Below are 56,922 nucleotides of genomic sequence, written 5' to 3'. Positions count from 1 at the left end.
CTCCGGCCATTGCATGAAGCATCGCTCGCCGCATCCCGGATCGAGCCGCGCAACCTGACCGCGCGCCTGCGCGTGGATGGCCTGCCCGGCGAGATCCGGCCGCTCGTGCAGGCCTTCAACGCCGCGCTGGAACGCCTGGAGGCCGGCTACCGGGTGCAGCAGGAATTCCTCGCCGCCGCCGCGCACGAGCTGAAGACGCCATTGGCGCTGCTGCGGACGGGGCTCGAGCTCGGCGACGCGGCGGATCGGAAGATGCTGCTGCGCGAGGCCGACCTGATGGCGCGGCACGTCCACCAGCTGCTGCACCTGGCGGAAGTGAGCGAGGTGCAGAACTATCGCTTCTCCTCGTTCCGGCCGGACAGCGTGGCGGCGGACGCCATCGACTACCTGGCGCGCATGGCCGCGAACAGATCGGTCGCGCTGGTGCTCCAGGGCGACGAGGCGGACACCGGAACGATCGTCGCCGATGCCGGGGCGATGTTCGTGCTGATGAAGAACCTGCTGGAGAACGCGCTGAACCACTCGCCGGAGGGCGGCGTGGTGACGCTGGCGCTGGACGCGACCGGCTTCAGCGTTGCCGACGAAGGCCCCGGCATCGACGAAGCCGACCGGCCGCTGTTGTTCCAACGGTTCTGGCGCGGCCCGCGGGCGGGCCACGAAGGCACGGGGCTGGGTCTCGCGATCTGCAGGGAGATCGCGCTGGCGCACGGCTGGCATATCGATGTGGCGGTGGCCGCGGGACGCAAGGGCGCGGTCTTCCGCGTGCACTTCGATGCGCGGCAGGGCGGCCTGCAGCCATGAAGACGACGGCCACGCGAGCGCCCGCACCGGACGCGGACATCCTGGAGGTCGCGAGCCTTATCCAGCGTTGCCGCCGCTGCGCGCTCGAGTGGTACCGGGACGAGGCGGTCGCCGCGTTCGGGGGGGCTGACGGCCGAGCAGGTGGTGGAACGCGGCGAAGGCGACAAGGTCCTGGTGTTCCTGTTCTCGATCGCGTGCGGCCATCGCGGCTGAAATCCCTAAAGACGGGCCTGGTCCTGCAGCCACTCCCGGAAACGCCGCGCCGCCTCGCTTTCCGGGCGCGAGCGCAGCCGGGCGAGCCAATAGCAGCCCGCGTCGATGTGCAGGTCGAACGGGCAGACCAGCCGGCCGGCGTCGAGGTCCTGCTCGAACATCCGCAGCGGCAGCAGCGCGACGCCGGCGCCGGCCGCGGCCGCGGCGGCGATCGCCAGCGAGGAATCGAACACCGGTCCGCGCGCGTCGATCGCCGGCAGCCCGGCCGCCTGGAACCAGCGCGGCCATTCGTCGGCGCGATACGAACGCAGCAGCGGAATGCCGGCCAGGTCGGCCGGCGCGGCGAGCCTGCGGGCCAGGGCCGGCGCGCAGACCGGCGCGAACGGCGCTTCCAGCACCGGCGTGCAGACCTGGCCCTGCCAGTCGCCGTCGCCGAAGCGGATCGCCAGGTCCAGGCCCTCGCCGGCCAGGTCGATGCGGTTGTTGTGGGTGTGCAGCCGCAGGTCGATGGTCGGGTGCGCCGCGGCGAACGCCGGCAGGCGCGGCAGCAGCCAGCCGGTGGCGAACGTGCCCACCACGCCGATGCTCAGCACCTCGCGATAGTGGCCGCCGGCGAAGCGGTCGAGCGTGGCGGCGATGCGGTCGAACGCCTCGTTGAGCACCGGGTAGAGCGCCGCGCCCTCGTCGGTGAGCGCCACCCCGCGCGCGAGCCGATGGAACAGCACCACGCCCAGGCGCGACTCCAGCGCCTTGATCTGGTGGCTGAGCGCGGCCTGGCCGACGCACAGCTCGTCGGCGGCACGGGTCAGATTCTGGTGGCGCGCGGCGGCTTCGAAGGCGCGCAGGGCGTTCAGCGGCAGCTGGGGGCGGATCATCGCGAGGCATGAAATGGATCGATGGCTGGGATTGAATAACCTCGCTGGTGGTTCCCGGTCAACGTTCCAATAATCCAGCTTTCCCAGGAGGTGGACGATGATCGCGAGAAGGCGTTTCCTGCAGGTGTCCGGCTTGGCGCTGGCGTCGCTGGCGAGCGGCGGGGCATGGGCGAAAAGAGGCGTAATGAATGCCGCCGGCGACCTGGCGGGGCGCTGGGCCGCGATCGAGCGCGAGAGCGGCGGGCGGCTTGGCGTGATGCTGCTGGACACCGCCGGCGGCCGGCGCGTCGGGCATCGGCAGGACGAGCGCTTCCCGATGTGCAGCACCTTCAAATTTCTATTGGCTGCCGCCGTGCTGAAGCAGGTCGACGCCGGCAAGGTCGGCCTGGACCGGCGCCTGCCGATCCAGGCGTCGGACCTGGTCGGCCACTCGCCGGCCACCGGGAAGCATGTCGGCCCGGACGGCCTGAGCGTGGCCGAGATGTGCCAGGCCACGCTGATCTGGAGCGACAACGCCGCCGCCAACCTGCTGTATCCGCTGGTCGGGGGCCCGGCCGGCCTGATCGCCTTCCTGCGCGGCATCGGCGATGCGACCACCCGCACCGACCGGCTCGAACCGATGCTCAACGAGTTCGCGCCCGGCGATCCGCGCGACACCACCACCCCGGCGGCGATGGCCGGCACCCTGCAGCGGATCCTGCTCGGCGACGTGCTGCGCCCGGCGTCGCGGCGCCGGCTCACCGACTGGCTGATCGACAACCGCACCGGCAACGCGCGCCTGCGTGCGGGCCTGCCGCCCGACTGGAAGATCGGCGACAAGACCGGCAGCAACGGCGAGGACACCGTCAACGACATCGCCATCCTCTGGCCGCCCGGCCGTCCGCCGCTGCTGCTGGCGGCCTATCTCAACGGCGCCAAGGTGGATGCCGCCGGCCAGGACGCCGCCTTGCGCGCGGTCGCGCAGGCGGTCGTGCTCGACCTGCAAGGGGCGAGGTAGGCCGTCCGTTTCATCGCAACAGCCAGCGTCCGGCGCTGGCGGCGAGGTGGTCGGTGAGCGCCTGCAGCGCGGCGCCGCCGCTGCGCCAGTAGTGCCAGTACAGCGGCACGTCGATGGGACGCCCCGGCGAGAGCTCGCGCAGCATGCCGCGCTCGAGCGCGTCGCGGCATTGCAGTTCCGGCAGCAGGCCCCAGCCGACGCCGGCCACGACCGTTTGCAGGAAACCCTCTGCCGAGGGGCAGAAGTGGTGCGGGAAGGCCCCCTCCAGGCCAAGCCTGGCGAGATAGCGATGCTGCAGGCGGTCGTCCGGGCCGAACACGATCGCCGGTGCGCGCGCGAACGCGCCGGCGTCGGTGCCCGCCCCGAAGTGGCGCTCGCAGAACGCCGGGGCCGCCACGGCGAGATAGCGCATCGCGCCCAGCGCGAGCATGCGCGCCCCCGCGACGGGTCCCGGGCTGGCGCACAGGCAGGCGGCCACTTCGCCGGCACGCATGCGGCGCAGGCCCACGTCCTGGTCCTCGACCACCATGTCCAGCAGCAAGGCGTCGGCGATCAGCCGCGGCGCCACCGCCGGCATCCACCAGGTCGCCAGGCTGTCGGCGTTGAGCGCCACCCGCAGCCGTTGCGGTCCTTCGTCTTCGCCCAGTCCCGGCACGGCGGCCTGCAGGTCGGTCTCCAGCAGGCGTACCTGCTGCACGTGGTGCAGCAGGCGCAGCCCGAGCGGGGTTGGGCGGGGCGGGGACGCACGCACCAGCACGGCCTGCCCGAGCCGCGCTTCCAGCAGCTTGATGCGCTGGGACACGGCCGACTGGGACAAGCGCAGCCGGCGTGCCGCGCGCTCGAAGCCGGCTTCTTCCACCACGGCGGCCAAGGCGGCCAGGAGCTTGTAGTCGATCATCAGGGGCGCTAATGACGCATTCGCATAATTCGTTTCCCTTATAGCGCGTTGGCGGACAGAGTGCCCTTCCAACTCGTGAGTCCCTCACGGAAGCGACGCACGTCCAGGCGCGCGAATCGAATCTTTCCCCCCACGGGAGCCCGGCACGCAGGCGCCGGTGCCCCTCTGCCGGAGCCGCCGATGCCGAAGTCCCTTTATTCCGCCGACCGCATCCATGGGAACGCGCGATGAGCGCCAGCTACCTGACCGGATTGCTGACCATGGCCAGCCTGATCGTCGCGCTGGGTGCGCAGAACGTATACGTGCTGGCGCAGGGCCTGCGTCGCGAGCATCACCTGGCAGTCGCGGCGTTCTGCACCGCCTGCGACATCGTGCTGGTGGGCGCGGGCGTGTTCGGCCTGTCGGCGCTGATCGGGTCGAGGCCGTGGCTGCTGGCGCTGTTACGCTGGGGCGGGGTGGCTTTCCTGGTGTTGTATGCGGCGCAGGCGCTGTGGCGCGCCTGGCGGCCGCAGGCGCTCGGCACCCTGGCAGGCGCGCCGCGCCGCAGCCTCCGCCAGGCCTTGCTGGCCGCGGCCGGGGTGTCGCTGCTCAATCCGCATGTGTACCTCGATACGCTGCTGCTGGTCGGCTCGATCGGCGCGCGCGAGGACGCGCCGGCCGCCTTCGCCCTGGGCGCCGGCACCACTTCGACGCTGTGGTTCTTCGGCCTGTCGACGGGCGCGGCACGGTTGGCGCCATGGCTGGCGCGTCCGCGGGTCTGGCGGGTCCTGGACGTGCTGGTCGCGGGGGTGATGCTGTGGGTGGCGTGGCGGTTGGCGAGCGCCGGCTGAACTTGCCCCGGCGCGGCGCTTGCGGGGAGGATGCGGGCATCCAACGGAAGGCATCCCCCGCATGAGCCGAGAACTGGTCTACCTGCTGCTGATCTTCGCCTTGCTGGTGATCCCGCGCGCGCTGCAGCGCTTCAAGGTCCCCGCGCCGCTGACCTGCCTGCTGTTCGGCATCGGCGCGATGCTGGCGATGGGCGATAAGGTCCACGACGAGGTGATCGTCCTGCTCGGCACCCTCGGGATCTCCTCGCTGTTCCTGTTCGCCGGGCTGGAGGTCGACTTGCACGCCTTGCGGCGCGGATTGTGGCCGTTGCTGGCGCACCTGGCGATCCGCTGCGCGGTCCTGGTCGGCGCCGCCTGGCTGGTGTGGCGCTACGCCGGGCTGTCGTGGCAGGCCGCCGGTTTGCTGGCGCTGGCGCTGCTGACGCCTTCCACCGGTTTCATCCTCGATTCGCTCGGCCGGCTCGGGCTGGCGGAGGACGAGCGGTTCTGGGTGACCAACAAGGCGATCGCCGGCGAGCTGCTGGCGTTGGCGGCGCTGTTCGTGATCCTGCAGGCGGGCGACCCGGTGCGGATGGGCGTGTCCAGCGCCGTGATGCTGGCCATGCTGGTCGGGCTGCCGCTGCTGTTCGTCGGCCTCGGGCGCTGGGTCGCGCCGCAGGCGCCGGGGTCGGAGTTCTCGCTGCTGGTGATGGTCGGGCTGATCGCCGCCTACGTCACCTACAAGCTCGGCGTGTACTACCTGGTGGGCGCGTTCGTCGCCGGCCTGGTCGCGCGCCTGCTGCGCCAGCGCATGCCGGCGCTGGCCTCGGACGAGAACCTGCACGCGGTGCGGCTGTTCGCCAGCTTCTTCGTGCCGTTCTATTTCTTCAAGGCGGGCACGCACGTGCCGGCCGGCGCGCTCAGCTTCGCGGCGCTCGGCCTGGGGCTGGCCATCACCCTGGTGGTGCTGCCGCTGCGCGTGGGCGTGATCTGGCTGCAGCGCCGCCTGATGTTCGGCGAGGACTTCCGGTCCAGCCTGCGGGTTTCCCTGGCGCTGGCCCCGACGCTGATCTTCACCCTGGTGCTGGCCGGCATCCTGCGCGACCGCTTCGCCATCCCCGAGGCGCTGTTCGGCGCGCTGCTGCTGTATGCGGCCCTGACCACGCTGTTGCCGTCGCTGGTGTTCCGGGCGCCGTTCGACGTCGATCCGGCCGAGCCCGAGGCCAACCTGCACCCGGAGGACCGCCTGGGCCGCCCTCCCGCGGAAGAGCCGGTACAGATGGATGCGCCGGTGGGCGATGCCGCGCCCGAGCCCTTGAACCCGGCCGGATCGCCACGATAATCCGCCCGGGTTTTTGCTTTCGATCTTCCCGTATGCCGATCTACGCCTTCCAGTGCGCCGCTTGCGGCCATGTCTTCGACCGCCTGCAGAAGCTTTCCGATCCCGACCCGACGACCTGCCCGGCCTGCGCCGCCGCGGCGGTGAAGCGCCAGGTCACCGCGCCGGCGTTCCGCCTGTCGGGGACCGGCTGGTACGAGACCGACTTCAAGTCCAAGGGCGAGAAGAAGAAAAACCTGGCCGACGCCGCGTCCGCCGGCGACAGCGCCGCAGCCGCGCCCGCGCCGGCCAAGGCCGAGGCTCCCGCGGCGTCGTGAGCGCTCCGGGGCCGGCCCCATGAGTGTCCACCGGCCCTTCGCGAGCGAGGGGCCGGTGGGCGACCGGCATGCGGGCCGGCCGCTTGGGGGAAGCGGCGGTACGCCCTAGCGCGCGCCGAAGCGCGCGCGGCAGCCGTCGTCCACCCAGATCGTGTTGCCGCGGTAGCCCCAGGTGCGGCCTTCCACGCACGGCGTGCCGGAGAGCTGCTTCACCACGTAGGGACGGCCTTGCCGGCGATCCCAGTCGCAGGTGCGCTGGCGCTTGTCGTTGCTGCTGCAGGTGACGAAATAGTCGCTGCCGCCGCCCGGGCCCCAGCCACCACCACTACCACCGCCGCCCCAGCCGCGGCCTTCGGCGAATTCGCCGCGGCAGCCGTCGTTGACCCAGACCGTGCCGTTGCGGCTGCCCCAGTTGCGGCCCTCGATGCAGCGCGTGCTCGACAGCTGGCGTACCAGGACCGCGCTGCGCCAGCCGGTATTGCAGACCCGCTGGCGCTGGTCGTTGCTCTCGCAGCGGATGGTGCCGCGGTTGCCGCCGCTCCAGCCGCCATCGCCGCCCCAGCCGCCCCCGCGCGCCTCGACGAAGCGCCCGCGGCAGCCGCGGTCCACCCAGATGTAGCCGTTGCCGCTGCCCCAGTTGTGGCCTTCGATGCAGCGGGTGCCGGACAGGTTCTCCACCAGCGCCGCGCGCCCGCGGAACGGCGTGCTGCACTGGTTGCGGCGGTTGTCGTTGCTGGAGCAGGTGACCACGGGCCGCCCATCGTTCCAGCCGCGGTCCTGCGCCCGGGCGGGCGCGGCGGCGGTTCCGAGCAGCACGGCCAGGCCCAGGCCGGACAGGCACAGCAGATTGCGCAACATGGCTTCCCCCCGGTTGAGTGTCGATGCCGGGACTATCGAGCGGGCTTCCTTAATTCGCAGTGAGTCCCGCCGGGATTTGCCCCGGCCGGGGCGTCCCGCCAGAATATTCGGCTTTCCGGCGGGTCCCCCGCCGGCGTTCCCTCTCCGGAGTTTTCGATGCGTACCCACTTCTGCGGCCTGGTCGACGAGACCCTGATCGGCCAAACCGTCACCCTTGCCGGCTGGACCGACGTGGCCCGCAACCTGGGCGGGGTCTGCTTCATCGACCTGCGCGACCACGAGGGGATCGTGCAGGTGACGGTGGAGCCGGGCGACGCGGAGGTGTTCGCGGTCGCGGCTTCGCTGGGCTACGAGGACGTGCTGCAGGTCGAGGGCGTGGTGCGCGCGCGCCATGCGGTCAACGACCGGATCCGCACCGGCAAGGTCGAGGTGGTGGCGAGCAGGATCACCGTGCTCAACAAGGCCGCGCCGCTGCCGTTCCACGCGCACGAGAACCCGTCCGAGGAAACCCGCCTGCGCTACCGCTACCTGGACCTGCGCCGCCCGGAGATGCAGCGCATGCAGCGCACCCGCATCAGGCTGGTGCAGGCGCTGCGCCGCCACCTGGACGCGCGCGGCTTCCAGGACATCGAGACACCGATCCTGACCAAGGCCACGCCCGAGGGTGCGCGCGACTTCCTGGTGCCGGCGCGCATGCACCCGGGCGAGTTCTACGCGCTGCCGCAGTCGCCGCAGCTGTTCAAGCAGATCCTGATGGTGGCCGGCTTCGACCGCTACTACCAGATCGCGCGCTGCTTCCGCGACGAGGCGCTGCGCGCCGACCGCCAGCTGGAATTCACCCAGCTCGACATGGAGTTCGCCTTCGTGCGCGAGCGCGACGTGCAGGACTTCGTCGAGGAGATGATCCGCGCCATCTTCAAGGAGGTGGCCGATGTCGAGCTGGACGCGCAGTTCCCGCGCATGACCTGGGCCGAGGCGATGCGGCGCTACGGTTCGGACAAGCCGGACCTGCGCATCGACCTGGAGCTGGTCGACGTGGCCGAGCTGGTCAAGGGCAGCGAGTTCAAGGTGTTCGCCGATGCCGCCGCCGATCCGGACGGGCGCGTCGCCGCGCTGCGCATCCCGGGCGGCGCCAGCCTGTCGCGCAAGCAGATCGACGAGTACGCCGCGCACGCCGCCAAGTACGGCGCCAAGGGCCTGGCCTACGTCAAGATCGCCGACAACGGCGAGATCAGCTCGCCGATCCAGAAGTTCTTCGGCGAGGACGCCTTCGCCGCGCTGGTCGCCCGCGTCGGCGCCGGCAACGGCGACATCGTGTTCTTCGGCGCCGGCGGCTACAACAGGGTCTCCGACTTCATGGGCGCGCTGCGCCTGAAGGCCGGCAAGGACTTCGGCCTGGTCGCCGAGGGCTGGCGCCCGCTGTGGGTCACCGACTTCCCGATGTTCGAATGGGACGAGGAGGAGCAGCGCTACGTCGCCTTGCATCATCCGTTCACCGCGCCGGCCGTGGACGACATCGCCGAGCTGCGCGCCCACGCCAGGACCGCGGTGTCGCGCGGCTACGACATGGTGCTCAACGGCAACGAGATCGGCGGCGGCTCGATCCGCATCCACCGCCCGGAGATGCAGAGCGCGGTGTTCGAGCTGCTCGGGATCGGCGAGGAGGAGGCGCGCGCCAAGTTCGGCTTCCTGCTCGACGCGCTGAACTACGGTGCGCCGCCGCACGGCGGCATCGCCTTCGGCATCGACCGCATCGCCGCGCTGATGGCGGGCACCGAGTCGATCCGCGACGTGATCCCGTTCCCGAAGACCACCGGCGCGCAGTGCCTGATGACCGGCGCGCCGTCGCCGATTCCCGACGCGCAACTGGCGGAAGTGCATATCCAAGTGCGCCCGCAGGCGAAGTAGGCGAACCTTTACCCCGACGCAACCCCAACGACAGACGGAGACAGCGCCATGAGTTCGGAAGTGCCTTTCAACCTGCAATGGGAAGCCCTGGGCAACGAAGGCGCGGAGGTCGGGACCACGCTGCGCGCGCGCGTGTTCGGCGGCTGGCTGGTGCGCGTGGGCGAGTCGCTGGCGTTCGTGGCGGACCCGGAAGGGCGCTGGGACGGCGAGGACTTCGGCGAGGACGACTACGAGTACGAGGACGAGGAAGAAGAGGACGAAGAGGACGAAGAGGACGAGGACGCCGACGAGGAAGAAGAGGAGGCGTGATCCATGCGGATCAGGCGCGCCACCCCTGACGATGCGGAGATCCTGTCGCCGCTGGCGGCGCGCACCTTCACCGAGACCTTCGGCCATCTCTACCCCGACGAGGACCTGCGGGGATTCCTCGCCGAGACCTACGCGGTGGAGCGCTCGCGCATCGTGCTCGCGCATCCTGACTATGCGATCTGGCTGCTCGAGCACGATGGCGAGGCGATCGGGCATGCCGCGGCCGGCCCGTGCGGATTGCCGCACGCGGAGGTGTCGCCGGGCGACGGCGAACTCAAACGCCTGTACCTGCTGAAGGAACACCAGAACTGCGGCTGGGGCAGCCGCCTGTTCGAGACGGCATTGGAGTGGCTGGAGCGCGACGGCCCGCGCACCCTGTGGATCGGGGTGTGGTCGAAGAACTTCGGCGCGCAGCGCTTCTACGCGCGCTATGGATTCGAGAAGGTCGGCGACTACGAGTTCCCCGTCGGCCGGATCCGCGACCACGAATACATCCTGCGCCGGTCGCCGCGCTGAGAAGTCGCTTTACCTGTTTATCCGCAGGAGCGGCTTTTGTGGGAGCGGCTTCAGCCGCGATGGGGCTTTCTGCGCGTGGATCGCGGGCTCTTGCAGAGATCGCTATCTGCGTGAAAGCCCCATCGCGGCTGATGGCCCGGGGCCACGTAGACCCGCTCCCATGGACAACACTGCGAACGTCAGTTGGATGCGCCGCCGCTCTCAGCCGGATTCCGCGCAGGTCGATTTCACTACGTGCCGGTCCGCAGGTACCACCGCGCGCCGGCCACGCGAAGCCAGCACCACGCCGCCGATCACGGCGACCACGCCCAGCAACTGGGCCGGCTGCGGCACGCGGCCACCGGCCAGCGACACCAGCAGAGTGAAGACCGGGACCAGGTTGAAGAAGGCCGCGGTACGGGCAGGGCCCAGGCGGCGGGTCGCGTCGAACCAGAACAGGTAGCCCAGCACGGAACTGCAGATCGCCAGGTACAGCAGGCCCCAGTGCACGCTGGCCGGCGCCTGCGCGGCGGCCTGCAGGGGGTGTTCGCGCCAGGCGCCGATCAACAGCATCACGATCGTGCCGAGCACGATCGACCAGGTGGTGGTCTGGCGCGCGTCCACGTCCGGCAGGAAGCGGCGCGAGATCACCGTGGCCAGCGCCCACGACAGCGCACCGGCGCAGACGATGGCGTCGCCCGGCGCCAGCCGCAGGTGCGCAAGCCGCTCCGGGTCGCCGCCGCTGATCACCAGCACCACGCCGGCCAGCCCGCTCGCCAGTCCGGCGCACCGCCAGCGGTCGATGCGCTCGCCCTCGACCAGCACCGACAGCAGCATCGTCCACAACGGCGTGGTCGCCATGATCAGCGCGGCATTGAACGGCGTGGTCGAGCGCAGCCCGAAGAACATCGCCAGGTTGAAGCCGACGATGCCGAGCACGCCGATCGCGGACAGCGCGGGCAGGTGCGCGCGCAACAGCCGCAGGTCCAGGTTGCGGCCGGCGGCGAGCACGCCGAGCAGCACGATGCTGGCGATCGCGAAACGTTCCGCGCCGGCGCTGATCGGCGACATCCGGGCGATCACGTGGGCGCCGACGTTGAAGGCGCTGCCCCAGAAGAAGGTGGTCACCACCAGGGCGGCATAAGTGGGCAAATGAGAGCGCATGGGGGAAGCTCCTTTCCAAAGCGCGCATCCTGCGCGCACCGCCACCCCGGTAAAATTCCCAGAAACCGATGCCCCCATGTGAGGAAATTCCCAGGATGGATTGGGACGACCTGCGCCACTTCGTGGCTTTCGCCGATGCCGGCTCGCTGGCCGGCGCGGCGCGCCGGTTGCAGGTCGAGCACGCCACGGTCGCCCGGCGGATCGCCGCGCTGGAGGAGGCCTTGCAGCTGAAGCTGGTGGACCGGCGTACCCGCAGCTACGTGCTCACCGCCGATGGCGAGCGCATCGCCCGGTTGGGGCGCGACATGGAGGCCGGCGCGCAGGCGGTGCTGCGCGCCGCCGCGGCCGGGCAGCAGGAAGTGGCCGGCACGGTGTCGCTGAGCGCGCCGCCGGCGACGGCGACCACGTTGCTGACGCCGCACTTCGGCGAGCTGTACCGGCGCCATCCGGCGATCCGGCTCCGCGTGATCGCCGAGACCCGCATGGCGTCGCTGCGCAGCGAGGTCGACCTGGCGATCCGGCTCGGTCGGCCGGACGATCCCGAACTGGTGGTGCGCCGGCTGCAGCGGATGACGTTCTCCTACTATGCCGCGCCGTCCTACCTGGCGCGCACGGCGCCGGAGGACTACGTGTTCATCGGCTACGACGAGAGCCTGGACGAGAGCCCGCAGCAGCGGCAGATGCGCGCCTTCGCGGCCGGCCGCCCGCTGGTCCTGCGCAGCAACAGTTCCGACGTGCAGCGCGGGGCGGTGCGGGCGGGCGTCGGCGTGGCGCTGCTCGGCGACCTGCCGGGCAACGTCGACGATCCGGGGTTGGTGCCGTTGCCCGGTGGCGCCGGCGTGCTGGAACGCGAGTTGTGGCTGGTGGTGCACCGCGACCTGCGGCGCGCGCCGGCGGTGCGCGCGGTCGCCGAGTTCCTGGTCCAGGCGCTGGCGGAGCCCGGCTAGGGCGGCGTTCCCGCCGGGCCCCGGAAGACGAGGATCTAGGACCTTCTTGTAGAAGCGACTTCAGCCGCGACGGGGTTTTCATGCAGGTCCCTCTGGCAAGAGCCCGCGCATCCATGCGCGGGGATCCAAACGGGGAAAATCCCGTCGCGGCTGAAGCCGCTCCCACAGGTCGGGGCGGCGATTCGAGCGTTATAGGCAAGCCCGCCGGGACCGGAGTCCCTCCCACCAGCAATATAGGGGCCGAATCTCACCGGCTGGCGGTACGCACCGCCATGACTTCCGCGCGCGGCGGTGCGCCGAACAGCCGCTTGTATTCGCGGCTGAACTGCGAGGGGCTCTCGTAGCCGACCCGGTGCGCCGCGGCCGCGGCTTCCAGCCCGTCCACCAGCATCAGCCGGCGCGCCTCGTGCAGCCGTAGCTGCTTCTGGTACTGCAGCGGCGACATCGATGTCGCCGCCTTGAAGCCGCGGTGCAGCGCGGACACGCTCATGTGCACCGTCCGCGCCAGCGCTTCCACCCGCAGCGGTTCCAGGTAATGCCGCCGCAGCAGCATCACCGCCTGCGCGACGCGCTGGTGCTGGCCGTCCTTGACCGCCAGGGCGCGCAGGCGCCCGCCGAGGTCGCCCTGCAGCACGCGGTAGAGGATCTCCCGGATCGCCAGCGGCGCGAGCACGCGCAGGTCCTCGGGGGCGTCGAGCAGGCGCATCAGCCGCAGCACCGCGTCCAGCAGCGGCGTGCCGACCCGCGCGGCATAGGCGGCGCAGGCACCGTCCTCGCCGGCTTCGTTGTCGCCGGCCCGCTCGGGACCGTCCAGCAGCAGCCCGGCGATGTCTTCCGGCGCGAGGTCCAGGCGCAGGCACAGGTAGGGCTTTTCCGGGCTCGCCTCCACCACCTGGCCGATCATCGGCAGGGTCACCGACACGACCAGGTAATGCAGCGGGTCGTAGCGGTAGTGCTGTTCGCCCAGGATCGCCAGCTTGCTGCCCTGGACCACCAGGCACAGCCGCGGCTCGTAGACCGTCGGCATGCATGCGGTCGGCGCGTCGAACCGGATCAGGTGCAGCGCGGGCAAGGCCGTGCGGTGGAAGCCTTCGCCGCCGGCGGTCAGCCGGGCAATCCGGTCGGTCAGTTCCGCCAACGGCGCGGCGAGCGAGTGCTGGGCGATCAGCTCGGACGGGGACAGGGTATTCATGGACTTCGCGGGGCATGGCCTGCGGCGATACGCCGAAGAGTACCGGAGGCGGGGCGCACAGGTGAGGCCCGCGTGCAGGATCCGGCAATCTTGCGGCAGTAACGGGCAAACGCCGGCGCGGGCATTTCGGAGAGTCTGTTGCGGCCGCCGCACGGCAGTGTCCTGCCCGGGCCTGCTTGTGGCAATGGCCGTGCGACGCGCACTATCGATGTCCGCGAACCGCTCGCCCCCAGCCCCCACGGAGCCGTCCGCATGTGGATCGTCCAGTATGCGCTTTCGCGCCGCTACACCATTGGCGTGCTCGCCATCCTGATCCTGCTGTTCGGGATCCAGTCGGCGCGGCGCATGCCCACCGACATCCTGCCCGAGGTCGGCATCCCCTCGGTCAACCTGATCTGGACCTACGCCGGCCTGCCGGCGGCGGAGATGGCGGCCAAGCTGACCTCGTTCTCCGAGATCTCGGTGCTCAACACCGTCGACGACCTCAAGGAAGTGCGCTCGGAGAGCCTGAACGGCATCGGCATCGTGCGCGCCGACTTCCAGCCCGGGGTCAACCTGGAGCGCGCGCTGGCGCAGATGACCGCGGTCTCGCAGACCATCCTGCGGCGCATGCCGCCGGGCACCTCGCCGCCGCTGGTGGTGCGCAACAACCTGTCCAGCACGCCGGTGCTGCAGTTGGTGCTGTCGTCGGACTCGATGAGCGAGGCGCAGCTGTACGACTACGCGCGCCTGCAGCTGCGCTCGCAGATCCAGTCGATCCCCGGCATCCGCATGAGCCTGCCGTACGGCGGCGCGGCGCGCCAGGTCATGGTCGACCTGGACCCGGAGGCGCTGCAGACCTATGGCCTGACCCCGCAGGACGTGACCGGCGCGCTGGAGCGCGGCAGCCCGACGCTGCCTTCCGGCACGATCCGCGAAGGCGCGCGCGAGATGCAGATCTCGCTGGAGACCAGCCCGGAAAGCGCCGCCGGCTTCCTCGACCTGCCGGTCGCCAGCCGCGGCGGCAACGTGATCTACGTGCGCGACGTGGCCAGCGTGCGCGACGGCGGCGCGCTGCAGACCAACATCGCGCGCATGGACGGCGCCAGCGCGGTGTCGGTGGCGCTGATCAAGATGGGCGGCGCGTCGGCGGTGGAGATCGTGCGCCAGGTGCGCGAGCGCCTGCCGGAGATCGCCGCCTCGGCGCCGCCGGGCACGCGCATCGAGCCGATCTTCGACCAGTCGGTGTTCGTCGACAACGCGATCGGTTCGATCCGCCACGAGGCGATCCTGGTCGGCCTGCTGGTCGCGGCGGTGGTGCTGGTGTTCGTCGGTTCGTGGCGCTCGAGCCTGATCGTGCTCTCGGCGATCCCGCTGGCGCTGCTGGCCTCGGTGACCGCGCTGTACCTGCTCGGCTACACCTTCAACGTGATGACGCTGGGCGGGCTGGCGCTGGCGATCGGCATCCTGGTCGACAACGCGGTGGTCGACGTGGAAAACACCAACCGCCACATCGCGATGGGCAAGGACGTGCGCACCGCGATCCTGGACAGCGCCGGCGAGGTGGTGTTCCCGGAGTTCGTCTCCACGGTGTCGATCTGCATCGTGCTGACCCCGATCCTGCTGATGACCGGCCTGTCGGCCTGGGTGTTCACGCCGCTGGCGCTGGCGGTGATCTTCGCGATGCTGGCCTCGTTCCTGCTGTCGCGCACGCTGATCCCGGTGCTGTGCTACCTGCTGCTGCCGGCCGACATCCGCAGCCGCCAGCAGCCGCGCTGGGCCGCCGAGCGCGCGCTGCTGAACCTGCACCACCGCATGGAGCACGCGCTGGAGTGGCTGCGCGAGCGCCACCACGCGCTGCTGTACCGGCTCGGCCACCATGGCGGCGTGCTGGCGCTGGCGGCGTTGGTGCTGATGGCGCTGGGGGCGGGCAGCGCGGCGCTGCTGGGGCGCGAATACTTCCCGCAGGTCGATGCCGGGCAGTTGCGCCTGCAGGTGCGGCTGCCGTCCGGCACGCGCCTGGAACAGACCGCGCAGCGGATGGCGCAGATCCAGCGCGAGATCCGCCAGATCATCCCGGCCGGCGAACTGCAGACCGTCTACGAGCAGATCGGCGTTCCCGACGCCGTCAACCTGGCCTGGGTGGACAGCGCGGTGGTCGGCTCGTTCGAGGCCGAGCTGATGCTGCAGCTGCGCACGCCGCACGCGCCGACCGCCGGCTACCTGAAGGCGATCCGCGAGCGCATCGCCGAGCGCTTCCCCGACGTGCGCGTGTTCGAGCGCCCGCCGGACGCGACCGGCCGCACCCTGGCCGGCTCGGCGGTGGGCGCGCTGGAAGTGCGCTTCAACGGCCGCGATGCCGCCGGCAACCTGGCGCTGGCGCGCGAGCTGGTGCCGCAGCTGCAGAGGATCCCCGGCGCCACCGACGTGATGGTGCGGCAGGTGCTCGACCTGCCCGAGTACCACATCGCCATCGATCGCACCCGCGCCGCGCAGCTCGGCATCAGCGCCCAGGACGCCAGCCGCGCGGTGCTGGCGGTGCTCGGTTCGTCCGGCACCGTGACCCCGGTGTACTGGGTCGAGCAGGCCAGCGCCACGTCCTACACGGTGCAGTTGCAGGTGCTGCCCTCGGACCTGGCCGGCATCGATACGCTGCTCAACACGCCGCTGCGCATCGGCGCGAACGGCACCGTCCTGCTGCGCAACATCGCCAGCGTGACCCCGCGCGCGGTGCCGGCCAGCGTCGGCCGGGTGATGATGGCGCCGACCGTCAGCGTCATCGCCAACGTGCAGGGGCGCGACCTCGGCTCGGTGTACTCGGCCCTGGGCGGGCTGACCGAGCAGATGCGGCCGCGGCTCAAGCCGGGCAACCGCATCGAGATCGTCGGCCAGGCCGGCGAGATGCAGAACGCCTATGCCGAGCTGGCCTCCGGCCTGCTGATGGCGGCGGTGCTGGTGTTCCTGGTGCTGGTGGTGAACTTCCAGTCCTGGATCCAGCCGCTGGTGGCGATGTCGGGGCTGCCGCTGGCCATCGCCGGCGCGGCGGTGGCACTGTTCGCCACCGGCACCCCGCTCAGCGTGCCGGCGCTGATGGGCGTGATGATGGTGATCGGCGTGTCCACCGCCAACAGCGTGCTGGTGACCAGCTTCGCGCGCAACCTGGTCGCCGCCGGCCACGATCCCGAGCAGGCCGCCTACGAGGCCGCGGCGGTGCGCCTGCGGCCGGTGCTGATGACCGCCAGCGCGATGGTGCTCGGCATCGTGCCGATGGCGCTGGGGCTGGGCGAGGGCGGCGAGCAGAACGCCCCGCTCGGCCGCGCCGTGATCGGCGGGTTGTTGTTCGGCACGCCCGCCACGCTGCTGCTGGTGCCCTCGATCCTGGCCGTGCTCGGCCGCCGCCACAACCGCCGCGTCGCCGCGGCTGCAACCACCGCCGAAGGCCTGCCGGCCGGCGGCGAAGGAGCCACTCGATGAACGTCCCCCACGTGTTGTCCCGCCCCGTTCCGTCCGCGGCGTTCGCCATGCCGCTGCTGATGGCCGCCTGCCTGCTGGCGGCCGGATGCGGCAACAGCCGCGCGGTGCCCGCGTCCGCCGAGGTGCCCGAGGTGTCGCTGGTGCAGGCGCGCGCGGCCGCGGCCGACTACGCGCTGGTGCTGCCGGCGCGCGCCCAGGCCGGGCAGAGCGCGCAGGTATTCGCGCGCGCCACCGGCCTGGTCGGCACGCGCCTGGTCGACATCGGCGATCGCGTCCGCGCCGGCCAGGTGCTGGCGACCATCGCCGCCCCGGAGATCGACCAGGCGGTGCGCCAGGCGCAGGCCGACCTGGCCCAGGCCGAGGCCGACCTGACCCTGGCCAGCGGCAACTACGAACGCGCCGCGGCGATGCTGCGCACCCAGCTGATCTCGCGCGAGGACTACAGCAGCCGCCTCGGCGCGCGCGACGCCGCCCAGGCGGCGCGCGACGCCGCGCGCGCGCAGCTGGCCAGCGCGCGCGAACGGCAGGGCTTCGCCAGCGTGCGCGCGCCGTTCGACGGCGTGGTCAGCGCGCGCAACGTCGACGTCGGCGACCGCGTGGTCGGCGACACCGCCTCGGCGACGGTGCCGATGTTCCGCATCGACGCGCTCGATCCGTTGCGGGTCGCGGTGGACGTCCCGCAGAGCGCGGCGCTGCAGGTGCGGCCGGGCCTGCGCGCGCAGGTCACGTTCCCGGAGCTGCCGGGCGAGCAGTTCGACGCGGAGGTGGTGCGCACCGCGCAGCGCATTTCCGAGGACGCCGGCGGCATGCGGGTGGAACTGCGGCTGCCCAATCCGGACAACCGCATCCCGGCCGGCATGGTCGGCCAGGTACGCCTGAGCGTCCCGCGCACCGTGCCGGCGGTGGTGCTGCCGCTGGCCACGGTGGTGCAGGACGGTGCGACGGCCAAGGTGGCGAAGGTGGGCGGCGACGGCCAGGTGCATTTCGCCCAGGTCAGCCTGGGCCGCAATCTCGGCAACGAGATCGAGGTGTTGTCCGGCGTCGCCGCGGGCGATTCGGTGGTGCTGGCGCCCAACGCGCTGCTGGCGGACGGAACGCGGGTGCGCGGGCGGCCGCAGGCGCGATAGGCCCGCCCGCGCCGCGTTCAGGCCGGGCGCCGTAGCCTGGGCGTCCGCCCCGAGGAAGGTCGCATGCCATCGGTCGTGTTGCTGCATGGAATCTGGAACCCCGCCTGGTGGCTGCTGCCGCTGGCGAGGCGCCTGCGGCGCGAGGGCTTCGAGGTGCAGCTGTTCGGCTATAACGGGGCCCTGGCCGGGCCGGACGCCGCGGTGCAGGCGCTGGTGCGCTACCTCGGCCGGCTGGGCGGCGGGCCGGTCTCGCTGGTCGGCCACAGCCTCGGCGGGCTGGTCGCGCTGGAAGCGGCGCGACGCGGCGCGCCCGGCGTGGAAAAGATCGTGTGCCTCGGCAGCCCGCTGCTGGGCAGCGCGGCCGCGCGCGCCTTGTGCGGGCACCGCGGTTGCGCCTGGCTGCTGGGGCGGAGCCGCGCGTTGCTGCTGGAAGGCGTCGCGCCATGGACCGGGAAGGCCGCGGTCGGGATGATCGCCGGCCGCCGCGCCGCCGGCCTGGGGCGGCTGTTCGCCGGCCTGGGCGAATCCGACGGCACGGTCGCGCTGGCGGAGACCCGGCTGCCTGGATTGGCCGACCATTGCGTGGTGGATGCCAGCCATACCGGGCTGACGTTCTCCGCGGAGGCGGCGCGGCGGGTGGCGGGGTTCCTGCGCGAGGGGCGCTTCGATGCCGGGACGGCCCCGGGAGGGGCGCCGCGGCCAATCGGGTAGAATCCGCGCCCTGTCATCCAAGCAAGACCGGTAACCCCATGGGTAGAGGCCCCTCGATCGAAGCCCGCAAGAACGCGTCCGACGCCAAGCGCGGCAAGGTTTTCACCAAGATCATCCGCGAGATCGGCGTGGCCGCGCGCGCCGGCGGCGGCGACCCTGCCAACAACCCGCGCCTGCGCGTGGCGGTGGACAAGGGCCTGGCCGCGAACATGTCCAAGGACGTGATCGAGCGCGCGATCAAGAAGGCCACCGGCGAGCTGGAAGGCGTCGAGTACGAGGAAGTGCGCTACGAGGGCTACGCCCCCGGCGGCGTGGCGGTGATCGTCGACTGCCTCACCGACAACCGCGTGCGCACCGTGGCCGACGTGCGCCATGCCTTCAGCAAGTGCGGCGGCAACATGGGCACCGAGGGCTCGGTGGCATTCATGTTCAAGCGCCTGGGCGTGCTCAGCTACGCGCCCGGCGCCGACGAGGACAAGGTCACCGAGGCGGCGATCGAGGGCGGCGCCGACGACGTGGTGGTCTACCCGGAGGACGGCGCGATCGACGTGCTGACCGCGCCGGAGGCGTTCTCGCAGGTCAAGGACGCGATGGTCGCGGCCGGCCTGGAGCCCGGCCATGCCGAGATCACCTTCCGCGCCGACAACGACATCGCCGTCGACGGCGACACCGCCGTGCAGGTGCGCAAGCTGCTGGACATGCTGGAAGACCTGGACGACGTGCAGGATGTGTATTCCAACGTCGACCAGGCTTCTTTGGGGAGCGCCTGACGGCGCTCCGGGATTGGTGATTCGTGATTTGTGATTCGCAAAAGCAATCGGCCTGCGGCGGAGCGCGCTTTTCCCGAATCACCAATCCCGAATCGCTAATCACGGCTCTTTCATGACCCGCATCCTCGGCATCGATCCCGGCTCGCAGCGCACCGGCATCGGCATCATCGACGTCGACGCGGCCGGGCGTGCCCGGTACGTGCACCATGTGCCGCTGGTGCTGCTCGGCGAGGGCGATTTCGCCCAGCGCCTGAAGCGCCTGCTGCACGGGCTGGCGGCGCTGATCGAGGAGTACCGGCCGGACGAAGTGGCGATCGAGCAGGTGTTCGTCGGCAAGAGCGCGGACTCGGCGCTCAAGCTCGGCCAGGCGCGCGGCGCCGCGATCAGCGCGGTGGTGTTGCACGACCTGCCGGTGCACGAGTACGCGGCCAAGGAAATCAAGCTGGCGCTGGTCGGCAAGGGCAGCGCCGACAAGGTCCAGGTGCAGCACATGGTCGGCGTCATGCTGAACCTGAAGGGCAAGCTGCAGGCCGACGCCGCCGACGCGCTGGCCGTGGCGATCACCCACGCGCACGTGCGCACCACCGCGCAGCGGCTGGGCGTGAACACGAAGCAGGCTTGGAGCAGGAAATGAACGGACATCGGAGCGGGACCCGGGTCCCCGGTCCCGGCCTCAAAGGAGCCCACCCATGATCGGACGCCTGCGCGGCATCCTCGCCTACAAGCAACCGCCGTGGCTGGTGATCGACGTCGGTGGCGTCGGCTACGAGCTGGAGGCGCCGATGAGCACCTTCTACGACCTGCCCGACCTCGGCCGCGAGGTCACCCTGTTCACGCACTACGCGCAGAAGGAGGACAGCGTTTCGCTGTACGGCTTCCTGCGCGAGGGCGAGCGGCGGCTGTTCCGCGACGTGCAGCGGGTCTCGGGGATCGGCGCCAAGATCGCGCTGGCGGTGTTGTCGGGCGTGAGCGTGGACGAGTTCGCGCGCCTGGTCCAGACCGCCGACGTCACGGCGCTGACCCGCATTCCCGGCATCGGCAAGAAGACCGCCGAGCGCATGGTGGTCGAGCTCAAGGACCGCGCGGCCGACTTCGGCGGGGGCGGCGCGCCGATCGTCGGCCAGCTCGGCACCGATGCCGTGTCCGAAGCCACGGTCGCGCTGCAGCAGCTCGGCTACAAGCCGGCCGAGGCCGCCAGGATGGCGCGCGATGCCGCGGCCGACGGCGACGACGTCGCCGGCGTGATCCGCAAGGCGCTCCAGGCCGCGCTGCGCTGAACCGCCTCTTCCCGATCCTTCACGTCCTCCACGCCATCCGGCGATAACCTCGGTCCGCCATGTCTTCATCCCCCTCAGCTTCCCACGGCCACGGCGGCAATGCGTCCCACGGTCCCGCGCAAGGCGGTTTCGCCCTGGTGCTGGCCGCGATCGGCGTGGTCTTCGGCGACATCGGCACCAGCCCGCTGTACACGCTGAAGGAGGCGTTCTCGCCGCACTACGGCCTCAACAGCGACCACGACACCGTGCTCGGCGTGCTGTCGCTGGCGTTCTGGGCGCTGATGATCACGGTCACGCTGAAGTACGTGACCATCATCATGCGCGCCGACAACGAGGGCGAGGGCGGCATCATGGCGCTGATGGCCCTGGCCCAGCGCACGCTGCGCAAGGGGTCGCGCTCGGCCTACGTGGTCGGCATCCTCGGCATCTTCGGCGCCTCGCTGTTCTTCGGCGACGGCGTGATCACCCCGGCCATCTCGGTGATGGGCGCGGTGGAGGGCCTGGAGGTCGCCGCGCCCAGCCTGCATCCGTTCATCGTGCCGATCACCGTGGCCGTGCTGGTGCTGGTGTTCATGGCGCAGCGCTTCGGCACCGCCAAGGTGGGCAAGGTGTTCGGCCCGATCACCTCGCTGTGGTTCCTGTCGATCGGCCTGATCGGCGCCTGGAACATCGTCGACGCGCCCGAGGTGCTCAAGGCGTTCAATCCGTGGTGGGGCGTGCGCTTCTTCATGGACCACGGCTGGCACGGCATCTTCATCCTCGGCGCGGTGGTGCTGGCGGTGACCGGCGGCGAGGCGTTGTACGCGGACATGGGCCACTTCGGCGCCAAGCCGATCCGCCACGCCTGGTACTTCTTCGTGCTGCCGTGCCTGCTGCTGAACTACCTGGGGCAGGGCGCGCTGGTGCTGGTGCACCCGGCCGCGCTGAAGAACCCGTTCTTCGAAGCGGTGCCCGGCTGGGCGCTGTACCCGATGATCGTCCTGGCCACGCTGGCGGCGGTGATCGCCTCGCAGGCGGTGATCACCGGCGCCTACTCGGTGGCGCGCCAGGCCATGCAGCTCGGCTACATCCCGCGCATGCTGGTCAAGCACACCTCGCACGAGACCATCGGCCAGATCTACGTTCCCGGCATCAACTGGATGCTGGCGGCGATGGTGATCTCGCTGGTGCTGATCTTCCGCAGCTCCACCAACCTGGCGGTGGCCTACGGCATCTCGGTGTCGATGACCATGCTGATCGACACCCTGCTGCTGGCGCTGGTCGCGCGCGCGCTGTGGCCGCGCTGGCGGCGCTGGGTGCTGCCGCTGTGCGTGGTGTTCTTCCTCATCGAGCTGGCCTTCGTGATCGCCAACGGCGCCAAGCTGCTGCAGGGCGCCTGGTTCCCGCTGGTGCTGGGCATCGTGGTGTTCACGCTGATGCGCACCTGGCGGCGCGGCCGCGCGCTGCTGCGCGAGGAGATCCGCAAGGACGGCATCAAGATCGACAGCTTCCTGCCCGGGCTGATGCTGGCCCCCCCGGCGCGGGTGCCGGGCACCGCGGTGTTCCTGACCGCAGACCCGATGGTGGTGCCGCACGCGCTGATGCACAACCTCAAGCACAACAAGGTGCTGCACGAGCGCAACGTGTTCCTCAACGTGGAGACGCTGCCGATCCCGTACGCGCCGGCCGAGAAGCGGCTCAAGATCGAGTCGATCGGCGACGAGTTCTACCGCGTCTACGTGCGCTTCGGTTTCATGGAGACCCCGGACGTGCCGCTGGCGCTGATGCGCTCGTGCGACCACGGCGGGATCTACTTCGACCCGATGGACACCACCTTCTTCGCCAGCCGCGAGACCATCGTCGCCAGCGCCAACCGCGGCATGCCGATCTGGCGCGACAAGCTGTTCGCGCTGATGCACCGCAACGCGGCGCCGGCCACCGGCTTCTTCCGGATCCCGGGCAACCGGCTGGTCGAGCTGGGCGCTCAGATCGAGATATGAGGAGGGGGCGGGGCCCGGGACACGAGACCGGGGTCCCGCGGGCGCGTCAGACCCGCCCGGAGTTGCCTACAATGTGCGCCATGCCATATCGACCTCTTCGCACGCTCTCCTCGGCCTGCTCCGAATCCCGGGTCCCGGGTCCCGGGGGGCGCTGATGGACCGCATCATCGACGGCGGCGCCACCCGCGAAGACGCCGCGGCCGAGGCCAGCATCCGTCCCAAGCGCCTGGCCGACTATCTCGGGCAGGTGCCGGTGCGCGAGCAGCTGTCGATCTACATCGAGGCGGCCAAGAACCGTGGCGAGGCGCTGGACCACGTGCTGATCTTCGGGCCGCCGGGCCTGGGCAAGACCACGCTGAGCCACGTGATCGCCAACGAACTGGGCGTCAACCTGCGGGTGACCTCCGGTCCGGTGATCGAGAAGGCCGGCGACCTGGCGGCGCTGCTGACCAACCTGCAGCCGTTCGATGTGCTGTTCGTGGACGAGATCCACCGGCTGTCGCCGGTGGTCGAGGAAGTGCTGTACCCGGCGATGGAGGACTTCCAGATCGACATCATGATCGGCGAGGGCCCTGCCGCGCGCTCGATCAAGATCGACCTGCCGCCGTTCACCCTGATCGGCGCCACCACCCGCGCCGGCCTGCTGACCGCGCCGCTGCGCGACCGCTTCGGCATCGTCCAGCGCCTGGAGTTCTACTCGCCCGAGGAGCTGACCCGCATCGTGACCCGCTCGGCCTCGATCCTCGGCATCGACTGCACGGCCGAGGGCGCCGGCGAGGTCGCGCGGCGGTCGCGCGGCACCCCGCGCATCGCCAACCGGCTGCTGCGGCGGGTGCGCGACTACGCCCAGGTCAAGGCCGGCGGCCGCATCGACCGCGAGATCGCCCAGGCGGCGATGGGCATGCTCAAGGTGGACCCGGAGGGGTTCGACGAACTCGACCGGCGCCTACTGCACACCATCGTCGACCATTTCGATGGCGGACCGGTCGGCGTCGAGTCCCTGGCCGCCTCGCTGTCGGAGGAGCGCGGCACGCTCGAGGACGTGATCGAGCCGTACCTGATCCAGCAGGGCTTCCTGGTCCGCACCGCGCGCGGCCGCATGGCGACCCGGAAGGCCTACCTGCACCTGGGGCTGAAGCCCAAGGACCCGGGACCCGCAAATACGGGGGAACTGTTTTGACACGCGAGATGCACGGACCCTTCCCCGCGATGGCAGGGATTCCATGACGGCCGGGCCGCCGGTCCCGGGCCCTGGATCCCGGTTCCTATTCAGTTGGCCGACACGCGTCTATTGGGAAGATACCGACGCCGGTGGCGTGGTCTACCACGCGCGCTACGTCGCCTTCATGGAGCGGGCGCGCACCGAATGGATGCGCGCGCTGGGCTATGGCCAGGAGCGCCTGCGGCAGGAGCACGACCTCGTGTTCGTGGTGCGCTCGATGGAGCTGGACTTCCTCAAGCCCGCGCGGCTCGACGACGTCCTGGACGTGTCGGTGGCGCTGCGCCGCTGCAGGCGGGCCAGCCTGGAGTTCTTCCAGGCGATCCGCCGCGGCGAGGAGACCCTGGCCACCGCGCGCGTGCGGATCGCCGCGGTCGGTGCCGCGAATTTCCGTCCGCGCGGCATGGACGACGCGCTGCTCGACGAGTTGAAGACCCTGGAAAACCAAGAATCCGAAGACTGAGGAAAGACGGATGTCGATCGCATTGCTCCTGGCCCTGCAGGACACGGTGGTGGAAGCGCTGCCGCAGGAAGTCACCAGCGCCGCCGCGCAGGCCGCCACGGTCGCCCATACCGGCAGCATCAACTATCTCGAGCTGATGGTGCGCGCCAGCATCCCGGTGAAGATCATCGTGCTGCTGCTGCTGGTCGGCTCCTTCATCAGCTGGGTGATCATTTTCCGCAAGGCCCGCGCCTTCAAGCAGGCCGGCCGAGAGGCGGAGGACTTCGAGAACCGGTTCTGGTCCGGCGCCGACCTGGGCAAGCTCTACTCGGCCGCCACCGACCGCAACCGCAGCGTCACCGGCATGGAGGCGATCTTCGAGGCCGGCTACCGCGAGTTCGCGCGCCTGCGCGACCGCCGCCTGGACGGCCGCGTCCAGCTGGAAGGCGCCCAGCGCGCCATGCGCGTCACCTTCGCGCGCGAGGTGGACCAGCTCGAGCGCAACCTCGAGACGCTCGCCAACATCGGCTCGACCGCTCCGTACGTCGGCCTGGTCGGCACCGTGTTCGGCATCATGGTGACCATGCACGACATGATCAGCAGCGGCGAGCAGGCCGGCATCGCCTCGGTCGCGCCGGGCATCTCCGAGGCGCTGTTCGCCACCGCGATCGGCCTGTTCGTGGCGATCCCGGCGGTGTGGGCCTACAACCGCTTCACCAACCGCGTCGAGCGGCTGTCGGTGCGCTACGACACCTTCGCCGACGAGTTCAGCTCCATCCTGCAGCGCCAGGCCGGCGCCGACGAATGATGCGAGTCCCTCGCAAGAGCCCGCGCGTCCTCGTGCGGGGATTCAAGACGCGAGTCCCTCGCAAGAGCCCGCACATCCATGTGCGGGGATTCAATTAGGAAGCTACCGCGATGATGTCCGGCATTTCCCGCCGCAAGAAGCGCAAGCTCAAGTCAGAGATCAACGTCGTGCCGTACATCGACGTGATGCTGGTGCTGTTGATCATCTTCATGGTCACCGCGCCGCTGCTCACGCTGAGCACCGACGTCAACCTGCCGACCTCGCGCGCCAAGGCGCTGGAGAGCCGCAAGGACCCGGTCGTGGTGGTGGTGTCCGCCGACGGCCAGCTCGCGCTGCAACTGCCCAAGGACAAGCCCAAGGCGATGGATGCGGCCACGCTGCAGGCGCAGCTGGCGGCCATCGTCGCCCAGGACAAGGAGGCGCGCGTGGTCGTCGCCGGCGACCGCGACGTGCCGTACCAGAAGATCATGGACGCGATCGATGCGATCAAGCAGGCCAAGGTCGAGAAGGTGGGCCTGATTTCCGATTCGGGTGGCAATGCACGCTGACGCGCTTCCGCCGCAGGCTCCGCGCGAGGGCGACTGGGCGCGCCCGGTCCTGCTCGCGCTGCTGGTCCATGTCCTGGTGCTGCTGGTGTTCACCGCGGCCTGGCTATGGTCGCCCGAGCGCACCCCCGAGGCGGCGGCGGGCGATCCGTCGCTGGAGGCGAGCTTGGACGTGTCCGCCGCCGACGCGCGCGTCGCCCGCCAGGCGTTGCAGGCCGAGGCCGAGCCGTTCACCCCGCCGCCGCAACCGGCCCCGCTGCCGGAGCCGGCGCCGGAAGACACCGTGCCGCCGCCGCAGCCCATCCCCGAGCCGCGGCCGCAGGACGCGCCGACCCCGCAGCAGGCCAATGCGCAGGAGCGCATCGCCCAGCCGGACAACATCGACCAGGAGCGCGTCAGCGCGATGGCCGAGTCCGAGGAGAAGGCCAGGCAGGAGCAGGAGGCCAAGCGCCGCCAGGAACAGATCGACCTGACCGAGCGCAAGCGCCAGGAAGAGGCCGAGCAGCAGCGCCGCCTGGCCAAGCAGCAACAGGAGGAGGTGGACAAGAAGAAGGCCGCCGAGCAGGCCCAGGCGCAGGCCGAGCGCGACAAGAAGCTGGCCGAGATCCGCAAGAAGCGCGAACAACTCGAAGCGCAGATGGCGCGCGACGCCAGGCAGGCCGAGCTGGCCGAGCAGAAGCTGCGCCAGCTGGCCGCCGCGCGCGCCCAGCAGGCGTCCTCGGGCGCGACCGCCGCCAGTGCGCCCGCCGCGCCCGGCGCCGGCGGCACCAGCAACGACCTGGCCGCCAGGTACGCCGCGGCGATCCAGCAGGCGGTGCTGGCGCAGTGGGTCCGGCCGGATTCGGTGCCGCTGGGGCAGAAGTGCACCATCCACATCCGGCAGGTGCCGGGCGGCAGCGTGATCCAGGCCGAGGTGGCGCCTAACTGCCCGTTCGACGAGGCCGGCAAGCGCTCGGTCGAGGCGGCCGTGCTGCGTGCCCAGCCGTTGCCGTACCGCGGCTTCGAGTCGGTGTTCGCGCGCGACCTCAACTTCAACTTCACCGCGCAGGACCGCTGAGGCGATGGCGGTCGCGCACCTGCGCCGATCCGGTGGCCTGCTGGGCCGCATGGCCCTGGCGTTCGGGGCGATGGCCGTGGCCGGCGCGGCGGTGGCCGAGGTCGCCCGCAGGCCGACGCTGGACAACGCGCCGCCCGTGGACAATCTGCGCGCCCGCTATGCCGCGGCCATCCAGGCGGTGGTGGTCGCGCATTGGCTGAGGCCGGACTCGGTCCAGCCCGGCCAGCATTGCGCCGTGCTCGTCCGCCAGTCGCCGGGCGGGCAGGTGCAGGGGGTCGACATCGACGGCGACCGCTGCGACTACGACGAGGCCGGGCGGCGCTCGATCGAGGCGGCCGTGCGCCGCGCCGCCCCCTTGCCCTACCGGGGGTACGAGACGGTGTTCGATCCGGAACTGCGGCTGGTCTTCGCGATCGAATCCTGAGGCGGCCGGGCGGCCGGGCGTCCGGGCCGGACGGCATGCGACTTTCACACTGCTTTCGTTCACGATTGCGAATATGTTCACCCTCCACTTGCTATCCCTTGCCCACTTTCCCGTCAGACCGACCGAGCGATCCATGAAGAAATTGCCGCGCTGGCTAGCCGTGTTCACCGCCTTGCTGCTGCCGTTCGCCGCCTCCGCGCAGCAACAGGGCCTGACCATCGACATCGTCGGCGGCAGTGCCTCCGCCACGCCGATCACGGTGGTGCCGATGCCGTACCAGGGCTCGGGCGCCGCGCCGCAGACCGACGTCTCGCAGGTGGTGGGCGCCGACCTCGACCGCTCCGGGCAGTTCCGCACGCTTCCGGCGGCGCAGATCGTCGAGCGGCCCACCCGCGGCAGCGAGATCCAGTACCCCACCTGGCGCGCGCTGAAGCAGGACTACATCGTGGTCGGCCGCGTCCTGGATGCCGGCGAGGGCGCCTACCGGGTCGAGTACGAGCTGTTCGACGTCGCCAAGGGCGAGCGCCTGCTCGGGCTGGCGATGACCGCCCGCGCCAACGCGATGCGCGACGTCGCCCACCAGATGGCCGACGCGATCTACGAGAAGATCACCGGCGTGCGCGGTGCGTTCTGGACCCGCATCGCCTACGTCACCGCTACTGGCAAGGGCGGGGCCATGCGCTACGCGCTGATGGTGGCCGACTCGGACGGCTACAACCCGCAGACCATCGTGCGCTCGGCCGAGCCGCTGCTGTCGCCGAACTGGAGCCCGGACGGCCGCAAGCTGGCGTACGTGAGCTTCGAGCGCGGCAATTCCTCGATCTACGTGCAGGACATCGCCACCGGTGCGCGCGAGCTGGTGTCCAGCTTCCGCGGCATCAACGGCGCGCCGTCGTTCTCGCCGGACGGCCGCAAGCTGGCGCTGTCGCTCTCGCGCAGCGGCAACCCGGAGATCTACGTGATGGACCTGGGCAGCAAGCAGCTGACCCAGCTGACCAACCACTTCGGCATCGACACCGAGCCGACCTGGGCGGCCGACGGCCAGTCGCTCTACTTCACCTCCGACCGCAGTGGGCGCCCGCAGATCTACCAGGTGCCGGCCACCGGCGGCTCGGCCAGCCGGGTGACCTTCCAGGGCAACTACAACGCCAAGGCCAGCGTCTCCTATGACGGTAAGAAGCTCGTGACTGCCCAGGGCAGCGGCAATACCTACCGGATCGCGATGATGGACCGCAGCCTGGGTTCGCCGAGCTGGAGCACGCTGTCGCCGGGGTCGCTCGACGAGTCCCCGAGCTTCGCGCCGAACGCCAGCATGGTGCTGTACGCCGCCCGCGAGGGTGGCCGCGGCGTGCTGTATGCCGTTTCCGCCGACGCGCGCGTCCGCCAGCGCCTGGTGCTGGCCGATGGCGACGTAAGGGAACCTTCATGGGGGCCTTACCGTAGCGCGCATTAATGTTAATATTTCGCTGCGTTAAACCCACACCATTGGCTTAGGAGCCACAAAGGTATTGCCATGAACAAGTCCACTCGCGTCCTGCTTGTTTCTTTGATGTCCGTGGCCGTTCTGGCCGGCTGCTCGAAGAAGGTCAAGGAAACCCCCCCGTCCACCCCGGTCGATACCACCCCGACCGCCCCGACGGCTCCGACCACTTCGGGCCTGTACGGTCCGGACGACCTGGATACCGACGCCTGCCTGCGTCAGCGCGTCGTCTACTTCGATTTCGACCAGGACGCCGTGAAGCCGGAGTTCCAGGCCATCATGGCGTGCCACGCCAAGTACCTGCGTGACCGCCCGAGCGCCCGCATCACCTTGCAGGGCAATACCGACGAGCGCGGCTCGCGCGAGTACAACCTGGGCCTGGGCGAGCGCCGCGGCAACGCCGTCAACTCGGCCCTGCAGGCCAACGGCGGTTCGGCCAGCCAGCTGACCGTGGTCTCGTACGGCGAAGAGCGTCCGACCTGCACCGAGTCGAACGAGAGCTGCTGGTCGCAGAACCGCCGCGTCGAGATCGTCTACACCGCGAAGTAATCGACGATGCGTCCCGGGGTAATCACCCTGTTCGTCGCGGCGGCCCTCGTGGCCGCCGCGCCGGCGTACGCCCAGCGCCAGAGCCTGGCCGACCGCGTCGCCGCGCTCGAGCAGCAGGCCGCCAATCCTCAGGCGAATCTGGACCTGCTGAACCAGATCGGCGCACTGCGCTCCCAGGTGCAGGACCTGCAGGGGACGGTGGAGCAGCTGCAGCACGAGAACGAACAGCTGAAGCAGCAGGCCAAGGACCAGTACCTCGACCTGGACGGCCGGCTGAACCGCCTCGAAGGCGGCGCCGCGCCAGCGTTGCCGGCCGCGCCTGCCAACGGCGCGCCTGCGCCTGCGGTTCCGGCCAAGCCCAGCACGGCGGCCACTTCCGAGCGGCCGCCTTCCGTGCACGGCGATCCGGGCACGCTGGCTTCGACCGGCGATGAGCGCACCGCCTACAACGTCGCGTTCGACGCGCTCAAGAACGGCAAGTACGACGATGCGTCGCAGCTGTTCCTGAGCTTCCTCGAGCTGTACCCGAACGGCGTCTATACTCCCAATGCCCTGTATTGGCTCGGGGAGAGCTATTACGCCACCCGCAATTTCCAGTTGGCCGAGGTCCAGTTCCGCGACATGGTCAACCGCTATCCCACCCACGACAAGGCCGCCGGCGGCCTGTTGAAGCTGGGCCTCTCGCAGTACGGCGAGGGCAAGAGCCGCGATGCGCAGCAGACGCTGCAGCAGGTGATCTCCAAGTATCCCGGCAGCGATGCCGCGCGGGTGGCGCAGGACCGCCTGCAATCCATCCAGCTCGGCCAGCAGCTGCGCTGAGTCCTCCCCAGGCCCTGCCGCCGTGGTTGCGGGCCGTATGATCCCGCCATGACCACCGCCGCAGCCGCCACCCCCAGTGAGATCGTCCAGTCGCCGTTGCCGCGGTTGAAGATCACCGAGATCTTCCTGTCGCTGCAGGGCGAGGCCGAGGCGGCGGGCTGGCCGACGGTGTTCGTGCGCCTGACCGGCTGCCCGCTGCGCTGCCAGTATTGCGATACCGAGTACGCCTTCCATGGCGGGCAGTGGCGCGACATCGACGACATCGTCGCCGAGGTGGCGGGGCACGGGGTGCGCCACGTCTGCGTGACCGGTGGCGAGCCGCTGGCGCAGAAGCGCTGCCTGTCGCTGCTGCAGAAGCTGTGCGACGCCGGGCTGGACGTGTCGCTGGAGACTTCCGGTGCCCTGGACGTCTCGGCGGTCGATGCGCGCGTATCGCGCGTGGTGGACATCAAGACGCCGGGGTCCGGCGAGGTGCACCGCAACCGCTGGGACAACCTGCCGCTGCTGACCGCGCGCGACCAGGTCAAGTTCGTGCTGTGCGGTCGCGCCGATTACGAGTGGGCGCGCGAGGTCGTGCGCGAACGCGGGCTGGCCGCCCGCTGCACGGTATGGTTCTCGCCCAGCAAGAGCGAGCTGGACCCTCGCGAGCTGGCCGACTGGATCGTCGCCGACCGCCTGCCGGTGCGCTTCCAGCTGCAATTGCACAAGCTGCTCTGGAACGACGAGCCGGGGCGGTAGGACCGTGATTCGTGATTCGTGATTGGGAAAAGCGAGTCGCCATCCGATGCGGTAGCTTTGACGAATCACGAATCACCAATCACCAATCACCAATCACGGTCATATGGAAAAAGCAGTCGTACTCCTCTCTGGCGGCATGGATTCCGCGGTCGTCGTCGCGATGGCGCGCGAGCAGGGCTTCGAGGTGCATGCGCTGAGCGTGCGCTATGGACAGAGGCACACGTCCGAACTGGCGGCCGCGGCGCGGGTGGCGCAGTCGCTGGGCGTGGCCGAGCACAAGGTGGTGGACGTCGACCTGCGCAGCATCGGCGGTTCGGCGCTGACCGCCGACATCGACGTGCCCGATGCGGGCGGCCCGGGCATCCCGGTTACCTACGTGCCGGCACGCAATACCATCATGCTGTCGCTGGCGCTCGGCTGGGCCGAGGTGCTCGGCGCCAACGACCTGTTCTGCGGGGTCAACGCGGTGGACTATTCCGGCTATCCGGATTGCCGTCCCGAGTTCGTCGCCGCCTTCGAGGCGCTCGCCAACCTGGCGACCAAGGCCGGTGTCGAGGGCGCGGGGCTGCGCGTGCATGCGCCGCTGCAATACCTGAGCAAGGCCGAGATCGTGCGCGAAGGTGTCCGGCTCGGCGTGGATTTCGGCCTCACGGTTTCGTGTTATCGGGCCGACGGGGACGGTCGCGCCTGTGGGCATTGCGATGCGTGCAGGCTGCGTGCGGCCGGTTTCGCCGACGCCGGCATCGACGATCCGACCCGCTATTCGATTTCGCGTTGACGCCCCCTTGGGGTAGAATGCGCACCCCCGGCGCGAGCCGGATGTTCGTTTTTGGGCCGTTAGCTCAGTCGGTAGAGCATCGGACTTTTAATCCGCTGGTCGTTGGTTCGATTCCAACACGGCCCACCATTGACGACGAGGCTCCAGGCCCGGCCTGCCGCTCCGCAATCCTTGGCCCGCTCCGGGATTGCCGTGCGCGCGGCGTTCTTCCGCAATGCGGCCTCACGCCGAGACCCGGCCCGTTTCGAGGGGCCGCCAGACATGTCGCCGTTCCAGCCAGTCCGAGGGCCGGGCACCGGCCGGCCGCGTCCGTCCGGATCGCAGCCGCACGGGACTGGACGCGAAGCCTCAGTGCGTCGGCCGCAGCACGCCATCGGCGCCGCGTTTGAGCGGGTAGGGCTGCTCGGGCAGTGGGGCGCCAGGGGCCTGGTCGATGGTGACGCCGTGCGGCCAGTCCGGGGGCGCGATCGCGACGTAGCGCGCGAAGCCGCCCGTGCCGCCTTCCGGCTTGGCGTAGCCGATCGCGATCAATGCGCCGGCCTCGGGGACCTGGTCGAGGTTGGCCACGCCTTCGGCCTGGGCGTAATTGTGGTGCAGCAGCCAGTGCTCGCCCTCGAGGTTGTCGGTGGCGTCGGTGTCCAGCGGCTCGTGCCCGTGGAACAGGATGCGACGCTGCAGGTGCAGGTACTTCAGCGCGTCCAGGGTGATGCCGGGGAACGGCTTGCGCGCGAAGCGCCCGGCGTCGTTCCAGCGCTTGGACCAGTCCGACCGGATCATCACCACCGAGCCTTCGGGGATGGGGCCATGCCGCTCTTCCCAGGCCTGGATGTCGGCCACGGTGGCGTGATAGCCGGGGTCGCGGGCGACCTTGTCGTGGACGTCGATCACCACGAGCGGGCGCACCGCGTAGGTCGGCGGCAGATCGCTGATGGTGGCTCCCTTGGGATTCCAGTGCGCCGGCGGGTCGAGCTGGGTGCCGTACTGGTCGGTGGTCAGGTCGTACGCGGTGGCGACGAAGCCGTGCTTGCCGTAGGTGAACTCGTCGCCGGGCTTGGCATAGTCGCCGAGGTCGTTGCCGGCGACCGCAGGCTTGAACCGCGCCGGCGCGAAGCCCGGCCAGACCGGCTGCCCGGGGGAGAACGCATGGGTCAGGTCGATGTACTTGGCGTGCCTGAGCGTCTGCTCGTAGCTGGTCCAGAGCGAGAGGTCGGCAGCGGCCCAGGCGGCAGGAAGCGGTGCCAGCAGCAGGACGAGGGCGAGCGGAACGCGGAGGGCGGGCATGGACGACACCGGCGGCGGAGGTCGAGCCATGGTAGTGGGCCGTGCCGGCGGAAGGGGGCGCCGGCGTGCTCATATCGATATGCCGGCCGTCGCGCCGGGAGCGCGGAGCCCGCGCTTACCAGATCGGGCCGTGGCCGTAGCCGTAGGGGTGCCCGAAGTAGCCGGGGCCTTCGCTGCGGCCGACGCTGATGCTGATGCCGACTTCGCGCGGGTTGCCGTCGTCGTCGTAGTAGGTCTTGCAGCTGTGCAGGTTGGCGCCCTGCCAGTTGCTGTTGCCGCCGCGGCTGGAATAGCCCACGCCGGCGGCGACGCTGCCGTGCAACTGGCCCTGGCACTGTTCGGCGCGCGCGGCGATCCGCTGCTGCTCGCGCACGGTGGCCGAGGCGGACTTGCCGCTCTTGTCGCCGTAGAAGGTGCCGGGCGGGTCCTTGGCGTAGGTCGGGTCGCTGCGGTACTGGATCGGGGCCTGGGGCACGCTCAGGTCGAGGTCGCTGGCCGACGTGCCCGCGCCGGCAGGCTCCTGGGCCATCGCGCTGGCGCAGGCGAGCAGGGCACCGAGGAGAAGGAGAGTGCGGTTCATTGGGCGAGGCTCTCGGAGGGCGGGCGTCCATGCCGGTGGCATGCCGTTGAAGCTAGCAACGCGAGATTGAATGTGCGCTGTCGATTTCCCGGATTTTTCTTGCAGGCCTGACACGGAGGCTAGCCCTGCTCGCGGATGATGTCGACCAGTTGCTGGCCGTAGCGGGCCAGTTTGCTGCCGCCGATGCCGCCGACCCGGGCCAGTGCGTCCAGGCTGGTGGGGCGCTGCTCGGCGATGTTGCGCAGGGTGCTGTCGTGGAAGATCACGAAGGCCGGCACGTTCTGCTCCTTGGCCAATTGGGCGCGCAAAGTGCGCAGCGCGTTGAACAGGCCCAGGTCCTCCGGTTGCACCGGCAGGCCGGTACGCGGGGTGCTGCTGCGGTCGCCGCGCTCGCGCGCGGCGGTCTGGTCGCGCCGCATCATCACCTGGCGCTGGCCCTTGAGCACCTGGCGGCTGGCGTCGGTCAGGCGCAGGCCGCCATGGCCCTCGCTGTCCACTTCCAGCAGGCTCGCGGCGACCAGCTGCCTGAACACGCTGCGCCAGGCGCGCGCGTCCAGGTCGCGGCCGATGCCGTAGGTGCTGAGCTGGTCGTGGCCGAACTGGCGGATCTTGTCGTTGTCCGCGCCGCGCAGGATGTCGATCAGGTGCCCGACGCCGAAGCGCTGGCCGCTGCGGTAGACGCAGCTGAGCGCCTTCTGGGCCGGGACGGTCGCGTCCCAGGCCGCGGCCGGGGCCTGGCAGTTGTCGCAATTGCCGCACGGCTGCGCGTAGGTCTCGCCGAAGCCGGCCAGCAGCACCTGGCGGCGGCACTGCATCGACTCGCAATAGCCGAGCAGGTGGTCGAGCTTGGCGCGCTCCAGCCGCTTGCGCTCCTCCGGCGCCTCGCCCTGCTCGATCATCTGCTTGAGCAGCACCACGTCGCCCAGCCCATAGCAAAGCCAGGCCTCGGACGCTTCGCCGTCGCGCCCGGCGCGACCGGTCTCCTGGTAGTAGCCTTCCATCGACTTGGGCAGGTCGACGTGGGCGACGAAGCGCACGTCCGGTTTGTCGATGCCCATGCCGAAGGCGATGGTGGCGCACATCACGATGCCGTCCTCGCGCAGGAAGCGGCGCTGGTTCTCGGCGCGGACCTCGGCCGGCAGGCCGGCGTGGTAGGGCAGCGCGGTATAGCCCTGCGCCGCCAGGAATTCGGCCGTCTCCTCGACCTTGCGCCGCGACATCGCGTAGACGATGCCCGCCTCGCCGCGGTGGCGGCCGAGGAAGTCCAGCAGCTGCCGGCGCGCATTGTCCTTCTGCACGACGGTGTAGCGGATGTTGGGACGGTCGAACGAGCTGATGAAATGCTCGGCGTGCTCCAGGTCCAGGCGCTCGGCGATCTCGCGCTGGGTCGGCGGATCGGCGGTGGCGGTCAGGGCGATGCGCGGGATGTGCGGCCAGCGCTCGTGCAGCACGGTGAGCTGGCGGTATTCCGGCCGGAAATCGTGGCCCCATTGCGACACGCAGTGCGCTTCGTCGATCGCGAACAGGGCGATGCGGCTGCGCGCCAGCAGCGAGAGGAAGCGCGGGGTCAGCAGCCGTTCGGGGGCGACGTAGAGCAGGTCGAGTTCGCCGGCCTGCAGGTCGCGCTCGACCCGCGCGGCGGTCTCGGCGTCCAGCGTGGAATTGAGGTACTCGGCGCGCACGCCGAGTTGCCGCAGCGCCTCGACCTGGTCCTGCATCAGCGCGATCAGCGGCGAGACGACGATGCCGGTGCCTTCGCGCAGCAGCGCCGGTACCTGGTAGCAGAGCGACTTGCCGCCGCCGGTGGGCATCAGCACCAGGGCATCGTTGCCGGCGGCGACGTGCTCGACGATGGCCTGCTGGTTGCCGCGGAAGGCGTCGTAGCCGAAGACGCGCTTCAGCAGTTCATGGGCGGGGGAAGACATGCGACTAGGATAGCGCGCAGGGTTCGGCGTGGCCCGCCATGCGGGCTACGCCCCCCAGGATTGTGCTGCGCAAAACCCTGGGCCCCGCTTCCGGCTTCGCCTATCCCCCGCGCCTTGCGCGCCCCCCTTAACAGAAGGGGGGCTTTCTCCAGCAGGGTTCCTGAGGGTAACGCCCTCGGTGATTTGCCGTTTACGCCAGCAGCGAGCGCAGCATCCAGGCGTATTTCTCGTGGGTCTGCAGGCGCTGGGTCATCAGGTCCGCGGTCGGATCGTCGCCGGCATCGTCGGCGGTGCTCAGCACCTTGCGGGCGGTGCGGCAGACCGCTTCGTTGCCGGCCACCAGCTGGCGTACCATCTCGCGCCAGTCCGCGCTGTCGGTCAGGCCCGGTTCTTCCGGGATCGAGGTCAGCGCAAGGTATTCCTTGTACGAGCCCGGCGCGTTGTAGCCCAGTGCGCGGATGCGCTCGGCGACCTCGTCGAGCGCGCCCCACTGTTCGGTGTACTGCGTTTCGAACATGGTGTGGAGCGAGTTGAACATCGGCCCGGTGACGTTCCAGTGGAAGTTGTGGGTCTTCAGGTAGAGCGTGAACGCGTCGGCCATGTAGTGCGACAGGCCGTCGGCGATCTTCTTGCGATCGCCGCTCTTGATCCCGATATCGATGTTCGGTGCGGACGCGGCCGCTTCGGCCAGGGTCCTGGTGCCGCTCTTCTTGCCGGTGCTCTTGCTCTTGGCCATGGGGATTTCCTTGCTCCGTTGATTGGACGTCACAATAGACGCGATATGCGATTTATTGAAATTCAATATTCATGGTCTAACAATTGATGTCACCTATTGAATCCGATTCCAGCGTTGGGCTCCGTGAAGGGCGCGCGGCGATCGAAGGCGGGTTGACCCGCGACCGCGGCCGCTTGCTGGGGCTATGGTCGCGCTGGCGCGGCCAGCCGGGCAACCCGAAGTTGCGCGAGAGCTTCGAGCAGGCCGTGCGGGCATCCGTCGCGCAGCGCGAGGCGCGGGCGGCGGAGCAGCCGGCGATCGTCCTGGACGAGCGACTGCCGATCGCGCGCGAGGCCGAGCGCATCGTCGAGCTGATCCGCGCGCATCCGGTGGTGGTGATCGCCGGCGAGACCGGCTCGGGCAAGACCACGCAGTTGCCCAAGCTGTGCCTGGCGGCCGGCCGCGGCATCGCCGGCATGATCGGCTGCACGCAGCCGCGCCGGATCGCCGCGCGCGCGGTGGCCACGCGCGTGGCCGAGGAACTGAAATCACCGCTGGGCACGACGGTCGGCTTCCAGGTGCGCTTCACCGACAAGGTCGGCGACGCCTCGCGCATCAAGTTCATGACCGACGGCATCCTGCTGGCGGAGATCGCCAGCGACCGCTGGCTGTCGGCCTACGACACGATCATCGTCGACGAGGCGCACGAGCGCAGCCTCAACATCGATTTCCTGCTCGGCTATCTCAAGCAACTGCTGAAGAAGCGTCCCGACCTGAAGGTGATCGTCACCTCGGCGACCATCGACACCGCGCGCTTCTCCAGGCACTTCGACGATGCCCCGGTGATCAGCGTCGAGGGACGGACCTATCCGGTGGAAGTGCGCTACCGCCCGCTCGAGGGCGAGGGCGAGGGCGACGCCGGCGGCGAGCCGCGCGAGGGCGACCGCACCGTCAACGACGCGATCGTGGCGGCGATCGACGAGATCACCCGCAGCGATCCGCGCGGCGACGTGCTGGTGTTCCTGCCCGGCGAGCGCGAGATCCGCGATGCGCACCACGCGCTCGAGCGGCGCAAGTACCGCGAGACCGAGGTGCTGCCGCTGTACGCGCGGCTGTCGGCCAACGACCAGGACCGGGTGTTCAACCCGGGGCCGAAGCGGCGCCTGGTGCTGGCCACCAACGTCGCCGAGACCTCGCTGACCGTGCCGCGGATCCGCTACGTGGTCGACCCCGGCTACGCGCGGGTGAAGCGCTACAGCCCGCGCCAGAAGCTCGACCGCCTGCACATCGAGCCGATCAGCCAGGCCAGCGCCAACCAGCGCACCGGCCGCTGCGGCCGCATCGCCGAGGGCATCTGCTACCGGCTCTATGCCGAGGCGGATTTCCTGGCGCGCCCGGAATTCACCGATCCGGAGATCCGGCGCTCGTCGCTGGCGGGCGTGATCCTGCGCATGCTGCAGCTCGGGCTCGGGCGGATCGAGGATTTCCCGTTCCTGGAGGCGCCGGACGAGCGCGCCATCGCCGACGGCTGGCAGCAGCTGGTCGAGCTCGGTGCGGTGGACGGCGAGCGCAAGCTGACCGCGATCGGCCGGCAGATGGCGCGGCTGCCGGTGGACGTGAAGCTGGCGCGGATGCTGGTCGCCGCGCACAAACACGGCTGCCTGCGCGAGATGACGGTGATCGCCGCGTTCCTGGGCATCCAGGACCCGCGCGAGCGTCCGCCCGAGGCGCGCGAGGCGGCCGACAACGCGCACGCGAAGTTCGCCGACCCGCGCTCGGAGTTCGTCGGCATCCTGCGCCTGTGGGAGGCCTACCGGCAAGCGCACGAGGACCTGACCCAATCCAAGCTGCGCGACTGGTGCGAACGGCATTTCCTCGGCTTCCTGCGCATGCGCGAGTGGCGCGAGCTGCACCGCCAGTTGCGGTTGCTGTGCGAGGAATTGGGCTGGCAGGAATCCGGCGCCGGCCTGTCGCCGGCCTTGCTGGCCGGGCCCCCCGCCGCTGCCGGGCAGGGCGACGGCCCGGGCCGGCGCCCGAGCCGTGGCGAGTTGCACCGCGCCGCGCGCCTGGCGCGCGAAGGCAAGGCTGCACTTGTGGGTGGGACTTCGGTCCCGGCGGGTTCTGCCGGCGTAGCCTCCGCGGGACTGGAGTCGCTCCCGCAGGCGCCGCGCATCGGCGAACGCGAGCGCGCCTCGGCCTACCAGGCCCTGCACCGCGCCTTGCTCGCCGGCTTGCCGACGCAGGTCGGCCATCGCACCGAGAAAGGCGATTTCCAGGCGCCGCGCCAGCGCCGCTTCCTGCTGTTCCCCGGCTCGGCGCTGGCCAGGAAACCGCCGCCGTGGGTGCTCGCCGCCACGCTGCTGGATACCCAGAAGGTCTGGGGCCTGACCAACGCCGCGATCGAGCCGGACTGGGCGATCGCCGAGCTGGGCCACCTGCTGTTGCGCAAGCATTTCGACCCGCACTGGTCGCGCGCGCAGGGACAGGTGCTGGCCTCCGAGCAGATCAGCCTGTTCGGGCTGGTGCTGGCGCCGAAGAAGCCGGTGCATTACGGGCGCATCGACCCGGCCGCTTCGCACGACATCTTCGTGCGCCAGGCGCTGGTGACCGGCGAGATCAACACGCGGGCCGGTTTCGTGGCCGACAACCTGAAGGTGCTGGAGCAGGCGCGCGAGGAAGAGGCGAAGCTGCGCCGCGCCGGCCTGGTCGCCGACGAGGACTGGCAGGCGCGCTGGTATCTCGACCGGGTGCCGCCGGAGATCCATTCCGCCAGCGCGCTGGACGCCTGGTGGAAGACGCTGCCGGAGGACAAGCGGCGCGGCCTGCATTGGACGCTGGCCGACCTGCTGCCCGGGGAAGGCAGCGAGGAGGACCGGTACCCGAAGTACTTCCCGCTCGGCGATGCGCGCCTGGCGCTGCACTACCGGTTCGAGCCGGGCGCGGGCGACGACGGCGTGACCCTGGAAGTGCCGCTGCACCTGCTCAATGCGCTCGATCCGGCGCGGCTGTCGTGGCTCGCCCCGGGCTTCGTCGCCGACAAGGCCTCGGCGCTGATCCGCTCGTTGCCCAAGGCGATGCGGCGCAACTACGTGCCGGCGCCGGATTTCGGCCGGGCGTTCTTCGAGGCGTTCCCGAAGCCTTCGGCGGACGACATCCGCGGCGAGCTGGCCCGCTTCCTCGGCAAAGCCACCGGCGCGCAGGTGGCCGCGATCGACTTCGACGAAGCCGCGCTGGAGCCGCACCTGCGCATGAACCTGCGCCTGCGCGACGAACGCGGCCAGGTGCTGGCCGAATCGCGCGACCTGGACGCGCTGCGCGCCCGCTTCGGCGAGCGTGCCGGGCGGGCGTTCGCGGTACGCGCCGGGCGCGAGATGGCGGCGGAGGGCTTGCGGGAGTTCCCGGCGCAGGCCATCCCTGCGCAGGTGCCGGGCGAGGCCGGCGTGCCGGCGTATCCGGCGTTGGTGGATGCGGGGGAGACCGCGTCGCTGCGCATCTTCGCCGATCGCGCCGAAGCGCTGGAGGCGCATCCGCGCGGCGTGCGCCGGCTGCTGGAGATCGCCCTGGCCGACAAGGTCAAGCAGGCGCGCAAGCAACTGCCGGTGTCGCCCAAGACCGGGCTGTTGTACGCGGCCATCGAATCGCAGGAGCGCCTGCGCGGCGACCTGGTCGACGCGGCGATGAACGCGGTCCTGGCGGAAGGGCTGGGCGACGTCCGCGACCGTGCCGCGTTCGACCGGCGCCGCGAGGACGCCGGCAAGCGCCTGTTCGGCGAGGCGATGGATCGGCTGAAGCTGGCCGAGTCGATCCTGTCGCTGGTGGGCGAGCTGAAGCCCTTGCTGGAGGCGCCGCTGATGGGCTGGGCGCGCGGCAACCTGGACGACATGGAACGGCAGCTGGCCGGGCTGGTCCACGCCGGCTTCCTGCGCGAGACCCCGGCCGATGCGCTGGCGCAGTACCCACGCTATCTGCGGGCGATGATCCTGCGCACCGAGCGCGCCAAGCGCGATCCCTCGCGCGACCAGCAGCGCATGCTCGAGCTCAAGCCGTTCCTGGACGCGCTGGAGGACGCCGCCGCGCAAGGCCTGCGATCGCGTCCGCAATGGCAGGCGCTGCGCTGGGACATCGAGGAACTGCGCGTGTCCACGTTCGCACAGGAGCTGGGCGCCAAGCCGGGCATCTCGGCCAAGAAGCTCGCGCAACGGGTGGCGGCGCTGCAGGCCGGAGCATAGGAAAGCCCGCCGTCCGCCCCGTGCGGGGACGGCGGGCGAGGTGGACGCGGCGGCGCGCCTATGCCTCGCCGTCCTCGACCCGCTCGCCCATCATCTCGCGCTGGCGCTTGTCGAGTTCCTCGGCATAGCGCTTGCGCACGAAGGCTTCCGACAGCACGCCGAGCAGGTGGCCCTCGGCATCGACCACCGCCATCTCGTCGCTCTGGGTCTCGTCGAAACGGCGGATCACGGTCAGCACGTCGGCATCGGGCGGCAGCGCCACGTTGCGGTTGCCGGCGAAGGCCGCCAGGGTGGCGTCGGCCTTGACGCCGTCGGCATACACCGTGGCCACCGGCACGATGCCGGCGTAGCGCTGTTGCGCGTCCAGCAGGGCCACGCGCGTGCTGGAGCCGAGCGGGAAGCGGCGGCGGAACTCTTCCACGGAGGCGTCGGCGGCGATCGTGCCGGTGCCTTGGCGCATCATCTTGCCGGCGGTGAGCGCATGCACCCAGCCGACGTCGCGCGCGCTGGTGATCGTGCCGCCGCGCAGGTGCAGGCGCCAGGTCGAGAACGAGTAGCCGAACGCCTGCCGCACCACCGTGTTGGCGACCAGCACCGCGGCCATCACCGCGCTGGCGAGCACGAAGTCGTGGGTGCCTTCCAGCACCAGCATCGCCATCGTCATCGGCGCGCCGACCACCGCCGCGGCCAGCGCCGCCATGCCGGCCAGCGCGGCGGCGGTGCCGTCCACCAGCGCGCCACCGCCGGCGAGGTTGACCAGGCCGGCGAACAGCGCCCCCACCAGCGTGCCCATGAACAGCGAGGCGAAGAACAGGCCGCCGCGGAACCCGAAGCCCAGCGAGATGCCCGAGGCCAGGCACTTGGCCAGCAGCAGCCCGCCGATCCACAGCAGCGGCAGGTGCGTGGTGAGGTCCACGTGCAGCGCGCCATGCCCGGAGGACAGCACCTGCGGGGTCGCCATCGCCAGCGGGATCAGCAACAGCCCGCCGATCACCGGCCGTCCCCAGCCCGGCAGCGGGCTGCGATTGACGCGCTGCTCGATGCCGGTGACCAGGCGCATGACGGCGATGCCGACCAGCGCGCAGACCAGGCCGAGCACCGCGAATATCGCGTAGTCGCGCGGATGCAGGCCGATCTCCGATGCCGCCGGCAGCATGTAGGGCGGCACGCCGGCAGCCTGGGCGATGAAGCTGCCGGCCAGCGCGGCCACCGCGACCGGCGCCAGCGCCGAGGGCGTGTAGGCGCCGATCACGATCTCGAACGCGTAGAACGCGCCGGCCAGCGGCGTGCCGAACGCGGCGGCGATGGCGCCGGCGGCGCCCGCGCCGACCAGCGTGCGGGTGTCCGAACGCCGCAGGCGCAGCGCCTTGGACAACTGCGAGCCGCTGCCGGCGCCCATCTGGGTATACGCCGCTTCCAGCCCGACGGAGGCGCCGAAGCCGTTCGACAGCAGCGTCTGCAGCGACACGATCAGGTTGTCGCGCATCGACATGCGGCCGCCGTGCAGCGCATTGGCTTCCACCGCGTCGAGCAGGCGCCGCTTGCGCAGCGTCGCGGCCAGGCTGACCAATCCGACCAGCAGGCCGCCGATCGGCAGCGCCAGCAACGCGGTGAATTCCACCCGCGCGCTGGAGCTCAGGCGCATGTCCTCGTCCAGGCCGTACAGCCAGGCCTGCAGCGCATGCGCCAATCCGCTCTGCAGCAGCGTGAGCAGGCCTGCGATCAGCCCGGCCAGCAGCGCGAGCACGATGAGCCAGCCATCGCCGGTGCGGAACCGCCTGCGTATCGCCTGCAGCATCCGCTGCATCGGGCCGGCCGGCGCGCTCATCGCGGATTACTTGACGCGGCGGACCTTGGCCTGGGTGTTGTAGTTGCCGACCTGCATGTACCACACGCCCATCATGCCCGGCTTGATCTTCACCTTGGGCGACTGCAGGCGCACGCCGGACAGGCTGGCCGGCTCGATCTGCTCCCATTCCTGGCCGTTGGCGAGCACGAAGGTCTTGCCCTTGCCGAAGCCGTTGAAGTCGCCCACCAGCGTGCTTTCGATCGGCTCCTTGGAACCGAAGTCGAAGAAGCCGCGGTTCTTGGTGATGACTTCCTGGCGGCCTTCTTCCTTGGCCTTCTCCAGGGCGACCTGGGTTTCCTTCTGGACCTTGCCCTGCAGCCAGCCGTTGAGCGCGGCCAGTTCGGCCGGGCTGAGCTTGTCCAGGCCGGCGGCCTTGAACTCGCTGGGCGTCATCTCGCTCTGCAGATCGCCCGAGACCGTGCGTTGGGCATGGGCGGGGGCGATGGCGGCGAGGGCCAGGCACAGGGCGACGGGAAGGGCGCGCGAGAGCGGCATCGGTGCGGTTCCGGAAGAGGGTGGCGCCTAGTGTAGCGCCGCGCCGGCGGGCCCCATCGGCCCGGATCGAAAGCCGCTGCCGCGATCGCGGGAAGGGCTCCGGTGCGGATCGGTCCGGTCGACCGCGGCCGGATCGTGCCGGGCGTTCGCGCCGGCCCGTCCGCGCTGTTCGCCGCTGCGCCGGCGCGTTAACTTAGGTGCTATCTTCGATGGACGATCTGCTGCTGTGACGCTTTCTTCCTCCGACGGCATGGAGGCCTTGCTGCGACGCCCGGCGGCTTCGGTGCTGGCGCCGGCGCTGCGCGAGGCCCTGGCGCAGGCATGGCGCGCGCGTTCGCCCGCCACGGCGGAACCGGCGGTGGCCTGGCCGGTGCTGGCCGACACGCTGGATGCGCTGGCGCTGTTGTCGGCGGACGAGGCCACGCTGCTGGCCGCGCTGTTGTTCGACCTGCCGCCGCTGCGCGCGCAGCTGGCCGGATTGCCGTGGCCGGACGCGCAGCGTCGCGCGGCGGTGGAGGGCCTGCTGGACGGACAGGACGCCGCCGACCAGGTCTGGGCGCTGCATGCCGGGCGCGAGGCGGGCCGCAACAGCGAGGGACTGCGCAGGCTGCTGCTGGCGATCATCCACGATCTGCGGGTCGTGCCGATCCTGCTCGCGCGCCAGCTGGCGAAGATGCGCGCCGCCGTCGGCCTGGCCGACGGGGAACGCAGGGCGCTGGCGCAGCTGACCCGCGACATCCACGCGCCGCTGGCCAACCGGCTCGGCATCTGGCAGCTGAAGTGGGAGCTGGAGGACCTGGCGTTCCGCTATCTCGAACCGGACACCTACCGGCACATCGCGCGCGAGGTCGACGAGACCCGCCTGGAGCGCGAGCGCTACATCGATTCGGTCAAGCGCCAGCTTTCGCAGGCACTGGGCGAGCAAGGGCTGGAGGCCGAGGTCAGCGGCCGGCCGAAGCACATCTACAGCATCTGGCGGAAGATGCAGAGGAAGCACCTGGCCTACGACCAGCTCTACGACATCCGCGCGGTGAGGGTGATGGTAGACAGCGTGGCCGACTGCTACGCCGCGCTCGGCGTGGTGCATGCGCTGTGGGCGCCGGTGCCGAGCGAGTTCGACGACTACATCGCCCGCCCCAAGGCCAACGACTACCGCTCGCTGCACACCGCGGTGATCGGGCCGGAGGGACGCACCGTCGAGATCCAGATCCGCACCCACGAGATGCACCAGCAGGCCGAGCTGGGCGTGGCCGCGCACTGGAAGTACAAGGAGGGCGGACGCGGCGCGGAAAAGGCCTTCGAGCGCAAGATCACCTGGATGCGGCAGCTGCTGGAGCAGTCGCAGGAAGGCGAGCAGGGCGGCCTGGCCGGCGCGTTCGATGCCGAACTGGTCGAGGACCGGGTCTACGCGCTCACGCCCAGGGGCGAGGTGATTGACCTGCCGCAGGGCGCCACGCCGCTGGATTTCGCCTACCACGTGCACACGATGGTCGGGCACCGCTGCCGCGGCGCCAAGGTCAACAACCGGATCGTGCCGCTGACCTATCGCCTGCGCAGCGGCGACCGGGTCGAGGTGCTGACCGCCAAGGAACCCGATCCGCGCCGCGATTGGCTGCTGCCGGCCAACGGCTTCCTCGCCAGCGGGCGTTCGCGCGACAAGGTGCGCACCTGGTTCCACAAGCTCGACCGCGCGCGCAACGTGCAGGCCGGCAAGGAACTGCTGGAACGCGAGCTGCGCCGGCTCGGCCTGTTGCAGGCGGACCTGGCGCCGATGGCGAAGAAGTTCCATGCCGACAGCGTGGAGGACCTCTACATCCAGGTCGCGCTGGGCGATACCGGGCCGAGCCAGGTCAGCCGCGCCCTGCTCGAGGCCGAGCGTGCCGCCGCGCAGCCGGCCGCGCCGCCGATGCCGCGCCCGACCGCGCGCCGCGACGACCTGGGCAAGTCCAAGTTCACCGTGCAGGGCGTGGGCAACCTGCTGGTGCAGCTGGCGCGCTGCTGCCACCCGGTCGCCGGCGAGCCGATCGTCGGCTATCTCACCCGCGGCCGCGGCGTCACCGTGCATCGCAGCGACTGCGCGGCGCTGGCGCGCCTGGCCGCCGCCCATCCGCAGCGGGTACTGCCGGTCGAGTGGGGCAAGCTCGGCGGCAGCTACGAGGTCGACGTGCTGATCCGCGCGGTGGACCGTCGCTGGCTGCTCAAGGACATCACCAACCTGATCGCCCAGGAGGATGCGCACGTGCTGGAGATCAACAGCGACAACACGCGCGACAGCGGGCGGGCGCAACTGCGGCTGCGCCTGAAGGTGGCCGACTATGGGCAACTGGCGACGCTGCTGGGCAAGCTCGACGCGCTGCCCGGGGTCAACGAGGTGCGCCGGCTGGGCTAGCGCCGGCAAGGAGCGTGCCGCCCTCGACGGCATCGTTATCGCCGGGACGCTACCATTCGCGCGTCAACGCGTCCGGTCCGGTCGCGCCCGGAATCACGCCGCCGCATGCCAAGCACATCGCGATGGGCCAGATCACGGCTGTGGTCGCCACTCAGGTCGCCCCGCTTCTGGTGGAGCGTGCTGGCCGTGGTGGTCGCGATGGCGCTGCTGGCGGTGGCGTTCCGGCGGCCGCTCTCGGACTGGATCTGGCCCGATACCCGGATCCAGCAGTTGCTTGGCCGCGCCGAAGGCGCGCTGGCGCGCGGGCACCTGAGCGCCGGCGATGGCAGCGGCGCGCGCGAACTGTTCGAGGCGGCCCTGGCGCTGGACACCGACCGCGACGAAGCCCGCGACGGACTCGCCCGCACCGGGCTGGCGGCGGTCGCGCAGGCGCAAGCGGCGCTGGCCGCCGGCCGCCTCGACGCGGCGGCGCAGGCGCTCTCGCTGGCGCAGGCCTTGCAGGTGCCGCGCGCGCAGGTCGGCCCGCTGCTCGACGATCTGCGGCGGGAACGCGCCCGCAGCGCGGGGCTCGACGAACTGCTGGCCCGCGCCGCGCGAGCCCGCGCGGAAGGGCGCCTCGACGGCACGCCGGACAGCGCGTTGCCGCTGTACCAGCAGGTGCTGCAGCTGGCGCCCGAGCGCACCGAAGCGCTGGAAGGGCGCGAGGACGCGCTCTCGGACTTCATCCAGCAGGCCTGGGCGAGCTTGCGCAGGGACGACGTCGCCGCGGCGGCCCCGATCCTGGCGGCGGCGCGCCGCTACGATCCCGGCCATGCCGAACTGCCGGCCGCGCAGGCCGAGTTCAACCGCCTGCTGGAGCGGCATCGCCGCAATGGCGAGGTGCAATTGCGGCGCGGCCGGCTCGATGCGGCGGCGCGCAGCTTCCAGGCGGTGGCGAAGGCGCAGCCGGACGATGCGCAGGCGCGCGCGGACCTGGCACGCGTGGCGGCGGCCTTGGCCGCGCAGGCCGCGCGCGAAGCGGCGGATTTCCGTTTCGACGCCGCCGGTGCGGCGCTGGCGGCCGCGCGCGACCTGGACCCGGGCAATCCCGCGATCGCCGCCGCCAGGGAGAGCGTCGAGCGCACCCGCCAGGCCCACGACGCGCGCCAGCCGAAGTTGTCGCCGGCCCAGCGCGAACGGCGCCTGCGTACCCTGATGCAGCAGGTGGAGCGGGCCGAGACCGCGCAGGACTGGCTGACGCCCCCGGGAGCCAGCGCCTACGACAAATTGCGCGAGGCGCAGGCGATCGCGCCGCAGGACAAGCGGGTGCTGCATGCGCTGCGCCGCATCGTCGAGGCGACGCGCGGCTGCTTCGAGGACGAACTGCGCGGCAACCGCCTGCGCGCCGCGCGCGTCTGCCTGGACGCTTGGGAAGCCACGGCGACGCGCGAGGCGGAACTGGCCGCCGCGCGCCGGCGGCTGGCGCAGCGATGGATCGCGGTGGGCAGCGAACGGCTAGGTGCGGGCGACGCGAGTTTCGCGCGCCAGGCATTGGAGGAAGCACATCGACTCGACCCGGCAATGCCTGAACTTGCCAGTTTTCGTGAGCGCGTGGATGCGGCGACGTTACATAGGCCGTTTTAGGGTGCCTGGGTTTGGACTACTTCATGCAAACGGGCGCATTTCCTCCTAAAGCGTCATGTCTCCATCCCGGGAGCCCATGTTTCTAATCAATGAGGCCAACTGGTCAGCACTTTCGGCCCAGGAAAGTGGCGTAAAGGAAGTTGGGCTGATGTGAGTGGATGGCGCAAGCAGCCACTCGGCCACTGCCGACGGCCAGGAGGGTGGCGCATCATTGTCCAGATAGTACGGATAGTCGCCCATGATCTCCCGGAATACTGGCAGTGAACGTGCGATTACCGGTAGCCCGTGATGGGCTGCCTCTAAGAGCGGTAGGCCATAGCCTTCTCCTTCCGATAGGGCCAGAAGGGCCGTACAGCAGGAGTACAAGGCAGAGAGTTCGTTGTCTTCAGCATCATTGAGCCAGAACAGGCGGCGTCCTGTTTCCTCGTGCTTGGTCAGGCGATTTGCCAATGCCTCGTCTGACCAACCACGTCGGCCTACCACGATGAGGTTGATGTCGTGCCCTGCACTCCATAGAAATTCGCATATACGCAGAGCGTGTTCGTGTCCTTTGCGGGGTTCCAGGGTGCCGACGACCAGCAGGCTGGGGCGTTCATGCAATGAGGCGCTGACCGAAGCGCGGATGGCTGAAGCCTCAACGGGCCGATCTACGAAGGTTGCACCCAATGTGAAATGGGTAACTGCTGGCCTGACTCGGAATTGGTAATCGGCGGATCCTTCGTCCAGCCAAGATGAGAGGTCGCTCGCAGTCGTAGCTGAAACGCACGCTATGTTGTCGGCAAGATAAGCAACATTGCGTAGCCAGCGGTCGAAAAGTTCGCATGAGTGAGGATGGAAGCGCTCCGGCATCCTCATGGGGAGCAAATCATGAACGACAAAGCAAGTATTGATGCCGCCGCGCCGCCACTCTTGCAAGCGGGAACGACCTGCATTAACGGCTTCCGGAGCCCAGTCGAGCCCTACGAATGTGTCACCTGGATATGCGCACGCGATACCCTTCAGGCTGGTGATCCCTTCACCTAAAAGGAGGGAGGAGAAATCACCCGCGTAGTGATAAAGGCCATCCTGAAGCCTTATGGGGGCGATCCGTGCATCGGTAGGTGCTTGGCGCAGCCATTCGCCCAGGATGCTACGGGTAACGCGATGAGTGCCGGTGCCGATATCGCGAATCGCGATGCTGCTGACATCAACTAACCATTGGGGCGGTCTCGGCGGCGTGCGCATCATGCAGAGGGAAAAGGCGACTTGTGCAAGGTCGTCTCGCGCGGGCGTGGCCGGGATGGCAGCGATGTCGGCGATTATTTGGTCTTCCTGGATGCCGATTGGGTCGCCGGGCAATGTGAATGAGCGGTTGCGTCGTTCGTGTAGTGCTTCTAAACCGGCGAGCGCGCGCTTCGCAACGGCATCCCAGGTGAAGTCGGCAGCGCGGCGCAATCCGTGTTCACGCAGCTCCTGGGTGAAGCCGCCATCGGTAAGTGCTAACACCATGCGGGCGCAAAGGTCGTGGCTATCCGTGGGCGAGAAAAGCATGTCGTTGCGGCCCGCGACCTCGGGCAGGCTCGTGGCGTGACTGCATAGTGTCGGCGCACCACAAGCCATGGCTTCTATCACCGGCAGGCCGAAGCCTTCCATGAACGAGGGGAAGACAAACAAGGAGCATTCGCTGTACAGGGCTACGAGGTCGGTGTCACTCACGCGACCGGTTAACACAACTTCAGGTGGTACCAAGCCGATGCGCGAGCATGTCCTGGATATCTCCTTTTGGGCTTCGCGGTGGTCGCCAACCAAGACCAATTGATATCCACGGCGGATATCGACGGGTAGCTGCGCAAAGGCTTCCAATAGCAAGGAAACGTTCTTGCGTGGATCAAAGCCGCCGTTGTAAAGGATGTAGGAAGAGTGGATTCCGAACAGATCGAATAGCTTGCGCTTTTCCTCGGTGTTGAGCCGGGCGGGCCGAAACATTGCATCGACTCCCGCGCCAATCACCGAGATGCGCGACGGATCAATGTCCAGCTTTTCGGTGGCGTCCTTGGCGCTCCATTCTGAAATCGAAAAGAGAGTATCTACGTCAGCCAGATAGCTGGCTCGGCGTCGATGCCATAGCTTCATCAGGGTGCCAGGAAGGTGGCCCTCTGGATCGTGCAGCGGGATCAGGTCGTACAGGGTCGCTGCGCTCGCCGTGGATGGCTTGCGATCGGGAATGACCGCGTCTTCGTCGTATCCCTCGAAAAGACTGTGATGCCACACCACATCCATGCCCAGAGAATCGATTCCTTGCCTAAAGAGGCGCGAGGTCGCTCGATTCAGCCAGTTATTCGCCGTCATGTTCGCAGACGTGCCGTACGGCAATCGCAGGTAATGGAAACGGTCTTTGGAAACACAAGGGCGGAACTCGGCAATCACGTCGTCAATGGCTTCGTCAAGCGGAGATGTCACCATGAGGTGCACATCGTGTCCGCTTGCCTGCCGCAACAAGGCCTTCGTTACTTCTCGGGTAAAACGACCAATGCCGCGGCGCCGGCTTTGGGTTTGGGCGCCCTGTAGATCAAGAAGAATTTTCACCTCTTTCGGCCCGTGTGAATCAATGTGAGCAGTTTCTGATGGATTTCTATGGCGGCGTGGGGGAGTTGCTTCTCGCCGACCTTGAGTCCTGATGGGCGATAAGCTTCAGTGCTTACTCGGTTCCTGATCCACATATCCAGTGCGGGTAGTGCAGCGAGGGCGCGAATGGCCAGTCGCTTGAAAAGCGCATTACGGGCAATAAGTGCTTTGATCGAAGATATTGGCATGAGGAGGCCGAAACGCATGGTCAGGGAAGTAGCGTCGAGAGTTTCTCGCGCGTGCTTTGTAGCGAGAAGTGCCGGAGGACAATTTGACGCCCATTGTCCGACAAGCGGTGCCAGAGCTCAGGGTCTTCATGCACGCGGACGGCTGCTTCGGCGATCATGGTGGCGTCCGTGCAGATCAGGGCATCCAGACCTGGGCGCAAATGCATGCCTTCGGCGCCGCTGGGCGTGGTCACTACGGGGAGGCCATGAGCTAGAGCTTCGCTGACCTTGCCCTTGACGCCTGCGCCAAAACGAAGGGGGGCCAGGCTGACGCGGCAGGATGACAGAAGGGAGACAAGCGAAGGGACGTGTCCGTGGAAAATCACGCCTGGATAGGCATGGGGATCGATCCTTAGCGCTTCGGCCAATCCGGGGCCAACCATGTGCAATTGCACATCGCCGAGCCGACTGCGGATCATTGGGAAAATATCGCGAAGCAACCAGTCGGCTGCATCAAGATTTGGCGGATGGCGCCCTCCTCCCACGAATATGAAGCCACGACGTCCGGCAAAAGGAGTGACGTCTTCTGGCATTGCATGTAGGTTGGGGATTACTTCAATGCACGTGCCTGGAGCCAGCTTTTGCAGGTAATTCCTTTCGGCAATGCTCACGACCCACGAAACATCTGCCAGCTGGATGGCCTTCAGCTCGCGTCGGCGTGTTGCAACTGCAGCGGCACGAAGCCCCTTGTTTGACCGTAGTTCGGCCTCTCTCAGTTCGCGCAAATGGTGCAGGTCCACTGTATCCAGGATATGCAAGCAATGCGGCAGCATCCGGCGTAGCAGCGGTAACCAGGCCAGGCCGAGATGATAACGGCAGACGATGGTTGCGCAGTAATCGTCCGGGTTTTCGCTCAGCCAGCGCGGGTCGGAGCCCGCGTAGGGGGAGGTGTCGATACCCAGGGCGCGTAGTTCATCGATTTCGTCCCTTGCAGGCATGCGTCCCTCGCAATGCAAGGTCACCGCATAGCCAAGCGACACTAGTAGGCGCATCAGGTTCTGGCAGCGTACCGAGCCGGAGTCGCGGTCAGGGCGAGGCGGCTCAATGTCGACGATCAGGATGCGACGACCAGATGCCATGTGAGGCGAGTTGGTTGCGATCTCAGGTCTTGCCAGAGGGTGTTTCTGGAGCTCTGGCATAGAACGGGGGCGTATCAGATCAGCGAGTCCCCGGGAGTGCAGTGCGATTCGTCCTCTGTGAAACCGGGAGAGGAGGCGGCGCCATTGGAACGCCAGATAAACGCACAGATAATCCGCAAGCGACATCCGGCCATGCTTGTGCGGAGTGGGACCATGGAGCATGCAGGTTGAGCTAGACTCGCAAGAATTTCCATTCTCGCACACCCGTGGCGTACCGCGCAGAAGAAGGTTTTGACAACAAGACAGGCGACGGGCCGCCGGAAGCTCGGGATTGGCGTGATCGTCTGGTTCTCTGGGGCCTGGCGGCGCTGGCCCTGGCGCTGGGCTTTCTGATCCCCTACACGCTGTACCTGAACGGACAGGTCACCCAGCGCTTCGGCGAGCTGCGCTGGCAGATCCCCACCCGCGTGTATGCGCGGCCGCTGGTGCTGGTGCCGGGCAAGGCGCTCGACGCCAAGACGCTCAAGACCGAACTGGATGCGGCGTCCTACCGCGACGACGGGGTAGGCAAGCTTCCCGGCACCTACCAGCAGGACGGCGGCCGGTTCGTGATCTCCAGCCGGGGCTACGTCGACGTGGACGGGCGCGTGCCCGCGCGGCGCATCGAGGTCGGCGTGGGCGGCGGCAACGTCGCCGGGTTGCGCGATGCCGACAGCCGCAAGAGCCTGAAGAGCGCGCGCCTGGACCCGGCGCGGATCGCCACGCTGTACGGGCAGAAGCAGGAGGAACGCCGGCTGGTGCGCCTGGAAGAGGTCCCCGAGCTGCTGGTCACCGGGCTGCAGGCGGTCGAGGACCGCGATTTCAACTACCACCACGGCATCGACCTGAGCGGCATGGTGCGCGCGCTGTGGGTGACGGTGCGCAGCGGCGGCCATACCCGGCAGGGCGCCAGCACCCTGACCCAGCAGCTGGCGCGCAGCGGCCTGCTGGGCATCGGCAAGGAGCAGACGCTCACCCGCAAGTTCAACGAGATCCTGTACGCGCTGATCATGGAGGCGCGCTACGACAAGCGCACCATCCTGGAGGCTTACCTCAACCAGGTCTACCTGGGCCAGCGCGGCGGCCAGGCGGTGCACGGCATGGCCTCCGGCGCCGAGTTCTGGTTCGGCCGCCAGCTGGGGTCGCTGACCACCGAACAGGTGGCGCTGCTGATCGGCCTGGTGAAGGGCCCGTCCTACTACGATCCGCGCCGCTATCCCGAGCGCGCCCTGGACCGGCGCAACTTCGTGCTGGAGAAGCTGCACGAGAACGGCCTGATCGACGACGCCGAGTACAAGCGCGCGCGGGCCGCGCCGCTGGGCGTGCCGGCCGAGCCGGGGCTGGTGGCCGCCAACCGCTTTCCGGCCTACATCGACCTGGTGCGTCGCCAGCTCGCCCACGACTACCCGGAAAGCGCGCTGCAGGGCGCGGGCCTGAGCGTGCTGACCGGCATGTCGCCGTCCGCCCAGGCCTATGCCGAGGGTGCGGTGATGCGCACGATCAAGTCGCTGGAGAACAAGAAGCGTCCGCCGCTGCAGGCCGGCCTGGTGGTGACCGACGTGCACAACGGCGACGTGCTAGCGGTGGTCGGCAGCCGCGACGTGTCCACGCCCGGGTTCAACCGTGCGCTCGAGGCGCAGCGGCCGGTGGGGTCGCTGCTCAAGCCCTTCGTGTACCTGCTGGCGCTGGCCTCGCCGGACCGCTGGTCGCTGGCCAGTTGGGTCGACGATTCGCCGGTGACGGTGCAGCTCAGCCGCGGCCGTACCTGGTCGCCCGGCAACGCCGACAACCGCAGCCATGGCACGGTGCGGCTGGTCGATGCGCTGGCGAATTCCTACAACCAGGCGACGGTGCGGGTCGGCATGCAGGTCGGGCCCGAGCGGATCGCGCAGCTGATCAACGTGCTGGCGGGCCTGAAGGCCGACAGCAACCCGTCGCTGATCCTGGGCGCCACCGACCAGAGCCCGTATGCGATGGCGCAGCTGTACCAGTTCCTCGCTTCCGGTGGCGAGATCCAGCCGCTGCACGCGGTGCGCGGCGTGCTGGACCCGCAGGGCAAGCTGCTCAAGCGCTACGACAAGACCCCGGCGCCGGCGCAGGAGGGCGATTCGATCGCGGCCAACCTGATCGGCGTGGCGTTGCAGCAGGTGGTCAGCCATGGCACCGGCCGCGCGTTGCTCGGCGACGGCCTGGGCCGGCTGTCGCCCGCCGGCAAGACCGGCACCTCCAACGACGGCCGCGACAGCTGGTATGCAGGCTATACCGGCGACCATCTGGCGGTGGTCTGGATGGGCAACGACCAGAACGCGCAGACCGGCCTGTATGGCGCCACCGGCGCGATGCGCGTGTGGGCGGGCATCTTCGCGCGCCTGCCGAGCGCGCCGCTGCGGGTCAACGGCAAGGGCCTGGACTGGCAATGGATCGAGCCGGCCGGTTCGGGCGCGACCGATCCGTCGTGTCCGGGGGCGCGCCAGTTCCCGTTCGTGGCCGGGTATGCTCCCGCCCATGTTCCGTGCAGCGCCGGGATGGCGCCGCCGGCGGAAGAAGCCCAGGGCGAGAGCGGCGGCGGTTGGCGCAGCTGGTTCGGCCTGGACAAGAAGGAGGCGCCGGCGCAGCCCGCCTCCGAAGCTCCCCCACGAGGCCAGTAGTCCATGTCCAAGCTGCGTTATGCCCTTGCCGTCGCCGTTTCCGCCGCGCTGGCGGCCTGCACCAGCACGCCGCCCCCGCCCCCCGCGCCGGTGGCCACCGTCACGCCGGCCCAGCGGATGGCCGAAATCGAAAAGATCGCCGGCGTCGACGATACCGAGCTGACCGTGCAGCCGTTGCGCGACCCGCAGGTCGACGACTTGCGCGAAGCGGCCGGGTCCAAGCGCACCGCCGGGGACTTGGCCGGCGCCGCCACGGCGCTCGAGCAGGCGCTGAAGCTGGTCCCGAACGATCCGGGCGTGCTGCAGGAACGCGCCGAAATCGCGCTACTGCAGCAGGACTACGCGGGCGCCGAGCGTTTCGCCAAGCAGGCGGTCGACCTCGGTTCCAGGACGGGCCCGTTGTGCCGGCGCCACTGGGCGACGATCGAGCAGGCGCGGCTCGCGCGGGGCGAGAAAGAGAATGCGGCATCGGCGCATGCGCAGATCGAAGGATGCACGGTACCGGGGATCAAGCGTTATTGATGATGCTGGGTTTCGGGACCGGGACCCGGGTCCCGGAAGAGCGACAAGCTCACTTCGGATCGCGTGCTGTTGTGGGAGGGACTTCAGTCCCGACAGGCTTTACCGGCCCTCTGTCGGGACTGAAGTCCCTCCCACAGAAAAAAAGCAAAAATCGGGGCAAAAAGCTTAAAAACACTTGACAGGTAATCGAGGCCAAAGATCCTGTTTTGGAGCCCCGAGCCCCGAGCCCCGAGCCCCGAGCCCCGAGCCCCGAGCCCCGAGCCCCGAGCCCCGAGCCCCGAGCCCCGAGCCCCGAGCCCCGAGCCCCGAGCCCCGAGCCCCGAGCCCCGAGCCCCGAGCCCTTGAATGTCGCAACTCGCCACCGCCAGCCGTGAAGCGCTCAGCGAAGGCGGTGCGCTCGCCAATCGTCTCGAGGCGTTCGTCCCGCGCGCCGCGCAACTGCGCCTGACCGAGGCGATCGCCGATGCCTTCGACCAGCGCGACGTGCTGCTGGCCGAGGCGGGGACCGGCACCGGCAAGACCTTCGCCTACCTGGTGCCGGCGCTGCTCTCGGGGCTGAAGACCATCGTTTCCACCGGCACCCGCGCGCTGCAGGACCAGCTCTACCACCGCGACCTGCCGCGCGTGCGCGGGGCGCTCGGCGTCGGCCTGCAGACCGCGCTGCTGAAGGGGCGCGCCAATTACCTGTGCAAGTACCGGTTGCAACAGGCGCGCGGCGAGCCGCGCTTCGCCTCGCCGGAGCAGGTCGCGCAGTTCCAGCGCATCGTCGCCTGGAGCGGGCGCACCCGCGCCGGCGACATGGCCGAACTGGAGGCGCTGCCGGACGATTCGCCGTTGCTGCCGATGGTGACGTCCACCGTCGACAACTGCCTGGGGACCGATTGTCCGTTCTGGGACGAATGCTTCGTCGTGCAGGCGCGCCAGCGCGCCCAGGCGGCCGACCTGGTGGTGGTCAACCATCACCTGCTGCTGGCCGACCTGGCGCTCAAGCAGGAGGGGTTCGGCGAGATCCTGCCGGGAGCGCAGGCGTTCGTGATCGACGAGGCGCACCAGCTGCCGGAACTGGCGGCCAACTTCTTCGGCGAAGGCTTCGGCATGCGCCCCTGGCAGGAACTGGCGCGCGACTGCCTGGCCGAGGCGCGGCTGGTGGCGGGCGCGCAGTCGGCGCTGCAGGAGCCGGTGCGCCTGCTCGACGAGGCGCTGCGCAGCCTGCGCACCGCGATGGAAGGCCTGCCTCCGCGCGGCACGCAGTGGCGGGCGCTGGCCAAGCCGGACGTGCGCGACGGCTTCGATACGGTGATGTCGGCGTTGGCGCAGTTGGGCGAGGCGTTGAAACCGCTGCGCGACGCCTCGCCCGGCCTGGATGGCTGCGCCGCGCGGGCGGTCGAGGCGCTCAATCGCCTGTCGCGCTGGTTGGGCGAAGAGCCGGGCCCGGCGGTCGAGAGTCCGGGGTGGGACATGCCCGCCGCGGATGGCGGGCCGGTTTCTCCGGAGTCCCAGGCTTCTGCCTCCGATGCCGATGTCTTCTGGTACGAGCTGACCCCGCGCGGCTTCCGTTGCCAGCGCACGCCGCTGGACGTCTCCGGGCCGCTGCGCGAACACCGCGAAAAGACCCACGCGGCCTGGGTGTTCACCTCGGCCACGCTGGCGGTGGACGGCGATTTCCAGCACATCGCCACGCGCCTGGGCCTGCACGATCCGATGACGCTGCTGCAGCCGAGCCCGTTCGACTGGGCGCGGCAGGCGTTGTGCTACCTGCCGCCGGGCCTGCCCGATCCGGCGGCGCGCGGGTTCGGCACCGCCCTGATCGCGACGTTGCGGCCGGTGCTGGAAGCGTCCGAAGGCCGCGCGTTCCTGCTGTTCGCCTCGCATCGTGCGTTGCGCGAGGCGGCCGAAGCGTTGCGTGGCGGGCCGTGGCCGCTGTTCGTGCAGGGCGAGGCCCCGCGCGCGACCTTGCTGGAACGCTTCCGCGCTTCCGGCAACGGCGTGCTGCTCGGCAGCGCCAGCTTCCGCGAAGGCGTGGACGTGGTCGGCGAGGCGTTGAGCGTGGTGGTGATCGACAAGCTGCCGTTCGCCGCGCCGGACGACCCGGTGTTCGAGGCCCGGCTGGACGCGATCCGGCGCGAAGGCGGCAACCCGTTCCGCGACGAACAGTTGCCGCAGGCGGTGATCGCGCTCAAGCAGGGCGTGGGGCGGTTGATCCGCAGCGAGCACGACCGCGGCGTGCTGGTGTTGTGCGATCCGCGCTTGCTGTCCAAGGGGTATGGGCGCAAGTTCCTGGACTCGCTGCCGCCGATGCCGCGGACCCGCGATATCGCCGAGGTGAGAGGGTTTTTCGGTTGGCAGGATGCGGGACAGGAGCCCCGGGACCCGGCCACGCCCCGGGACGGCGCGGACTTGCCGTAGGGCGCTTGGCGAGGGACCGAGGCCAGCCGCGCCCGTCCCGGGGCCCGGGCCCTCGATGCTAAGCTTTGCCGCTTATTCGGATCCCGGCTCCATGAACGTCCTCGCCTTCGAAACCTCCACGGAAGCCTGTTCGGTCGCCCTCCATGCCGGCGGCCGGACGCTGGAGCGGTTCGAGGTCGCCCCGCGGCGCCATGCCGAGCTGGCATTGCCGTGGGCCGAGCAGCTGTTGGCCGAAGCCGGGCTCGCGCGCGCGCAGCTGGACGCGATCGCGGTCGGCCGGGGTCCCGGCGCGTTCACCGGGGTCAGGCTGGGGATCGGACTGGCGCAAGGCATCGCCCTGGCGCTCGACCTGCCGCTGCTGCCGGTGTCCACGCTCCAGGTGCTGGCACTGCGCGCGCCGGCCGATGCGCCGCGCGTGCTCGCCACCATCGACGCGCGCATGGGCGAGGTCTACGCGGCCGCGTACGAGCGCCGCGACGGCGTGCTCGTGGCGGCATCCGACGAGGTGGTGCGCGCGCCGGAGGCGGTGACGCTGCCCGGTGCGGACGATGGCTGGCATGCGGTCGGCACTGGCCTGGCCGCCGCCAACGGCGTGCTGGCCGAACGCCTGGCCGCGCGCCTGGCAGGCGTGGACGCACGGGCCTTGCCGCATGCGGCGGACCTGCTGGCATTGGCGCTGCCCGCCTTCGCCCGTGGCGAGACCGTGGCGCCGGAGAGCATCGAACCCGCCTACCTGCGCGACAACGTCGCGCTCACGCTGGAGCAGCAGCGGAAAAGCCGGGATTCGGGATCGGGGCTCCGGAATTCGTGAAAGCGGCATCCGCGAGGCTGCTGTTCCGCTTCCCCGAACCCCCCTCCCGGCTTCTTCAGCGGTCGTCGCGCAACTCGCCGCCGGGCAGGAACAGCCAGGTGCGGGTGACCTGCAGGATGTCGACGCCGTCCTCGGTCTTGGGCAGCGGCGGGAATGGCTGCGCCAGCTGCACGATGCGCAGGGCGGCCGAATCGAGCATCGG

The 56,922-nt window shown here is 69.8% G+C and carries 48 protein-coding genes and 1 tRNA gene (2 of these 49 only partly in view); 35 read left to right on the top strand and 14 right to left on the bottom strand.

What is annotated here, in order from left to right:
• Positions 1–801, top strand: the 3' portion of a protein-coding gene (locus FD678_RS03340) for a sensor histidine kinase (RefSeq protein ID WP_177497533.1). The gene continues 567 nt to the left of window position 1, outside the view; only the last 801 of its 1,368 coding nucleotides appear in the window; its start codon lies off the left edge, out of view; the stop codon is at positions 799–801.
• 218 nt (positions 802–1,019) lie between these two features.
• Here FD678_RS03340 and ampR read toward each other — a convergent pair whose 3' ends face one another.
• Entirely contained in the window at positions 1,020–1,889 is an 870-nt protein-coding gene (gene ampR / locus FD678_RS03335) for a LysR family transcriptional regulator AmpR (protein WP_140719237.1), read from the bottom strand.
• Positions 1,890–1,986: 97 nt separating this feature from the next.
• On the opposite strand from ampR, the gene bla reads away from it, so the two are divergent.
• The gene (bla, locus tag FD678_RS03330; protein WP_140719235.1) at positions 1,987–2,886 is read left to right on the top strand and encodes a class A beta-lactamase; all 900 of its coding nucleotides are present in this window, start codon (positions 1,987–1,989) and stop codon (positions 2,884–2,886) included.
• 10 nt (positions 2,887–2,896) lie between these two features.
• Here bla and FD678_RS03325 read toward each other — a convergent pair whose 3' ends face one another.
• Positions 2,897–3,784 carry a LysR family transcriptional regulator ArgP gene (locus tag FD678_RS03325; RefSeq protein ID WP_140719232.1) on the bottom strand — a complete coding sequence of 296 codons (888 nt, stop codon included), beginning with the start codon at positions 3,782–3,784 and terminating at the stop codon, positions 2,897–2,899.
• Between the two features lie 227 nt (positions 3,785–4,011).
• Here FD678_RS03325 and FD678_RS03320 point away from each other — a divergent pair, with 227 nt between their 5' ends.
• From FD678_RS03320 to FD678_RS03310, 3 genes are all read left to right on the top strand, one after another.
• Complete coding sequence (locus FD678_RS03320; protein ID WP_140719230.1) at positions 4,012–4,614, top strand: LysE/ArgO family amino acid transporter; 603 nt, start codon at positions 4,012–4,014, stop codon at positions 4,612–4,614.
• Positions 4,615–4,675: 61 nt separating this feature from the next.
• A complete protein-coding gene (locus FD678_RS03315) occupies positions 4,676–5,935 on the top strand; it encodes a cation:proton antiporter (RefSeq protein ID WP_140719228.1) in 1,260 nt (419 codons plus the stop codon).
• A 32-nt stretch (positions 5,936–5,967) separates the two neighbouring features.
• On the top strand, positions 5,968–6,249 hold the full coding sequence (locus FD678_RS03310) for an FmdB family zinc ribbon protein (RefSeq protein ID WP_140719226.1): 282 nt from the start codon (positions 5,968–5,970) through the stop codon (positions 6,247–6,249).
• A 105-nt stretch (positions 6,250–6,354) separates the two neighbouring features.
• Here FD678_RS03310 and FD678_RS03305 read toward each other — a convergent pair whose 3' ends face one another.
• Positions 6,355–7,107, bottom strand: coding sequence for a DUF3011 domain-containing protein (locus FD678_RS03305; protein ID WP_140719224.1), 753 nt, complete (start codon positions 7,105–7,107; stop codon positions 6,355–6,357).
• Between the two features lie 156 nt (positions 7,108–7,263).
• On the opposite strand from FD678_RS03305, the gene aspS reads away from it, so the two are divergent.
• From aspS to FD678_RS03290, 3 genes are read left to right on the top strand one after another with little or no spacing between them, the layout of a single operon-like run.
• The gene (aspS, locus tag FD678_RS03300) at positions 7,264–9,015 is read left to right on the top strand and encodes an aspartate--tRNA ligase (RefSeq protein WP_140719222.1); all 1,752 of its coding nucleotides are present in this window, start codon (positions 7,264–7,266) and stop codon (positions 9,013–9,015) included.
• Between the two features lie 48 nt (positions 9,016–9,063).
• Positions 9,064–9,324 (top strand): DNA primase, encoded by a 261-nt coding sequence (locus FD678_RS03295; protein WP_140719220.1) that lies wholly within the window; start codon positions 9,064–9,066, stop codon positions 9,322–9,324.
• Positions 9,325–9,327: 3 nt separating this feature from the next.
• A complete protein-coding gene (locus FD678_RS03290) occupies positions 9,328–9,840 on the top strand; it encodes a GNAT family N-acetyltransferase (protein ID WP_140719218.1) in 513 nt (170 codons plus the stop codon).
• Positions 9,841–10,041: 201 nt separating this feature from the next.
• On the opposite strand, the gene FD678_RS03285 is transcribed toward FD678_RS03290, so the two are convergent.
• On the bottom strand, positions 10,042–10,983 hold the full coding sequence (locus tag FD678_RS03285; protein ID WP_140719216.1) for a DMT family transporter: 942 nt from the start codon (positions 10,981–10,983) through the stop codon (positions 10,042–10,044).
• A gap of 95 nt (positions 10,984–11,078) precedes the next feature.
• Between FD678_RS03285 and FD678_RS03280 the strand changes: the two genes are divergently transcribed.
• Positions 11,079–11,930: a LysR family transcriptional regulator gene (locus FD678_RS03280; protein WP_140719214.1), complete on the top strand. Its 852-nt coding sequence runs from the start codon at positions 11,079–11,081 to the stop codon at positions 11,928–11,930.
• A gap of 247 nt (positions 11,931–12,177) precedes the next feature.
• Here the strand turns inward: FD678_RS03280 and FD678_RS03275 are convergent, their stop codons facing one another.
• A complete protein-coding gene (locus tag FD678_RS03275) occupies positions 12,178–13,122 on the bottom strand; it encodes an AraC family transcriptional regulator (RefSeq protein ID WP_140719212.1) in 945 nt (314 codons plus the stop codon).
• A 252-nt stretch (positions 13,123–13,374) separates the two neighbouring features.
• Here FD678_RS03275 and FD678_RS03270 point away from each other — a divergent pair, with 252 nt between their 5' ends.
• The 19 genes from FD678_RS03270 (at position 13,375) to FD678_RS03180 (ending at position 31,427) form a co-directional block, all read left to right on the top strand.
• Positions 13,375–16,575 (top strand): efflux RND transporter permease subunit, encoded by a 3,201-nt coding sequence (locus FD678_RS03270; protein ID WP_140719210.1) that lies wholly within the window; start codon positions 13,375–13,377, stop codon positions 16,573–16,575.
• Positions 16,572–17,702, top strand: a complete 1,131-nt coding sequence (locus FD678_RS03265) for an efflux RND transporter periplasmic adaptor subunit (RefSeq protein WP_140719208.1) — start codon at positions 16,572–16,574, stop codon at positions 17,700–17,702. The genes FD678_RS03270 and FD678_RS03265 overlap by 4 nt, the downstream gene beginning before the upstream one ends.
• A 63-nt stretch (positions 17,703–17,765) precedes the next feature.
• On the top strand, positions 17,766–18,413 hold the full coding sequence (locus FD678_RS03260; RefSeq protein ID WP_140719206.1) for an alpha/beta fold hydrolase: 648 nt from the start codon (positions 17,766–17,768) through the stop codon (positions 18,411–18,413).
• A gap of 38 nt (positions 18,414–18,451) precedes the next feature.
• Positions 18,452–19,183 (top strand): YebC/PmpR family DNA-binding transcriptional regulator, encoded by a 732-nt coding sequence (locus FD678_RS03255; RefSeq protein ID WP_140719204.1) that lies wholly within the window; start codon positions 18,452–18,454, stop codon positions 19,181–19,183.
• Positions 19,184–19,295: 112 nt separating this feature from the next.
• On the top strand, positions 19,296–19,817 hold the full coding sequence (gene ruvC, locus FD678_RS03250; protein ID WP_140719202.1) for a crossover junction endodeoxyribonuclease RuvC: 522 nt from the start codon (positions 19,296–19,298) through the stop codon (positions 19,815–19,817).
• A 55-nt stretch (positions 19,818–19,872) separates the two neighbouring features.
• On the top strand, positions 19,873–20,460 hold the full coding sequence (gene ruvA, locus FD678_RS03245) for a Holliday junction branch migration protein RuvA (protein ID WP_140719200.1): 588 nt from the start codon (positions 19,873–19,875) through the stop codon (positions 20,458–20,460).
• A gap of 59 nt (positions 20,461–20,519) precedes the next feature.
• Positions 20,520–22,439, top strand: a complete 1,920-nt coding sequence (locus FD678_RS03240; RefSeq protein ID WP_140719198.1) for a potassium transporter Kup — start codon at positions 20,520–20,522, stop codon at positions 22,437–22,439.
• 154 nt (positions 22,440–22,593) lie between these two features.
• Positions 22,594–23,619: a Holliday junction branch migration DNA helicase RuvB gene (gene ruvB / locus FD678_RS03235; protein WP_140719196.1), complete on the top strand. Its 1,026-nt coding sequence runs from the start codon at positions 22,594–22,596 to the stop codon at positions 23,617–23,619.
• Positions 23,620–23,662: 43 nt separating this feature from the next.
• Positions 23,663–24,121, top strand: coding sequence for a tol-pal system-associated acyl-CoA thioesterase (ybgC, locus tag FD678_RS03230; protein ID WP_140719194.1), 459 nt, complete (start codon positions 23,663–23,665; stop codon positions 24,119–24,121).
• Positions 24,122–24,131: 10 nt separating this feature from the next.
• Positions 24,132–24,908, top strand: coding sequence for a protein TolQ (gene tolQ, locus FD678_RS03225; RefSeq protein WP_140719192.1), 777 nt, complete (start codon positions 24,132–24,134; stop codon positions 24,906–24,908).
• A gap of 113 nt (positions 24,909–25,021) precedes the next feature.
• Positions 25,022–25,456, top strand: a complete 435-nt coding sequence (gene tolR, locus FD678_RS03220; protein WP_218569467.1) for a protein TolR — start codon at positions 25,022–25,024, stop codon at positions 25,454–25,456.
• Positions 25,446–26,510 (top strand): cell envelope integrity protein TolA, encoded by a 1,065-nt coding sequence (tolA, locus tag FD678_RS03215; protein WP_140719188.1) that lies wholly within the window; start codon positions 25,446–25,448, stop codon positions 26,508–26,510. Before tolR ends, tolA begins: the two co-directional genes overlap by 11 nt.
• Before the next feature lie 4 nt (positions 26,511–26,514).
• Positions 26,515–26,934, top strand: a complete 420-nt coding sequence (locus tag FD678_RS03210) for a cell envelope integrity protein TolA (RefSeq protein WP_140719186.1) — start codon at positions 26,515–26,517, stop codon at positions 26,932–26,934.
• A 133-nt stretch (positions 26,935–27,067) separates the two neighbouring features.
• Positions 27,068–28,387, top strand: a complete 1,320-nt coding sequence (tolB, locus tag FD678_RS03205) for a Tol-Pal system beta propeller repeat protein TolB (RefSeq protein WP_140719183.1) — start codon at positions 27,068–27,070, stop codon at positions 28,385–28,387.
• Between the two features lie 96 nt (positions 28,388–28,483).
• Positions 28,484–28,963: a peptidoglycan-associated lipoprotein Pal gene (gene pal / locus FD678_RS03200; protein ID WP_218569466.1), complete on the top strand. Its 480-nt coding sequence runs from the start codon at positions 28,484–28,486 to the stop codon at positions 28,961–28,963.
• A gap of 6 nt (positions 28,964–28,969) precedes the next feature.
• Positions 28,970–29,782, top strand: coding sequence for a tol-pal system protein YbgF (gene ybgF, locus FD678_RS03195; protein ID WP_140719179.1), 813 nt, complete (start codon positions 28,970–28,972; stop codon positions 29,780–29,782).
• 48 nt (positions 29,783–29,830) lie between these two features.
• The gene (queE, locus tag FD678_RS03190) at positions 29,831–30,520 is read left to right on the top strand and encodes a 7-carboxy-7-deazaguanine synthase QueE (RefSeq protein ID WP_140719177.1); all 690 of its coding nucleotides are present in this window, start codon (positions 29,831–29,833) and stop codon (positions 30,518–30,520) included.
• A gap of 103 nt (positions 30,521–30,623) precedes the next feature.
• Complete coding sequence (queC, locus tag FD678_RS03185) at positions 30,624–31,298, top strand: 7-cyano-7-deazaguanine synthase QueC (protein WP_140719175.1); 675 nt, start codon at positions 30,624–30,626, stop codon at positions 31,296–31,298.
• Positions 31,299–31,351: 53 nt separating this feature from the next.
• A tRNA-Lys gene (locus FD678_RS03180) sits at positions 31,352–31,427 on the top strand.
• A gap of 219 nt (positions 31,428–31,646) precedes the next feature.
• On the opposite strand, the gene FD678_RS03175 is transcribed toward FD678_RS03180, so the two are convergent.
• The 4 genes from FD678_RS03175 to FD678_RS03160 all read right to left on the bottom strand — a co-directional run bounded on the left by FD678_RS03175 (position 31,647) and on the right by FD678_RS03160 (position 35,820).
• Positions 31,647–32,579 (bottom strand): cyclase family protein, encoded by a 933-nt coding sequence (locus FD678_RS03175; protein WP_140719173.1) that lies wholly within the window; start codon positions 32,577–32,579, stop codon positions 31,647–31,649.
• Positions 32,580–32,694: 115 nt separating this feature from the next.
• Positions 32,695–33,159 (bottom strand): hypothetical protein, encoded by a 465-nt coding sequence (locus FD678_RS03170; RefSeq protein ID WP_140719171.1) that lies wholly within the window; start codon positions 33,157–33,159, stop codon positions 32,695–32,697.
• Between the two features lie 119 nt (positions 33,160–33,278).
• Positions 33,279–35,084 (bottom strand): DNA helicase RecQ, encoded by a 1,806-nt coding sequence (gene recQ, locus FD678_RS03165; RefSeq protein WP_140719169.1) that lies wholly within the window; start codon positions 35,082–35,084, stop codon positions 33,279–33,281.
• 190 nt (positions 35,085–35,274) lie between these two features.
• Positions 35,275–35,820, bottom strand: coding sequence for a Dps family protein (locus FD678_RS03160; RefSeq protein ID WP_140719167.1), 546 nt, complete (start codon positions 35,818–35,820; stop codon positions 35,275–35,277).
• Positions 35,821–35,972: 152 nt separating this feature from the next.
• On the opposite strand from FD678_RS03160, the gene hrpA reads away from it, so the two are divergent.
• On the top strand, positions 35,973–40,028 hold the full coding sequence (gene hrpA, locus FD678_RS03155) for an ATP-dependent RNA helicase HrpA (RefSeq protein ID WP_218569465.1): 4,056 nt from the start codon (positions 35,973–35,975) through the stop codon (positions 40,026–40,028).
• A 58-nt stretch (positions 40,029–40,086) separates the two neighbouring features.
• Here hrpA and FD678_RS03150 read toward each other — a convergent pair whose 3' ends face one another.
• Both FD678_RS03150 and FD678_RS03145 read right to left on the bottom strand, forming a co-directional pair.
• Complete coding sequence (locus FD678_RS03150) at positions 40,087–41,856, bottom strand: chloride channel protein (RefSeq protein WP_140719163.1); 1,770 nt, start codon at positions 41,854–41,856, stop codon at positions 40,087–40,089.
• Positions 41,857–41,862: 6 nt separating this feature from the next.
• A complete protein-coding gene (locus FD678_RS03145) occupies positions 41,863–42,372 on the bottom strand; it encodes a hypothetical protein (RefSeq protein ID WP_140719161.1) in 510 nt (169 codons plus the stop codon).
• A 226-nt stretch (positions 42,373–42,598) separates the two neighbouring features.
• Here FD678_RS03145 and FD678_RS03140 point away from each other — a divergent pair, with 226 nt between their 5' ends.
• Both FD678_RS03140 and FD678_RS03135 read left to right on the top strand, forming a co-directional pair.
• Positions 42,599–44,761, top strand: a complete 2,163-nt coding sequence (locus tag FD678_RS03140) for a RelA/SpoT family protein (protein ID WP_218569464.1) — start codon at positions 42,599–42,601, stop codon at positions 44,759–44,761.
• A gap of 105 nt (positions 44,762–44,866) precedes the next feature.
• On the top strand, positions 44,867–46,384 hold the full coding sequence (locus FD678_RS03135) for a hypothetical protein (RefSeq protein ID WP_218569463.1): 1,518 nt from the start codon (positions 44,867–44,869) through the stop codon (positions 46,382–46,384).
• Between the two features lie 45 nt (positions 46,385–46,429).
• On the opposite strand, the gene FD678_RS03130 is transcribed toward FD678_RS03135, so the two are convergent.
• Positions 46,430–48,949: a glycosyltransferase family 4 protein gene (locus FD678_RS03130; protein ID WP_140719159.1), complete on the bottom strand. Its 2,520-nt coding sequence runs from the start codon at positions 48,947–48,949 to the stop codon at positions 46,430–46,432.
• Positions 48,950–49,196: 247 nt separating this feature from the next.
• On the bottom strand, positions 49,197–50,294 hold the full coding sequence (locus FD678_RS03125; RefSeq protein ID WP_218569462.1) for a glycosyltransferase family 4 protein: 1,098 nt from the start codon (positions 50,292–50,294) through the stop codon (positions 49,197–49,199).
• A gap of 266 nt (positions 50,295–50,560) precedes the next feature.
• On the opposite strand from FD678_RS03125, the gene mrcB reads away from it, so the two are divergent.
• The 4 genes from mrcB (at position 50,561) to tsaB (ending at position 56,720) form a co-directional block, all read left to right on the top strand.
• A complete protein-coding gene (mrcB, locus tag FD678_RS03120) occupies positions 50,561–52,981 on the top strand; it encodes a penicillin-binding protein 1B (protein WP_140719155.1) in 2,421 nt (806 codons plus the stop codon).
• A 3-nt stretch (positions 52,982–52,984) separates the two neighbouring features.
• Positions 52,985–53,503 carry a tetratricopeptide repeat protein gene (locus FD678_RS03115; RefSeq protein ID WP_140719153.1) on the top strand — a complete coding sequence of 173 codons (519 nt, stop codon included), beginning with the start codon at positions 52,985–52,987 and terminating at the stop codon, positions 53,501–53,503.
• 345 nt (positions 53,504–53,848) lie between these two features.
• On the top strand, positions 53,849–55,909 hold the full coding sequence (locus FD678_RS03110) for an ATP-dependent DNA helicase (RefSeq protein ID WP_140719151.1): 2,061 nt from the start codon (positions 53,849–53,851) through the stop codon (positions 55,907–55,909).
• A gap of 91 nt (positions 55,910–56,000) precedes the next feature.
• On the top strand, positions 56,001–56,720 hold the full coding sequence (gene tsaB, locus FD678_RS03105; RefSeq protein ID WP_140719149.1) for a tRNA (adenosine(37)-N6)-threonylcarbamoyltransferase complex dimerization subunit type 1 TsaB: 720 nt from the start codon (positions 56,001–56,003) through the stop codon (positions 56,718–56,720).
• A gap of 55 nt (positions 56,721–56,775) precedes the next feature.
• On the opposite strand, the gene FD678_RS03100 is transcribed toward tsaB, so the two are convergent.
• On the bottom strand, positions 56,776–56,922 hold the 3' end of the coding sequence (locus FD678_RS03100; protein WP_140719147.1) for an energy transducer TonB family protein. 729 nt of this gene lie beyond the right edge of the window; the window shows 147 of its 876 coding nt (coding positions 730–876); the start codon falls outside the window, past its right edge — the gene reads right to left on this strand; its stop codon occupies positions 56,776–56,778.

Source organism: Pseudomonas sp. Hp2 (assembly GCF_006386585.1).
GTDB classification, from domain to species: Bacteria; Pseudomonadota; Gammaproteobacteria; order Xanthomonadales; family Xanthomonadaceae; genus Pseudomonas_S; species Pseudomonas_S boreopolis.
Note: the sequence above shows the minus strand (reverse complement) of the source record. Positions and strands in the feature narration are given on the sequence as shown.

Bases quoted from the DNA above. Each gene is read 5' to 3' on its own strand.
- queC (WP_140719175.1), top strand. From the start codon at position 30,624: ATGGAAAAAGCAGTCGTACTCCTCTCTGGCGGCATGGATTCCGCGGTC.
- tolR (WP_218569467.1), top strand. From the start codon at position 25,022: ATGTCCGGCATTTCCCGCCGCAAGAAGCGCAAGCTCAAGTCAGAGATC.
- FD678_RS03160 (WP_140719167.1), bottom strand. From the start codon at position 35,820: ATGGCCAAGAGCAAGAGCACCGGCAAGAAGAGCGGCACCAGGACCCTG.
- FD678_RS03310 (WP_140719226.1), top strand. From the start codon at position 5,968: ATGCCGATCTACGCCTTCCAGTGCGCCGCTTGCGGCCATGTCTTCGAC.
- FD678_RS03280 (WP_140719214.1), top strand. From the start codon at position 11,079: ATGGATTGGGACGACCTGCGCCACTTCGTGGCTTTCGCCGATGCCGGC.
- FD678_RS03240 (WP_140719198.1), top strand. From the start codon at position 20,520: ATGTCTTCATCCCCCTCAGCTTCCCACGGCCACGGCGGCAATGCGTCC.
- FD678_RS03255 (WP_140719204.1), top strand. From the start codon at position 18,452: ATGGGTAGAGGCCCCTCGATCGAAGCCCGCAAGAACGCGTCCGACGCC.
- aspS (WP_140719222.1), top strand. From the start codon at position 7,264: ATGCGTACCCACTTCTGCGGCCTGGTCGACGAGACCCTGATCGGCCAA.
- ruvC (WP_140719202.1), top strand. From the start codon at position 19,296: ATGACCCGCATCCTCGGCATCGATCCCGGCTCGCAGCGCACCGGCATC.
- FD678_RS03175 (WP_140719173.1), bottom strand. From the start codon at position 32,579: ATGCCCGCCCTCCGCGTTCCGCTCGCCCTCGTCCTGCTGCTGGCACCG.
- FD678_RS03270 (WP_140719210.1), top strand. From the start codon at position 13,375: ATGTGGATCGTCCAGTATGCGCTTTCGCGCCGCTACACCATTGGCGTG.
- recQ (WP_140719169.1), bottom strand. From the start codon at position 35,084: ATGTCTTCCCCCGCCCATGAACTGCTGAAGCGCGTCTTCGGCTACGAC.
- FD678_RS03285 (WP_140719216.1), bottom strand. From the start codon at position 10,983: ATGCGCTCTCATTTGCCCACTTATGCCGCCCTGGTGGTGACCACCTTC.
- bla (WP_140719235.1), top strand. From the start codon at position 1,987: ATGATCGCGAGAAGGCGTTTCCTGCAGGTGTCCGGCTTGGCGCTGGCG.
- tolA (WP_140719188.1), top strand. From the start codon at position 25,446: ATGCACGCTGACGCGCTTCCGCCGCAGGCTCCGCGCGAGGGCGACTGG.
- tolQ (WP_140719192.1), top strand. From the start codon at position 24,132: ATGTCGATCGCATTGCTCCTGGCCCTGCAGGACACGGTGGTGGAAGCG.
- FD678_RS03315 (WP_140719228.1), top strand. From the start codon at position 4,676: ATGAGCCGAGAACTGGTCTACCTGCTGCTGATCTTCGCCTTGCTGGTG.
- ampR (WP_140719237.1), bottom strand. From the start codon at position 1,889: ATGATCCGCCCCCAGCTGCCGCTGAACGCCCTGCGCGCCTTCGAAGCC.
- ybgC (WP_140719194.1), top strand. From the start codon at position 23,663: ATGACGGCCGGGCCGCCGGTCCCGGGCCCTGGATCCCGGTTCCTATTC.
- FD678_RS03260 (WP_140719206.1), top strand. From the start codon at position 17,766: ATGCCATCGGTCGTGTTGCTGCATGGAATCTGGAACCCCGCCTGGTGG.
- FD678_RS03150 (WP_140719163.1), bottom strand. From the start codon at position 41,856: ATGAGCGCGCCGGCCGGCCCGATGCAGCGGATGCTGCAGGCGATACGC.
- ruvB (WP_140719196.1), top strand. From the start codon at position 22,594: ATGGACCGCATCATCGACGGCGGCGCCACCCGCGAAGACGCCGCGGCC.
- queE (WP_140719177.1), top strand. From the start codon at position 29,831: ATGACCACCGCCGCAGCCGCCACCCCCAGTGAGATCGTCCAGTCGCCG.
- FD678_RS03110 (WP_140719151.1), top strand. From the start codon at position 53,849: ATGTCGCAACTCGCCACCGCCAGCCGTGAAGCGCTCAGCGAAGGCGGT.
- FD678_RS03275 (WP_140719212.1), bottom strand. From the start codon at position 13,122: ATGAATACCCTGTCCCCGTCCGAGCTGATCGCCCAGCACTCGCTCGCC.
- FD678_RS03325 (WP_140719232.1), bottom strand. From the start codon at position 3,784: ATGATCGACTACAAGCTCCTGGCCGCCTTGGCCGCCGTGGTGGAAGAA.
- tsaB (WP_140719149.1), top strand. From the start codon at position 56,001: ATGAACGTCCTCGCCTTCGAAACCTCCACGGAAGCCTGTTCGGTCGCC.
- FD678_RS03145 (WP_140719161.1), bottom strand. From the start codon at position 42,372: ATGCCGCTCTCGCGCGCCCTTCCCGTCGCCCTGTGCCTGGCCCTCGCC.
- FD678_RS03265 (WP_140719208.1), top strand. From the start codon at position 16,572: ATGAACGTCCCCCACGTGTTGTCCCGCCCCGTTCCGTCCGCGGCGTTC.
- ruvA (WP_140719200.1), top strand. From the start codon at position 19,873: ATGATCGGACGCCTGCGCGGCATCCTCGCCTACAAGCAACCGCCGTGG.
- pal (WP_218569466.1), top strand. From the start codon at position 28,484: ATGTCCGTGGCCGTTCTGGCCGGCTGCTCGAAGAAGGTCAAGGAAACC.
- FD678_RS03115 (WP_140719153.1), top strand. From the start codon at position 52,985: ATGTCCAAGCTGCGTTATGCCCTTGCCGTCGCCGTTTCCGCCGCGCTG.
- ybgF (WP_140719179.1), top strand. From the start codon at position 28,970: ATGCGTCCCGGGGTAATCACCCTGTTCGTCGCGGCGGCCCTCGTGGCC.
- FD678_RS03290 (WP_140719218.1), top strand. From the start codon at position 9,328: ATGCGGATCAGGCGCGCCACCCCTGACGATGCGGAGATCCTGTCGCCG.
- FD678_RS03295 (WP_140719220.1), top strand. From the start codon at position 9,064: ATGAGTTCGGAAGTGCCTTTCAACCTGCAATGGGAAGCCCTGGGCAAC.
- FD678_RS03125 (WP_218569462.1), bottom strand. From the start codon at position 50,294: ATGGCATCTGGTCGTCGCATCCTGATCGTCGACATTGAGCCGCCTCGC.
- FD678_RS03210 (WP_140719186.1), top strand. From the start codon at position 26,515: ATGGCGGTCGCGCACCTGCGCCGATCCGGTGGCCTGCTGGGCCGCATG.
- FD678_RS03135 (WP_218569463.1), top strand. From the start codon at position 44,867: ATGCCAAGCACATCGCGATGGGCCAGATCACGGCTGTGGTCGCCACTC.
- FD678_RS03305 (WP_140719224.1), bottom strand. From the start codon at position 7,107: ATGTTGCGCAATCTGCTGTGCCTGTCCGGCCTGGGCCTGGCCGTGCTG.
- FD678_RS03320 (WP_140719230.1), top strand. From the start codon at position 4,012: ATGAGCGCCAGCTACCTGACCGGATTGCTGACCATGGCCAGCCTGATC.
- FD678_RS03170 (WP_140719171.1), bottom strand. From the start codon at position 33,159: ATGAACCGCACTCTCCTTCTCCTCGGTGCCCTGCTCGCCTGCGCCAGC.
- tolB (WP_140719183.1), top strand. From the start codon at position 27,068: ATGAAGAAATTGCCGCGCTGGCTAGCCGTGTTCACCGCCTTGCTGCTG.